At 36.8% G+C, this 57,671-nt stretch carries 50 protein-coding genes and 1 riboswitch (1 of these 51 cut by a window edge); of the genes, 14 read left to right on the top strand and 36 right to left on the bottom strand.

Annotated elements, in window-relative coordinates:
- Positions 1 to 105: 105 nt before the first annotated feature.
- The 4 genes from K350_RS0110015 to K350_RS0110030 all read right to left on the bottom strand — a co-directional run bounded on the left by K350_RS0110015 (position 106) and on the right by K350_RS0110030 (position 4,573).
- Entirely contained in the window at positions 106 to 684 is a 579-nt protein-coding gene (locus tag K350_RS0110015; protein ID WP_028979797.1) for a NifU family protein, read from the bottom strand.
- 135 nt (positions 685 to 819) lie between these two features.
- Positions 820 to 2,118, bottom strand: coding sequence for a dicarboxylate/amino acid:cation symporter (locus K350_RS28195; RefSeq protein WP_037574932.1), 1,299 nt, complete (start codon positions 2,116 to 2,118; stop codon positions 820 to 822).
- The gene (aroC, locus tag K350_RS0110025; protein ID WP_028979798.1) at positions 2,118 to 3,194 is read right to left on the bottom strand and encodes a chorismate synthase; all 1,077 of its coding nucleotides are present in this window, start codon (positions 3,192 to 3,194) and stop codon (positions 2,118 to 2,120) included. Before aroC ends, K350_RS28195 begins: the two co-directional genes overlap by 1 nt.
- The gene (locus tag K350_RS0110030; protein WP_028979799.1) at positions 3,191 to 4,573 is read right to left on the bottom strand and encodes a BatD family protein; all 1,383 of its coding nucleotides are present in this window, start codon (positions 4,571 to 4,573) and stop codon (positions 3,191 to 3,193) included. Before K350_RS0110030 ends, aroC begins: the two co-directional genes overlap by 4 nt.
- A gap of 212 nt (positions 4,574 to 4,785) precedes the next feature.
- Between K350_RS0110030 and K350_RS32605 the strand changes: the two genes are divergently transcribed.
- On the top strand, positions 4,786 to 4,962 hold the full coding sequence (locus tag K350_RS32605) for a hypothetical protein (protein WP_169716568.1): 177 nt from the start codon (positions 4,786 to 4,788) through the stop codon (positions 4,960 to 4,962).
- 41 nt (positions 4,963 to 5,003) lie between these two features.
- Here the strand turns inward: K350_RS32605 and queG are convergent, their stop codons facing one another.
- Both queG and ruvB read right to left on the bottom strand, forming a co-directional pair.
- Positions 5,004 to 5,918 (bottom strand): tRNA epoxyqueuosine(34) reductase QueG, encoded by a 915-nt coding sequence (gene queG / locus K350_RS0110040; protein WP_028979800.1) that lies wholly within the window; start codon positions 5,916 to 5,918, stop codon positions 5,004 to 5,006.
- An 8-nt stretch (positions 5,919 to 5,926) separates the two neighbouring features.
- Complete coding sequence (gene ruvB, locus K350_RS0110045; RefSeq protein ID WP_028979801.1) at positions 5,927 to 6,961, bottom strand: Holliday junction branch migration DNA helicase RuvB; 1,035 nt, start codon at positions 6,959 to 6,961, stop codon at positions 5,927 to 5,929.
- Positions 6,962 to 7,201: 240 nt separating this feature from the next.
- On the opposite strand from ruvB, the gene K350_RS0110050 reads away from it, so the two are divergent.
- Positions 7,202 to 7,942 carry an SAM-dependent methyltransferase gene (locus K350_RS0110050; RefSeq protein WP_028979802.1) on the top strand — a complete coding sequence of 247 codons (741 nt, stop codon included), beginning with the start codon at positions 7,202 to 7,204 and terminating at the stop codon, positions 7,940 to 7,942.
- A gap of 9 nt (positions 7,943 to 7,951) precedes the next feature.
- On the top strand, positions 7,952 to 8,686 hold the full coding sequence (locus tag K350_RS0110055; RefSeq protein ID WP_028979803.1) for a ZIP family metal transporter: 735 nt from the start codon (positions 7,952 to 7,954) through the stop codon (positions 8,684 to 8,686).
- A gap of 83 nt (positions 8,687 to 8,769) precedes the next feature.
- Here the strand turns inward: K350_RS0110055 and K350_RS28200 are convergent, their stop codons facing one another.
- The gene (locus K350_RS28200; protein WP_156026991.1) at positions 8,770 to 9,240 is read right to left on the bottom strand and encodes a hypothetical protein; all 471 of its coding nucleotides are present in this window, start codon (positions 9,238 to 9,240) and stop codon (positions 8,770 to 8,772) included.
- Positions 9,241 to 9,787: 547 nt separating this feature from the next.
- Here K350_RS28200 and K350_RS0110065 point away from each other — a divergent pair.
- The gene (locus K350_RS0110065; protein ID WP_028979804.1) at positions 9,788 to 10,117 is read left to right on the top strand and encodes a DMT family transporter; all 330 of its coding nucleotides are present in this window, start codon (positions 9,788 to 9,790) and stop codon (positions 10,115 to 10,117) included.
- An 832-nt stretch (positions 10,118 to 10,949) separates the two neighbouring features.
- On the opposite strand, the gene K350_RS0110070 is transcribed toward K350_RS0110065, so the two are convergent.
- A complete protein-coding gene (locus K350_RS0110070; protein WP_028979805.1) occupies positions 10,950 to 11,975 on the bottom strand; it encodes a phenylalanine--tRNA ligase subunit alpha in 1,026 nt (341 codons plus the stop codon).
- A gap of 152 nt (positions 11,976 to 12,127) precedes the next feature.
- On the opposite strand from K350_RS0110070, the gene K350_RS0110075 reads away from it, so the two are divergent.
- Positions 12,128 to 13,255: a HEPN domain-containing protein gene (locus tag K350_RS0110075; RefSeq protein ID WP_028979806.1), complete on the top strand. Its 1,128-nt coding sequence runs from the start codon at positions 12,128 to 12,130 to the stop codon at positions 13,253 to 13,255.
- 58 nt (positions 13,256 to 13,313) lie between these two features.
- Here K350_RS0110075 and K350_RS0110080 read toward each other — a convergent pair whose 3' ends face one another.
- From K350_RS0110080 to K350_RS0110090, 3 genes are all read right to left on the bottom strand, one after another.
- Entirely contained in the window at positions 13,314 to 14,954 is a 1,641-nt protein-coding gene (locus tag K350_RS0110080; protein ID WP_028979807.1) for an ABC-F family ATP-binding cassette domain-containing protein, read from the bottom strand.
- 270 nt (positions 14,955 to 15,224) lie between these two features.
- Entirely contained in the window at positions 15,225 to 16,388 is a 1,164-nt protein-coding gene (locus K350_RS28205; protein WP_051313026.1) for a TFIIB-type zinc ribbon-containing protein, read from the bottom strand.
- Positions 16,389 to 16,470: 82 nt separating this feature from the next.
- Positions 16,471 to 17,583 (bottom strand): SPFH domain-containing protein, encoded by a 1,113-nt coding sequence (locus tag K350_RS0110090; protein WP_028979808.1) that lies wholly within the window; start codon positions 17,581 to 17,583, stop codon positions 16,471 to 16,473.
- A gap of 304 nt (positions 17,584 to 17,887) precedes the next feature.
- On the opposite strand from K350_RS0110090, the gene ribD reads away from it, so the two are divergent.
- The 3 genes from ribD to K350_RS28210 are packed head-to-tail and all read left to right on the top strand — an operon-like array spanning position 17,888 to position 23,767.
- Positions 17,888 to 18,907: a bifunctional diaminohydroxyphosphoribosylaminopyrimidine deaminase/5-amino-6-(5-phosphoribosylamino)uracil reductase RibD gene (ribD, locus tag K350_RS0110095; RefSeq protein ID WP_028979809.1), complete on the top strand. Its 1,020-nt coding sequence runs from the start codon at positions 17,888 to 17,890 to the stop codon at positions 18,905 to 18,907.
- 11 nt (positions 18,908 to 18,918) lie between these two features.
- Positions 18,919 to 22,887 carry an AAA domain-containing protein gene (locus tag K350_RS0110100; protein WP_028979810.1) on the top strand — a complete coding sequence of 1,323 codons (3,969 nt, stop codon included), beginning with the start codon at positions 18,919 to 18,921 and terminating at the stop codon, positions 22,885 to 22,887.
- Positions 22,880 to 23,767 carry a hypothetical protein gene (locus K350_RS28210; protein ID WP_051313027.1) on the top strand — a complete coding sequence of 296 codons (888 nt, stop codon included), beginning with the start codon at positions 22,880 to 22,882 and terminating at the stop codon, positions 23,765 to 23,767. Before K350_RS0110100 ends, K350_RS28210 begins: the two co-directional genes overlap by 8 nt.
- A gap of 77 nt (positions 23,768 to 23,844) precedes the next feature.
- Here K350_RS28210 and K350_RS0110110 read toward each other — a convergent pair whose 3' ends face one another.
- The 18 genes from K350_RS0110110 to prmC form a co-directional block, all read right to left on the bottom strand.
- The gene (locus K350_RS0110110; RefSeq protein WP_028979811.1) at positions 23,845 to 24,810 is read right to left on the bottom strand and encodes an AAA family ATPase; all 966 of its coding nucleotides are present in this window, start codon (positions 24,808 to 24,810) and stop codon (positions 23,845 to 23,847) included.
- 10 nt (positions 24,811 to 24,820) lie between these two features.
- Positions 24,821 to 26,179 (bottom strand): peptidylprolyl isomerase, encoded by a 1,359-nt coding sequence (locus K350_RS0110115; protein WP_028979812.1) that lies wholly within the window; start codon positions 26,177 to 26,179, stop codon positions 24,821 to 24,823.
- Entirely contained in the window at positions 26,160 to 27,029 is an 870-nt protein-coding gene (locus K350_RS0110120; protein ID WP_028979813.1) for a peptidylprolyl isomerase, read from the bottom strand. The genes K350_RS0110115 and K350_RS0110120 overlap by 20 nt, the downstream gene beginning before the upstream one ends.
- Entirely contained in the window at positions 27,026 to 29,326 is a 2,301-nt protein-coding gene (locus K350_RS0110125) for a peptidylprolyl isomerase (RefSeq protein ID WP_028979814.1), read from the bottom strand. Before K350_RS0110125 ends, K350_RS0110120 begins: the two co-directional genes overlap by 4 nt.
- Before the next feature lie 221 nt (positions 29,327 to 29,547).
- Complete coding sequence (locus tag K350_RS0110130; protein WP_028979815.1) at positions 29,548 to 29,964, bottom strand: ATP-binding protein; 417 nt, start codon at positions 29,962 to 29,964, stop codon at positions 29,548 to 29,550.
- Entirely contained in the window at positions 29,954 to 30,295 is a 342-nt protein-coding gene (locus K350_RS0110135; protein WP_028979816.1) for an STAS domain-containing protein, read from the bottom strand. The genes K350_RS0110130 and K350_RS0110135 overlap by 11 nt, the downstream gene beginning before the upstream one ends.
- Positions 30,296 to 30,332: 37 nt before the next feature.
- Positions 30,333 to 32,384, bottom strand: a complete 2,052-nt coding sequence (locus tag K350_RS0110140) for a GAF domain-containing SpoIIE family protein phosphatase (RefSeq protein ID WP_028979817.1) — start codon at positions 32,382 to 32,384, stop codon at positions 30,333 to 30,335.
- A gap of 140 nt (positions 32,385 to 32,524) precedes the next feature.
- Positions 32,525 to 33,997, bottom strand: coding sequence for an IMP dehydrogenase (guaB, locus tag K350_RS0110145; protein ID WP_028979818.1), 1,473 nt, complete (start codon positions 33,995 to 33,997; stop codon positions 32,525 to 32,527).
- Positions 33,998 to 34,154: 157 nt separating this feature from the next.
- Positions 34,155 to 35,270 carry a molybdopterin-synthase adenylyltransferase MoeB gene (gene moeB / locus K350_RS0110150; RefSeq protein ID WP_028979819.1) on the bottom strand — a complete coding sequence of 372 codons (1,116 nt, stop codon included), beginning with the start codon at positions 35,268 to 35,270 and terminating at the stop codon, positions 34,155 to 34,157.
- 52 nt (positions 35,271 to 35,322) lie between these two features.
- The gene (locus K350_RS0110155; RefSeq protein ID WP_028979820.1) at positions 35,323 to 35,658 is read right to left on the bottom strand and encodes a hypothetical protein; all 336 of its coding nucleotides are present in this window, start codon (positions 35,656 to 35,658) and stop codon (positions 35,323 to 35,325) included.
- 174 nt (positions 35,659 to 35,832) lie between these two features.
- Entirely contained in the window at positions 35,833 to 36,939 is a 1,107-nt protein-coding gene (gene thiH, locus K350_RS0110160) for a 2-iminoacetate synthase ThiH (protein WP_028979821.1), read from the bottom strand.
- A 2-nt stretch (positions 36,940 to 36,941) separates the two neighbouring features.
- Positions 36,942 to 37,715 (bottom strand): thiazole synthase, encoded by a 774-nt coding sequence (locus tag K350_RS0110165; RefSeq protein ID WP_028979822.1) that lies wholly within the window; start codon positions 37,713 to 37,715, stop codon positions 36,942 to 36,944.
- Between the two features lie 8 nt (positions 37,716 to 37,723).
- Positions 37,724 to 38,365 carry a thiamine phosphate synthase gene (locus K350_RS0110170; RefSeq protein WP_028979823.1) on the bottom strand — a complete coding sequence of 214 codons (642 nt, stop codon included), beginning with the start codon at positions 38,363 to 38,365 and terminating at the stop codon, positions 37,724 to 37,726.
- Positions 38,366 to 38,371: 6 nt separating this feature from the next.
- Positions 38,372 to 39,127, bottom strand: a complete 756-nt coding sequence (locus tag K350_RS0110175; RefSeq protein WP_028979824.1) for a hydroxymethylpyrimidine/phosphomethylpyrimidine kinase — start codon at positions 39,125 to 39,127, stop codon at positions 38,372 to 38,374.
- Between the two features lies 1 nt (position 39,128).
- Positions 39,129 to 39,767 carry a thiamine phosphate synthase gene (locus tag K350_RS0110180; RefSeq protein ID WP_028979825.1) on the bottom strand — a complete coding sequence of 213 codons (639 nt, stop codon included), beginning with the start codon at positions 39,765 to 39,767 and terminating at the stop codon, positions 39,129 to 39,131.
- Positions 39,768 to 39,781: 14 nt separating this feature from the next.
- Positions 39,782 to 41,641: a phosphomethylpyrimidine synthase ThiC gene (gene thiC, locus K350_RS0110185; RefSeq protein ID WP_028979826.1), complete on the bottom strand. Its 1,860-nt coding sequence runs from the start codon at positions 41,639 to 41,641 to the stop codon at positions 39,782 to 39,784.
- A 25-nt stretch (positions 41,642 to 41,666) separates the two neighbouring features.
- Positions 41,667 to 41,867, bottom strand: a complete 201-nt coding sequence (gene thiS, locus K350_RS0110190; RefSeq protein WP_028979827.1) for a sulfur carrier protein ThiS — start codon at positions 41,865 to 41,867, stop codon at positions 41,667 to 41,669.
- A gap of 51 nt (positions 41,868 to 41,918) precedes the next feature.
- Positions 41,919 to 42,010: riboswitch (TPP riboswitch) on the bottom strand.
- 80 nt (positions 42,011 to 42,090) lie between these two features.
- Positions 42,091 to 42,945, bottom strand: coding sequence for a peptide chain release factor N(5)-glutamine methyltransferase (prmC, locus tag K350_RS0110195; protein ID WP_245598595.1), 855 nt, complete (start codon positions 42,943 to 42,945; stop codon positions 42,091 to 42,093).
- A gap of 593 nt (positions 42,946 to 43,538) precedes the next feature.
- Here prmC and K350_RS28215 point away from each other — a divergent pair.
- Entirely contained in the window at positions 43,539 to 44,750 is a 1,212-nt protein-coding gene (locus K350_RS28215) for a M57 family metalloprotease (protein ID WP_245598597.1), read from the top strand.
- Positions 44,751 to 44,946: 196 nt separating this feature from the next.
- On the opposite strand, the gene K350_RS0110205 is transcribed toward K350_RS28215, so the two are convergent.
- The 4 genes from K350_RS0110205 to K350_RS0110220 form a co-directional block, all read right to left on the bottom strand.
- The gene (locus K350_RS0110205; RefSeq protein ID WP_028979829.1) at positions 44,947 to 45,843 is read right to left on the bottom strand and encodes a slipin family protein; all 897 of its coding nucleotides are present in this window, start codon (positions 45,841 to 45,843) and stop codon (positions 44,947 to 44,949) included.
- Between the two features lie 297 nt (positions 45,844 to 46,140).
- Positions 46,141 to 46,323, bottom strand: a complete 183-nt coding sequence (locus K350_RS32720) for a hypothetical protein (RefSeq protein ID WP_028979830.1) — start codon at positions 46,321 to 46,323, stop codon at positions 46,141 to 46,143.
- Positions 46,324 to 46,459: 136 nt separating this feature from the next.
- Positions 46,460 to 47,749, bottom strand: a complete 1,290-nt coding sequence (locus K350_RS0110215) for a T9SS type A sorting domain-containing protein (protein WP_028979831.1) — start codon at positions 47,747 to 47,749, stop codon at positions 46,460 to 46,462.
- A 219-nt stretch (positions 47,750 to 47,968) separates the two neighbouring features.
- Positions 47,969 to 48,805 (bottom strand): hypothetical protein, encoded by an 837-nt coding sequence (locus tag K350_RS0110220; protein WP_028979832.1) that lies wholly within the window; start codon positions 48,803 to 48,805, stop codon positions 47,969 to 47,971.
- A gap of 145 nt (positions 48,806 to 48,950) precedes the next feature.
- Between K350_RS0110220 and K350_RS0110225 the strand changes: the two genes are divergently transcribed.
- Positions 48,951 to 49,193, top strand: a complete 243-nt coding sequence (locus K350_RS0110225) for a hypothetical protein (protein WP_028979833.1) — start codon at positions 48,951 to 48,953, stop codon at positions 49,191 to 49,193.
- A 305-nt stretch (positions 49,194 to 49,498) separates the two neighbouring features.
- On the opposite strand, the gene K350_RS0110230 is transcribed toward K350_RS0110225, so the two are convergent.
- Positions 49,499 to 50,092: a Crp/Fnr family transcriptional regulator gene (locus K350_RS0110230; RefSeq protein ID WP_028979834.1), complete on the bottom strand. Its 594-nt coding sequence runs from the start codon at positions 50,090 to 50,092 to the stop codon at positions 49,499 to 49,501.
- A gap of 373 nt (positions 50,093 to 50,465) precedes the next feature.
- On the opposite strand from K350_RS0110230, the gene K350_RS0110240 reads away from it, so the two are divergent.
- The 3 genes from K350_RS0110240 (at position 50,466) to K350_RS0110250 (ending at position 53,516) form a co-directional block, all read left to right on the top strand.
- Complete coding sequence (locus K350_RS0110240) at positions 50,466 to 51,851, top strand: hypothetical protein (protein WP_028979835.1); 1,386 nt, start codon at positions 50,466 to 50,468, stop codon at positions 51,849 to 51,851.
- Positions 51,852 to 51,930: 79 nt separating this feature from the next.
- Positions 51,931 to 52,500, top strand: coding sequence for a Crp/Fnr family transcriptional regulator (locus K350_RS28220; protein WP_051313029.1), 570 nt, complete (start codon positions 51,931 to 51,933; stop codon positions 52,498 to 52,500).
- A 68-nt stretch (positions 52,501 to 52,568) separates the two neighbouring features.
- Entirely contained in the window at positions 52,569 to 53,516 is a 948-nt protein-coding gene (locus tag K350_RS0110250; RefSeq protein WP_028979836.1) for an alpha/beta fold hydrolase, read from the top strand.
- Positions 53,517 to 53,755: 239 nt separating this feature from the next.
- On the opposite strand, the gene K350_RS0110255 is transcribed toward K350_RS0110250, so the two are convergent.
- Together K350_RS0110255 and K350_RS0110260 are read right to left on the bottom strand one after the other, a co-directional pair.
- A complete protein-coding gene (locus K350_RS0110255) occupies positions 53,756 to 55,189 on the bottom strand; it encodes a T9SS type A sorting domain-containing protein (RefSeq protein WP_028979837.1) in 1,434 nt (477 codons plus the stop codon).
- Positions 55,190 to 55,530: 341 nt separating this feature from the next.
- On the bottom strand, positions 55,531 to 56,937 hold the full coding sequence (locus tag K350_RS0110260; protein ID WP_156026993.1) for a T9SS type A sorting domain-containing protein: 1,407 nt from the start codon (positions 56,935 to 56,937) through the stop codon (positions 55,531 to 55,533).
- 212 nt (positions 56,938 to 57,149) lie between these two features.
- On the opposite strand from K350_RS0110260, the gene K350_RS0110265 reads away from it, so the two are divergent.
- Positions 57,150 to 57,671, top strand: the 5' portion of a protein-coding gene (locus tag K350_RS0110265) for a hypothetical protein (RefSeq protein ID WP_028979839.1). It continues 147 nt past the right edge of the window; only the first 522 of its 669 coding nucleotides appear in the window; the start codon lies at positions 57,150 to 57,152; its stop codon lies off the right edge, out of view.

Here is a 57,671-nt window from a genome sequence, read left to right on the forward strand (position 1 = left end):
GCTCTGGAAGTTAAACACCAGAGCTTATTTTATTTTTGACAATCAAATAAAAAAGAGCCCTGTTTGGAGCTCTCCTTTATTTAAAACACTAATAAAATAATTCTTTTAAGCATTTTCTGCAACAACTTCCTGCACTTCAGGAATCATCTTTTTGAGAAGATTTTCAATACCAGCCTTTAATGTGATTGTTGAAGAAGGACAACCACTGCAAGAACCTTGTAAAATTACTTTAACCACACCATCATTAAATGAGCTAAAAGTAATGGCACCACCGTCCTGCTCAACTGCCGGTCTGATGTATTCATCAAGAATTACCTTTATTTTCCCTACGATTTCAGAATCTCCAGCAGTTGGAGATAAATTTTCAGGAACAAATTTTTCATTGAAAAGAGGTTTTCCTTCCTCCAGATACCCCTTAATCAGAGATTTAATCATCGGAGAAACTTCTATCCAGTCGATATCATCTGATTTTGTGATGGTGATAAAATTAGAAGAGAAAAATACTCTCTTCACAAAGCTAAAACGGAAAAGATCCTGGGCCAGCGGACAATTTGCGGTGCTTACAGGGCTAGGAAAATCAATGCTTTCCGATACTAAAAGAAAATCCGTAACGAATTTCAGAGAATTCGGATTTGGATTCGATTCTGTATAAATATTTATAACTCTTTTTTCTGTAGACTCCATGATTTTGAATGGTAAAATGGAAGAACAATTTTGGACTTAACTTAATTCATTTGAGTAAAACAAACTCATTTCCAATTGTATTCAACACAAAGGGATAAAATGTTTGTTGCAACGAATCAAATTTACGAAATTATATTAAGAATTTCCCTCTGATTTTTCAGATCCGGCAACAACGACAGCAGCCATGGCATCACCTGCAACATTCACTACTGTGCGACACATATCCAGGATTCTATCCGGGGCAAGTATCAAGGCAATCCCCTCGACAGGTATATCTGTACTCTTTAGAACTGCAATCAAGGTAATCATTCCCGCTCCGGGAATTCCTGCTGCTCCCACTGCTGCTAATGTAGCTGTAAAGACTATTGTAATTTGCTGAAAAAAAGTAAGATCCAGACCAAATGCCTGAGCTATAAATACGGCTGCAATACTTTGATAAAGAGCGGTACCATCCATATTTACAGTTGTTCCAAATGGTAAAACAAAACCTGTAATTTCTGCAGGCACTTTCAGGTGATGCTCCACCCTTTCCATTGTTACAGGAAGTGTTGCATTGCTTGAACTTGATGTAAACGCAAGCAAAAATGCTGGCCGCATCCCTTTGAAAAACTGACCGTATTTAACCCTGGAAAAAAAGGTAAATATGGCAGGATAAAGTATAAACAGAATAACAGCCAAACCTAGCAATACTGAAATAGCATACCAAAGAAGAGAATATAAAAGCTGAACCATCTGACTTCCGTTTTTTGCCAGTTCAACAAGGACAGAAGCCATTAAGGCAAATACACCTAAAGGAGCTACAGCCATGATCATCATAACCATTTTTAAAAGGGCTTCATTTACAGCTTCTAGAAAGCCAACTACTGTAGCAGATTTTTCAGAGGATATTCGAGTAAGGGCTATTCCAAAAAGCAACCCGAAAAAAACCACCTGCAGCATGCGAGCATTGTCTGATGCCGCACCGAAGAAGTTGGAAGGGACCATTTCTACTAATGGAGTAAGAGGACTTTCCTCAACTTGTGCATATGCAGAAATACTTTTCGCAGTTGCATCCTGGTATTTAGCAATCATCTGATTTCTGGTTTCTTCGGAAATTACTTTTCCAGGCTTGATAAAACCGGCAAGAGTCACTCCAAGAAACGTAGCGCAAATTGCTGTACAAAAAAATAAAAGGATCGTTTTACCTCCGATCCTTCCGACTTTAGCAAAGTCTTTTAAGTTTGCAATTCCTGAAATCAAAGATGTGAGAATTAAAGGAATTGCAACCATTTGAAGCAGCCTAAGGAAAATTGTTCCGAATGGCTTAATGTAATCTATTGTAAACTTTGTTCCATCTGGAAATTTAGGTGCATAAATTCCCCAAAGGATTCCAGCGATCATTCCAAGAAGGATCTGAAGATAAAGAGGAAAGCTTTTCTTCTTCCTTACTTCCATTATAGTTTTATTACTTTATTTCTTAAAAGTAAATCTGCAAGCACTAGTGCTGCCATAGCTTCCACAATAGGCACGGCTCTTGGCACCACACATGGATCATGTCTACCTTTACCAGAGACAGTCACAGGATCACCTTCCTGATTAATACTTTCCTGGTCTTTCATCAAAGTAGCAACTGGCTTGAATGCTACCCTGAAATAAATATCTTCTCCGTTAGAAATTCCTCCTTGAATACCACCCGAATGATTAGTCTTTGTCCTCACTCTGTCTCCTTCAAGATAGAAAGCATCATTATGCTGAGAACCCAACATTTTCACGCCTTCAAAACCACTGCCATATTCAAATCCTTTTACAGCATTGATACCAAGCATAGCTTTTCCAAGCTCTGCATGTAATTTATCAAAAACCGGTTCGCCAAGACCTACAGGAGTTCCCTGCACAACGCATGACACGACACCACCAATTGTATCGCAGTCTTTTCTTACGTTATCGATAAGAGTGATCATCTCTTCTGCCATTGCAGGATCCGGGCAACGTACTATGTTATTTTCAGTTTCCTCAAGATTCAGTTCTTTATAACTCTTTTGAAGAGTAAGACCACCTACCTGAGAGACATAAGCATTGATTTTAATACCATACTTAGCAAGGAATAATTTAGCGATTGCGCCAGCAGCAACTCTTGCAAGAGTTTCTCTTGCTGAACTTCTGCCACCACCTCTGTAATCACGAACGCCATACTTTTCCTGATAAGTAAAATCAGCATGAGAAGGTCTGTATCTGTCTGCAATATGCGAGTAGTCCTTACTTCTTGCATCGGCATTCCAGACAAGCATAGCAATAGGCGTTCCGGTAGATTTTCCTTCAAATATTCCCGAAACGATTTCTATCTTATCTTCTTCTTTTCTTTGTGTTGTAATTTTTGATTGTCCAGGCTTTCTTCTGTCCAGTTCATTTTGAATGAATTCAAGATCCAGATCAAGACCTGCAGGACACCCGTCAAGCACTACCCCAACAGCACGGCCATGAGACTCACCGAATGTACTGATTTTAAATAATTTTCCGTAACTATTACTCATCGTTTGATAATTAAAATAATGGTGGTTACCAGCATAAAAAGGATGATGATATTGGTTAAAATCTTTGTAAGATCATCCCTTTCTCCTTGTCTGAGCTTGTTGCTTGACTTGTCGATGAGCTGGTAAAACCCTTCTTCGTGACTTGAAATATACTCACTTTTTCTTTCTCCTTTTACATAAATCGTAAATTTTGGAGTCAGTGTATCATATGTTTTGCTCGATGTATTGAAATATATTAGAGAGAAACAATCTGCTAATTTATAATTTCCTGAATTTTTAGGGAGAAATTCATAGTTGAAAACTTTAGTAAACTGAACGCCCCCACCCTTTTCTTCCTTTTTAACTTCTTCCTTTTCGGGATAAATTTCATAATCAGGAGATTCTTTAACATTCATTTCAGCTATTGATGGATTAAACATGCCTGTAAGCTTCAATGAAACTTTCAGTGGCTCATTCACTTCCAGGACTTTTTTCCAAATATTTGTCTGCAATTCAGCTATACCTACAGCAACGGAATCCTGCAAGGGATGATCCGGAAGTGGAGAAACGTGAACCGCAATTTCACCTGACTTGAATGTTTTAAATTCATCTTTTCTATCAATGCTATTTTTCGTCCTTAAAGTCTCATAAGTCAAAACCTTAAAAGTAGTCGATGGAATTGTAATTGTCCCAGCGCCTAGAGGAAACAAACACACCTTGTATAAGCGAAATCTGTTGTAAATTTTATTGTGTAATTTAACACTATCCTTTTTAAGTTCACCTGGAGATGTGATTTCCTCAATCCAACAGTCAGCGGGCTTAAGGTCTTGAATGATAGCTGTTACTTGTTTGTTAAGATCGACGAAATTATATTCGGAAGGATTATCTTTTGCTACCAAAAAACTGGCTGAAAGTACAAAACCTTCATTGACAAAAACTGATTTTTCACTGCTTTCTACCAGAAACATTGCATCCAATTCAGAAGGTGAGAATTCTTCCTTTTTACCAGCTTTATCCTCAGTTTTTTGTTCAGGAGATTTTTTCCCGGGTTCTACTGTAATTTTAGTACCATTAAATCGATACGTTTGACCATTTACTGAAATTGTAAAAGTAGGAAGTGTAAAAACTCCAGGTTTAGAAGGCAGATACTCCTGTTCTGCGATAAAAATATCTTCTTTTCTCTCCTTGTTAAAAGTTGTTCTCTTTTTAGAAAAATCCTCGATTTCCGGAAAAGGGCTGATCTCCTTTACTTTTTTAGTAGGAACTGTAAGGGTAATTGTAAAAATTTCCCCTTCACGTATGGAACGGTCGGAAAATTTAATTTTCAAATCCTGGGCTGAAAGATTACATGTCAGAAAAACAAGACTGCAGCAAATACATAAAAGTAATTTTTCAACCATTTTTAAAACACATTTCAGATGATTTTCCTTCCCACCACATTTCCAAATTTATAACTCTAAGGGATAAAATTAGAGAAATGTGAAAAAACTTAAAACATTTTACAACATTAAGGCGTTAATATGGTTAGTAAAGTAAGTCAAATCTAATGTAAGATTTGGTTTCAAATTAATAACCTTAAAAAAACCTAACAACCAAAAACTATTTAAATCAAATGCTTGAATACGTAAAATTAATTCTTGAGAAAGTAAGTTTTGATCAACAACTTTTTGAGAAAGAATTAAAAAAAAGTATCAGAGATTTAATTGAAGAAGAGTTAATTGATCTGAAAAAGTGGTGCTACGAAAATTTTTCCAAAGAGCACGAAATTCTTAACAGATGCTTTGTTTAACCTATTTAAAGCCTGATTTTCAATAATGTTATTATTGGGAATCAGGCTAAAAATTTTATATTCCTCTGCAGCCCCTCAAATTTTGTTCGCTTTATAGCTGTTTTTTTAAATACCTCATCAAATAACTCTGACGTCAACTCCGTCCATTCTTTAAGGTTTTTAAATTCTTCACTAGGTAAAAACTGAGGTTCGTTATGCGCTTTGGAGAATCGATTCCAGGGACACACATCCTGACAGACATCGCAGCCGAATATCCAGTTATCCATCTTCCCTTTAAAATCTGAAGGAATATTATTTTTCAGCTCTATTGTGAGATAGGAAATACATTTACTTCCATCCACTACATATGCTTGAGAAATAGCATCTGTCGGGCATGCATCGATGCATTTAGTGCAAGTACCGCAGTAATCTTTCATCGGACCGTCATACTCCAGATCCAGGTCTGTAATGAGTTCTGCAATAAAAAAGAAACTTCCCGCTTTAGGATTGATGAGGTTACTATTCTTCCCTCTCCAGCCTAAACCACCCTTCTCAGCCCAGGCTTTGTCCATTACGGGAGCTGAATCTACGAATGCCCTGCCACTAAAGTCTCCGATTTCCTGCTTCATATATAACATTAATTCTTTGAGCTTATCCTTTATAACAGTGTGATAATCTTTCCCATAGGCATACTTGGAAATCTTTAACGGATGATTAACGGGCTCTTCGGGAAAATAATTCAGAAGGAAAGAGATCACAGACTTCGAGCCTTCCACAAGCTTGCGGGGATCCAGTCGCTTATCGAAGTGGTTTTCCATCCACTTCATTTCACCATGATTATTATTCTTCAACCAGTTTTCAAGTCTTGGAGCTTCTTCTTCCAAAAAATCTGCTCTGGATATGCCGCAGTAATCAAAGCCCAGTTCTTTTGCTTTATTCTTAATCAGCTGGGTGTGTTTGGATTTTGACAAAAACATAAAGCTTACTAATCCAGATCAAACAGTGTTCCTGTGCGGTTGTTTGGTTTTATTTTCAAGTGTTTATAAGCTAACTCTGTAGCTTCACGACCTCTGGAAGTCCTTTTAATATATCCTTCCTGAATCAGGAAAGGTTCGTACACTTCCTCTATGGTTTCTGCCTCTTCCCCTACCGCTGTAGCAATAGTGGATATACCAACAGGACCGCCCTTGAATTTTTCTATGATGGTCATTAAAATTCTGTTGTCCATTTCATCCAGACCATTCTGATCTACATTCAAAGCTGTCAGAGCCATTCTTGCTATTTCAATAGTGACCCTTCCCTTTCCTTTTATCTGTGCAAAATCACGTGTTCTTCTTAGTAAATTATTAGAAATACGAGGTGTTCCACGGCTTCTTCTTGCAATTTCATAAGCTGCTACCTCATCTATGGGTGTATTAATAATTCCTGCAGAACGCTCAACAATGCTTGTAAGTAATTTTGCATCATAGTACTCAAGACGTGCATTGATACCAAATCTTGCTCTGAGCGGTGAAGTAAGAAGACCTGCTCTCGTAGTTGCTCCAATGAGCGTAAAAGGATTTAATCCAATCTGGACTGTACGAGCATTCGGCCCGGAATCAAGCATTATATCTATTCTGTAATCCTCCATGGCTGAATAGAGATATTCTTCCACTACAGGATTCAGACGATGTATTTCATCTATAAACAGAACATCATTGGCTTCCAGATTAGTTAAAAGTCCGGCGAGGTCACCTGGTTTTTCAAGGACAGGTCCGGAAGTGATTTTAATTCCGGAGCCTAATTCATTTGCTATAATATTTGAAAGCGTGGTTTTCCCCAAGCCCGGAGGGCCATGAAGCAATACGTGATCCAAGGCCTCTTCTCTTTGCTTTGCAGCTTCAACAAATATTCGAAGATTTTCAACAATTTTATCCTGCCCGGTAAAATCCTCAAAGCTTAGCGGACGCAAGGCTTTTTCGAATTCCCTTTCCCCAGAATTAAAATTCTGGTTATCACCTTTTAAATAGTCTTCGCGCATTTCAAATAGAATACTTTAACACAATTTTCTTCTAATTTACGATATTTTAACTGACCAGCACCAGACGCAAAATGAATTTTGCGAATATTTTTAGCAAAACCTGAAACATTGATTATCAATAACCTTTACATGTACTAAAATATAATACATTGATATAAAGCAGGTGTCATTATTTTCCAGCCAGATAAAAAAGCTAGGGCTCACTACTGAATTTTAATGTAGATTTGCAGATTCAATTTTATGACACTAGCAAAAAAAGAGTGGTTTAGTGAATGGTTTAACTCTCCTTACTACCATATTTTATATAAACACAGAGATTTCGAGGAAGCGGAAAACTTTATAGATAATCTTCAGGAAACACTCAAGTTTGTTGAAGGCCAAACAGCCCTGGATCTTGGTTGCGGAAGAGGAAGACATGCCTTTTATATGCATAAAAAAGGGCTGAATGTTACCGGGATTGATTTATCAGAAGAAAACATTGCTTTTGCATCAAAATCGGAAGATGAAACATTGCATTTCTTTGTACATGATATGCGCAATGTATTTGCTGAAAATCAATTTGACTATATCTTCAATTTATTTACCAGCTTTGGATATTTTGATGAGGAGAAGGATAATATTCAGGCAATAAAAGCTGCGTCAACTGCGCTTCGCAAAAAGGGGCGAATGGTGCTAGATTTTTTCAACACCGAAAAAGTAATCCGCAATCTTCAGCAAAAAAACGAAGATACCATTGATGGTATTAACTTCGAGATTAGCAGAATGGTAGAGGAGGGCTGGATTATAAAAGACATAAAAATACAAGATGGCTCTTCAGAATTACATTTTCAGGAAAGAGTAAAGGGTGTAAAGCGAGAAGAATTCGAAAACTATTTTAAATTTGCGGGCCTCAAAGTCCTGAATTTATATGGAAACTACCAACTTCAGCCTTTTGAGTCAGAAAGTGACCGGATGATCTTTTTTCTGGAGAAAGAAAATTAAAATTAAAGAATGGTAACATCACTCCTGCTCTTATTTAGTTCGGCTTTGCTGGCAGGCTTAGCTGTGTTTTTCATTCCAAATCTTAATATCCAAAGATTCAAAGTTGTACTGTCTTTTAGTGGTGCTTACTTATTCAGTATAACTGTGATGCATATACTTCCGGAACTCTTTCTGGAATCAGGTGATATACGATTTGCGGGGATAGCGGTACTTACAGGATTCTTTTTTCAAATGGTACTTGAATACTTCTCTTCCGGAGTAGAGCATGGACATATTCACATACATGAACATGAGCATTCTCAAATTCCATATTCGCTTTTAATCTCGATATGTATCCATGCCTTTCTGGAAGGTACGCTTGTTGCTCATCCTTCACACAGCCATAGTCATGGAGAATCACATACCTTGTTGTACGGACTGATATTGCATAAAATCCCGGAGGCATTTGCACTCATGTCTGTGCTTGTATTCTCTATGAGGAGCAGGGTTGTTGCAATATTATTATTAGTTCTTTTTGCGCTGGCCTCTCCAATGGGCTTATTGCTTAGTCATTGGGCCTTTGATCGTGAATTCTTCGCGCTGAACTGGTTTATCTTCTTATTTGGAGTAATTGCTGGAAACTTCCTTTATATTTCCACTACAATCTTTTTTGAGACGAGTCCTAACCACAAATTCAAGGCGAACAGGCTTATTGTATCTATGCTTGGAGCGGTATCAGCAATCATTGCAGAATACCTTTTGTAAGCCAGAGATGAGCAACAGCAAGAGGACTTAACTATATATTAAAACTATGAATTCTTGCTCTTGCTCAAACTGTTGCTCATTTTTTACTGAATATCAATTTCCAGGTTTCCGCTCATCAGATCTTCATCTTTTCCATTTACACTAGCGGGCAATTCTTTAGCCAGCTCATCATCCAATTCCTGATCAGAGGGTTTTGCACTTGTCATTTGTTGTTCTTCTGAAGTAAAAGAAGCATCCATTGGTGCTTTGGCCTTGTTTTCTGCTATTACTTCATTGGCGAGAACACGCGCTCTGGAAGAGTGATACAACGACTTCTCCAATTGACCTTCATTGTAGTATTTCTTAGCCAGTCGCTCATGAGATACTGACTTATTCAGCTTACCATTAAACAATTTGGTCTTTTTCACCACCATATGTGCAAAGCCAATGGTGCGATTAGTCTTTAACAGAAAGTTTTTAACTTTCACTTTATCAGCAGTAGGATTTGCAAGCACTGAAGCCAGTGTGAACAATGATAAAATTAGGCTAAGATATAGTTGTCTGAATCGGATCATGTGGTTTTTATTTTGTTTGGGAGATTAATACGAAAAAATAATTGAGTAGATACAAAAGTTTTCCTGAATGAAATTAAATATAACCAACTGACAATAAGACCAATACATCAGAAGTAAAAGTTTTTTTTATTTTGAAACCTATTCAGCTTCACTTCCAAGATCCTGAAGATCTGTCAAGTATCTTTAAAATATGAGTCTTCAAAAAGATTAGGCCCTAAATATCAACTATTTCCAGACCTCTCAATGAGTGGAACTCTCCACAGCAAAAACCGGTTTAAGTACTATATGCAATTCCACAAATTTTTCATAGAGCTATTAGACCACTAAAGTCCCAGATAAGACGGGACCAGGAAATTGCATTTTCCACCTTTACAAAACTCCCGAACATTAATTTCAATGATAATAAAATCAATTATGAGCTTGTCTCAAGGTGATTCTATTGCCTGATGAGTAAGTGAAACTTGATTCAATTTCTATTCTCCTTTCACTTATTCATCAGACAATAACTAACTATTGAGGCTGCTTCCACCTCTAAATATATATTGTTATGAACTGGATATATCTTTCTCTCGCAATCGTGACAGAAGTTGTAGGCACAGTGATGATCCGATTTTCGAATAGTTTTTCGAAGATCATACCTACTATTTTAATGATAGCTTTTTATATCGTAAGTTATTATTTCTTTAACCTGTCCATTAAAAAAATTGAGCTTGGTACTGCTTATGCTGTATGGTCAGGCGTTGGCACTGCATTACTTACAGCAGTTGGGATGCTTGTTTTTAATGAAAGTATTTCTCTAAGCAGAGTTATAGCCATCACTCTTATTCTTATTGGAGTACTAATACTCAACTTATCAGGATCATCTTCACAGGCATAAAAAATGATGGCATATAAATAAAGAGAGGTTGTTCAAAAGATGCAGCCTCTCTTTTTTTATTTCCGGTGGTGTCGGGTCTTTCGACCATAGCTATCAATTTAACAGATTTGATTGATGCCATAACCTAAAGCGATGGCAGAATTATTAAGTTCATGCCTTTGCTTGAGCCTGAATCAACTGGCATTTTTTAAATTTTATGTATTGAGTTCAAATAACATGGTTTAGTTATTTTTCAGTTTATTAAGAATTTTTTGAGGAAAGTGCAGACCTCGGAGAGGTCATATGTTTATAGTTACTACCTGAAAAATAGCATACGACCCCATTGGGGTCGCATCAATACTACATTCGCTTTTCTATAAATATTCAATCCCTTCAGGATTGTAAATAAATGAATAAAGCGATTGTTAAAATTATAAAACAGTTAAGCTGACACATGGTCTTTCGACCCGACATCACTGAAATACCCAATCCGCTAAATCAGAAAGGGCTGTCTTCTTAATAAAGACAGCCCTTTTATTTATGGTACAACTTCGAAGATTAGAAAGCCAAACTTCGAGCAAAAACCTTAAGCAATAGAACTTTTACCTGACATTTTGCTAGTAAAAGCTGACGTGACGGAGCTTTTTGTTAACATTTGTAAGGTAAAAGCTCACATGACGGAGGTTTTTGCTGACATTTCCTGTGGTGTCGGGGTCTTTCGACCCGAAACATTTAAGAGATAGTGTGTCAGGTCGGAAAGACCTGACACCACAAATTAGACGAAGTATAAAAAAAGAGACTGCCCGATTAGACAGCCTCTTTTATATTTTCCTTAGTGAATAGATTTGTTTAATTACCCAAGAAAGGTAAACTGCTTCAGGAATCTCACGTCATTCTCTGTGAACAAGCGAAGATCTTTGATCTGGTATTTAAGCATGGTAATTCTTTCAATACCCATACCGAAAGCATAACCTGAATATTTCTTAGAATCAATCTTTGAGTTTTCAAGTACGTTAGGATCAACCATTCCTGAACCACCGATTTCAACCCATCCTGAATGTTTACAGATATTGCAGCCCTCACCCTTACAGATCAGACAGCTGATATCAATTTCCGCACTGGGCTCAGTAAAAGGGAAAAATGAAGGTCTGAATCTAAGTTTAGTATCTTTTCCAAACATCTCTTTCACAAAGTGGTAAAGTGTCTGCTTAAGATCTGCAAAGCTTACATTTTCATCTATGTACAAACCTTCTACCTGATGAAACACGCAATGTGCTCTGGCAGATATCGCTTCATTTCTATAAACTCTTCCTGGAGATAAAGTCCTGATGGGAGGCTTCTGATTTTCCATCACCCTCACTTGCACAGAAGAAGTATGCGTTCTTAATGCAATGTCAGGATTTTTCTCAATGAAAAATGTATCCTGCATTTCTCTTGCCGGATGGTTCAGTGGGAAGTTCAGGGCAGTAAAGTTATGCCAGTCATCTTCAATCTCAGGCCCTTCGGAAAGGTTGAATCCCATGCGCTCGAATATCTGGGTAATTTCTTCACGCACCATAGAAAGAGGATGACGTGTACCATTCTGATCAGGAATTCCAGGGAGCGTCAGATCTTTTCCTGAAGAAGCATTTTGTGAAGCCGCCTGTTCAAACACTTCTGTAAAGTGGAGAAGCTTAGCCTGTGCTGCATTTTTAAGAACATTCAGCTCTGCACCCATTGCTCTCTTTTCTTCATTGGGTACTTGCTTCAGTAGGTCGAATAATTCAGTAACCTTACCTTTTTTGCTTACAAACGTTAGTCTGAATTTCTCAAGACTATCTTTAGTATCTATCTGAAATTGCTCTATTTCTTCCGAAATGCCTTTTATCTTATCTAACATGCTACAAAGATATAAATAAACTTAAGGTTCAACAATTCTGTAATTTTAAGATGAACATAAGGAAATGATAATTAAGTCCCATTTTTTGTTAAAAATAAAATTTTATATATTCCATTAAACTAAATTAACTGATATTCAAATTTATCATTAGGATGAATATAAAAATAATAGCGCCATTAAGAAATTTTCTGTTTAAAAAAGCTGACACCAGGCTCAAAATGAATGGGTTCATAGCAACAAATCGACAACGTGAAATTCAAGAATTTATTCTTTTAAGCCCGCCTTTCTCTTTAGCAGTTGGAGGAATTAATTTTAGGACTCTTTCAGATAATGTTTGTATATATTACTCTGGAAACTTGCGTTCCTTAAATGTGATATATGATGATCGAAACTTAGTAGCTGTTGGTAGGTCCTTACTTGTTCTATTCCAATCCTATTTATTTGCCATGTGGTTAATCAAGGATAACTCTGTAAATATATTTGAAGGATTTCTTAGCTCCTTAGATGAAACCAATGTACGCGAATATCGTCATGATGTCAATTCAAATTCTGCTGGCTCATATGAAGACGTTTATTTTGATGACGATGAATTTAACCGAATATGCCGTATCCAGGAGGTATTACTACCTATTTTTCTTGTGAATGACAATTCTGATCCAACTCCAAATTTTGGCACCAACCCTTCTGTTTATAATAAGATTTTGTATAATAATCACAATAGAATACGACGAGCTTTGGACTTTTTATGTAGAGCCAGATATGAATCATTCTTACCTTCAAAAATTTCCATGTACATGGCTGTACTGGAATCTTTATTTAATACTTCAAAGTCAGATGTAGATAAAACCGTCCGAAAAAGAACAGCTTTATTCTTAGGGGGAAATGAAAATATCCAAACATTAAATAGCGAAATCATTAAGAAAGCCTACAATGTGAGATCTAATTACATTCATGGGCAAATTTTAGGAAAAGCTGAAAATAGCAGGAATTTAATTGATCTATCTCAGAAAGTAGATAATTTAATTAGGCAGGTATTAACTAAAGCTATTGACGAACCATCATTCCAAATGAAAGAAAAAGATGCAATAAAGTGGATTGATAATACTTTTAAATTATCATTAAGAAACACCTTTACTTTCAAAGATTTCACCGAAGTTAATACAGCTGGTTCAAACTTTAAAATTTACACTCATGAACCACCTTGCAATAAGTCATTCATTTCTGAACATCCGCTAAAATTATGTCCCTTCTGCAAAGGTGCGGCTGAAATTATTACATAATCACCTAAAATAAAGAGTAGCTTTTTGCCATACCCAAAAACTACTCTTTAAATAGTTGTTATTTCGCCTTCCTTTCAATCTCTCTCAGATTCTCCATTTTCTTATTTCTTAAGAACCCATTGATATCTTCGAAATGCTCTTTCACTCTTTTGTTTCCGAACTCAAAAACCTTTGTAGCCAGGCCACTTAGGAAATCTCTGTCGTGAGAAACAAGAATGATGGTACCATCGAACGCTAGCAGCGCTTCTTTAAGGATATCTTTGGTTTTCATATCCAGGTGGTTAGTAGGCTCATCGAGGATCAGAAGGTTTACCGGTTCTAAAAGCAATTTAATCATTGCAAGCCTTGTTTTTTCTCCTCCTGATAATACCTTCACTTTCTTAGCAGAAGCATCACCACCAAACATGAAGGCACCTAAAATATCTCTGATTTTTGTCCTGATATCACCGACAGCAATATTGTCGATAGTCTGGAACACTGTTAGTTCTTCATCAAGTAAAGATGCCTGGTTCTGGGCAAAATAGCCTATCATAGCGTTATGCCCAACTTCCAGCTTTCCATCAAAATCAATTTCTCCCATGATAGCCTTTATCATGGTTGATTTACCCTCACCGTTTTTCCCGACAAATGCTAACTTTTGGCCTCTTTCAATAGTAAAAGAAGCATCTTTGAAAACAACATGATCTCCATAAGTCTTTCCTAATTGATTGGCAATTACTGGATAATTACCTGAACGAGGGGCTGGAGGGAATTTAAGATTCAGAGATGAAGTATCTACCTCATCCACCTCAATAGGCTCAAGCTTCTCTAGCATTTTAACACGAGACTGTACTTGAAGCGTTTTTGAATATGTACCTTTAAAGCGATCTATGAACTCAGTAGTGTCTGCAATAAAGCGCTGCTGTTCGTCAAACGCCTTCTGCTGGTGCTGACGACGCTCTTCTCTTAATTGCAGGTAATGAGAATAGTTGGTTTTGTAATCATAAATGCGACCCATTGTTACTTCAATGGTGCGGTTTGTAATATTGTCAACAAAAGCTCTGTCGTGGGAAATTACAATTACAGCTTTTGCACTGTTTACCAGAAAATCCTCCAGCCATTGGATAGATTCTATATCCAGGTGGTTAGTAGGCTCATCGAGAAGGATAAGATCAGGAGTTTGCAATAGTATCTTTGCAAGCTCAATACGCATGCGCCATCCACCGCTGAATTCGCTTGTAGGTCTTGAGAAGTTTTCTCTCACAAATCCCAATCCTAGCAAAGTCTTTTCAACTTCAGCGTCAAAATTGATTTCTTCAATAGAATAATACTGCTCACTGACTTCAGAGACACGTTCAATAATTTTATAGTACTCATCAGATTCATAGTCAGTTCTGGTTTCAAGCTCCTTGTTCAGTGCATCAATTTCCTTTTTCATATTAAGGATAGAAGCAAATGCCTTTGAAGTTTCTTCAAAAACAGTGCTATCATCATCCAGCAGCAGGTGCTGAGGCAGATAAGCAATGACAGCTCCGTTGGGCGCAGTAATTTTTCCTTTTGTGGGTTTATCAACGCCAGCAATAATTTTTAGCATGGTAGATTTACCGGCACCGTTTTTACCCATAAGGGCTATTCTGTCATTATCATTGATATTGAAAGTAACATCGCTGAAAAGTGTTCTGCCGCCAAAAGCTACAGTAAGTCCGTCAACTGAAATCATGGAGATTTAAAATAAAATTAAGGGTGTAAAGATACGTATTTTTCAACGATACCCGGGAATGAAAAATTCCGAAATTAGCCTATAAGGGAAGATTTTAAGCAGATTATTCCCAATAGACAGGATATAGAGAAAATCATTTACCCTGAAAAATAAGGATTTAAAAAAGTAAATGCGAAATTAAAGTAAAATTCACCTGTTTCTGGCAAAGTAAATTTGCCTATTAATCCCGCATAAAATTCTAATAATTTAATGATAAGCTGAAACTCCAGCCTATTTAAATACCTTAAAAAGCAATAATAAAAAGATTGCTAAAGCCACAATTCCAGTGGTAATATCAAGTCCAAAACAGCATATTGTGATAATTCCAGAGATCACAGTACCTGCAATTTTCATCCAGCTGTATGGCCTGTCTCCTTTAGTTTCACCCGTACGGGCATTGATCAAAAACCTGAAGGATTTCCCCCTGTATCTGAATGAGCTGATCCACAATGGCAATAGAGTATGCTTAAAGGTGGTATTACTGTATGTCGTATCAGATGAGTGAATCCTTTGCCTGTCTCCTCCAATATCACTGCGAATGCTTGAATCGATTGTTCCTTTGATCTTATTTTTGGCTAATTCAAAACTATCTTTTAACCCAACCTGGTAGCTTTCACTTCTAAATCCCGCAAGGTAATTTTCGTTAAATGGAACAAGACCTTCAAGATCCCATGGTTCGAGAACATCCACATAATCTCTGGGAAGAGAATGTGATGCATTTACAAGCACATCGTCAAAAGAATTTCCAACGCTCCCTGCTGCATAATACCAATCCGTCACCACCCTGGTCCTTGTCTTGGTAACTGTCTGTCCATTTTCAACGGTAGTATAGTGCTCTGTTTCATGTCTGTCTATCCCTTGCTCCCCTGTATAGTCAGTCAGAGTATTCGTATCAAATGTCCAGTAAGGCAGATATATTCCATTCAGCTTTTCAGATACTGCATACTTTTTCAGATCATTTGGAGCAAACCATAAAGATCCAAGCCATTTACCAAAAGATGAGTAAGCCTCTTTCTTATCGATTTTAAAGGGCAAAACAGATTTGGGTTTAATGACTGTTTTGATATGAGCATTTTTCAGAACGAGGGCAGTGCCACAAAAGGCGCATTCATCAGCAGTAACGTTAGGTTTAAGTGTTGATTCAGCTCCGCAGCTTGTACACTTTACGCTCGAAACCTCGTGGCTTTCACCATCATTATTCTTATCAAGATCAGTATGAGCATTAAAATCCAGTTCCGAGACTTTTTCTACATCATTAGGTGTAACAATTTCATTTACAGTTCCACAATATTCACATTGAAGTGAATTTGTACCTGGAGCGTACTTTAATATCGCTCCACAACTCTTACATCCGGTGGTATTCCCCAGATCACTTATAATTGGATTTTGCTCCATTTATCAAAAGATCAACTTTAACATGTAAAAAATAAAAGGTATGCTTCTGATCCTGAAAAATTTCAGGACCAGAAGTATTAAATTATGATTGAGGAATCGGAGGGGGAATCGGAGGAGGCGTATTATTAAATATTGCTGATAACTCCGGAATTTGTTCAGCCAAGGCCCAGGCTGGCATACCGCTCTTCCAAACCATAGACTTAGCAGTGAACTGCCCTTGAGCAGCAAACTGAGATAATTGATTTACATCAAAAGGCCCTGTCTGTTGGCCGTTTACAGCAACGAAATATGCTGCCACCGGCAAAGGAGGAGGCATACTGCCTTTATTCATCTGCTGAGGGTTATTGTTCTGATTCATCATGTTCATCCCCATCATCATTCCAAGCATATCTACACCAGGATTTCCACCACCCTGTTTTGCGGAGATTTTCATGGAATCCAACAGATCCTGCTGCACGAAAGTACTGCTATCACCCAATGCCATTTTTTCACTTATCATCTTCAGCCTGCGCTTATCTTCTTCAGTAAGTGAAATGCTTTCAACCAGGAAAGTAGGAAGCGTGAGGCCATATTTTGCCTCAATACTCGCATTGATCATCGGATGCAGAATATCAGACAACTCTTTGAGATTTCCAGCCAGTTTATTTGCAGGGATTCCTGATTCATTCAGTTTATCTGTAAACTCCATCACCAGGATACTTCTTAACTGTCCGGTAATGTAGTCTGTAGGATAAACTCCATTTGTTGCAGAAAACCTTTCAAGAAACATTTTCGGATCTTTGAACTTAAAGCTGTAAGTCCCAAACGCTCTTGCCTCTATATCAATACCAAAGCGTGGATCTGTATAATATACAGGTTCTTTCACTCCCCATTTCATATCGACAAATTCCTTCATATTGAAGAAATACACCTCAGCTTTGAAAGGGCTGTTAAAACCATACTTCCAGCTGTTTAGTGTCGTCATGATAGGCATATTACTGGTAGTCAGTTCGTGCCTGCCAGGGTTAAAGAGGTCAGCCACAAGATTTCCTTCATTTACCAAAACTGCTACCTGGCCTGGCCTCACAGTAAGTTGTGCACCATGCTTTAACTCGTTGTTGTACCGCTCAAAACGGTAAACCATAGTATCCTGAGTATTATCAAGCCATTCAACGACATCGATAAACTCACCTTTAAATTTGTCAAATAATCCCATTAAATTTTGTCGGATAGAAAAATGTGAAATTTAGACTTTAAATAAGACTCCTGAATTTGTTTGTATTTAATACGTAATATAATCTCCAAAAATCTCATAGCTTGTTTACAAATATTATTCCTAATATACTGAATTTATGAAATTTCATCCAATAAACTTTTAGTTATATACTCTTCTGTTACAGCCGAAACTAAGCAAATTCGATTATTCCTATTTATTCATTCTGGAACAATGGAACTGCACTGAAAATTGCCATTCTCAGAATCATCGTTTAACTTGTAGAACGGATAGGCTGAATTAGAATATGGAAGAGATATTTATGCGACGTGCTTTCGACCTGGCAGCAAATGGCCGAGGAAAGGTTAGTCCAAATCCGATGGTAGGATGTGTTATTATAAAAGACGGAATTGTGATCGGAGAAGGCTGGCATATGGCTTACGGAGGACCACATGCTGAGGTAAATGCCATTGCATCTGTTGCTGATAAAACCTTGCTAAACGGAGCTGACATTTATGTAACTCTTGAGCCTTGTGCACACTACGGCAAAACTCCTCCTTGTGCAGAATTGCTGATAAAATACCCTTTTAGAAAAGTCATTATTGCTAATACAGATCCAAACCCTTTAGTTGCCGGAAAAGGGATTCAATTGCTGAAGGATTATGGTTTGGAAGTGATTACGGGAATTTTAAGCGAATACGGAGATAGACTCAATGCTCGGTTCTTTACATTTATTCAGAAAAAAAGACCTTATGTAATCCTGAAGTGGGCGGAAACCTCTGATGGTTTCGTTGCGCATAGCGATTATTCATCCAAATGGATCAGCGGAAGGATTTCAAGGAAACTTGTACACAAATGGAGAACAGAAGAAGATGCTATTGCAGTTGGAAAAAATACTGCTTTATATGACAATCCTCAATTGAACACTCGTGACTGGCCTGGCAAAAATCCGATAAGAGTTATTATTGACCGCAACCTGGAACTGCCTTCTAATCTTAATCTTTTCGATGGTTCTCAAAAAACTTTCTGCTATAACCTTCTAAAGGATGAAGAAAGCAATAATGTCATTTATGTAAAGGTTCCTGAAGACAACTTCATACAAACTTTGCTTGATGATCTATACAAGCGGAAAGTACAATCTGTCATTATTGAAGGGGGATCTGTCCTTTTAAATCTTTTCATTTCGGAAGGACTTTATGATGAAGTAAGAATATTTAAGGCTCCACATACGTTTGAGAATGGTATACCTGCTCCAGGTATGAGAGGCAAACCCGAAGAAATAATTAAGGTTGAAGAGGATGAACTTTGGGTTTATTACAAAAAATAACGGCCTGAAGTATGCAGCAAGTTTTAAAATCATATCTTAAAAAATTAACAAACCTTACCGGTCAGAACAAGTCATTGCTGATGCTGAGGCTTACAGCCTCTGACCTGGATTTGCATGACCTGGACTTTGTAAATCAAAAGCCTTCTTTCGATATTTTAAGCCAGCTTATTGCAGGTAAGACAGAAATAAATCTTTGTGAAATTGCCGACAGCCGCAATGAAAAAATAAACGAGGCCAGCTCAAGACTTAAAAAGATACAAAGACAGGATGCTCTTGTTTTTGAAGAGCGCGGTGCGAAGGATCTGTATATTGGATATCCTTTTGTAAAAGGTAAATTACAGGATGGCACATTGGTCAGATGTCCATTGCTTTTTTTTCCTGTAAATATCTTTCATAATGGGTTTACCTGGAAGCTTGAATTCAGGAAGGATCTGAACATATCCTTTAACAAAAGTCTGCTGCTTGCATACATACACTTCAATAAAATAGCGCTTAGTGATGAGTTAATAGAAGAAGATTTTGATGATTTCAGCAAAGATCCATTAGCCTTTAGAACGGCTTTATATGAGTTGATTAAAGATAGTCCCATCTCTTTAAACTTCAACCAGGATTTGATGGCTGATAAACTCTCCGCATTCAAAGAGTACACAAGAGAGGATTTTGAAGAAAATCATTTTAATGGTGAATTAAAACTATATCCGGAAGCTGTATTGGGGATGTTCCCACAGGCAGGGTCTTACCTTGTCCCTGACTATGAATGCATCATAGAAAGAGATGAGTTCAAAGATGTCAGTACATTCTTTGATACAAGATCCAATGCTTCAGATGAAACTCTGATTTCAACTAGTACTAAAATAAAAGAAGAACAAACCTTCACTCCTTTCTCCCTTGACGGTTCACAAGAAAATGCTATCAAGGCTGTAAAGTCAGGTAAGTCTGTTGTAGTGCAAGGACCTCCCGGAACAGGTAAATCACAATTTATCTGTAACCTCATTTGTGACTTTGTAGCAAGGAGAAAAAGAGTATTACTTGTCTCTCAGAAGCGTGCAGCGCTTGATGTTGTGTATGAAAGGATCCGTCAAACAGGAGCAGATGCCTTTCTCTGTCTTGTTCAAGATTTCAAAAATGACAGAAAGGAAATTTATTCTAAAATAGAATCGCAGATAGACCGTCTTGATGAATATAAAACAGAGAACAGCAGTCTTGATGCAATGTCTCTTGAGCGTAGCTTTCTGCAAATAAGCAGAAGGATAGATCAGCTTACAGAAGAACTGGAAAACTACAAACAAGGTTTGTTTGATGAAAAGGAATTCGGCATTTCTGCTAAGCAACTGTACCTCACAAGTAATCCTGAAAAAGAGATAATAGACTTAAAGGATGAATACAAATACTTTTCACAGCAATCCCTTGCTCCATTTGCTACGACCTTAAAATTTTATTATCAATACAATCCTTTCAGGCAGAATGATTATGTATGGAAGGATAGAATATCGTTTGCCAACCTGACAAATGCGGATCAGAGAGAGATAAAAAAACTTACTGACACTATTCCGGTCTATGTCACAGATTTGCTTAAAGAGACTTTAACGCTCACAGGACAGTCGCTGACCCTCTCTGATGTAGATGCAGTTTCAGATAAGCAGAAGGATATAGCCAAACTTCTGGAATTATTAGAAGACGATGACATTTTTGATTCTTTTATATTCTTACAGAATAAAAAAACAGACAAAAATTGGCTGAGACAAAAAGAGCAGGAAATTGAAAATTGTTTATCCCAAGCTGAAATAGAAACCAGTATTTCAGATCAAAGACTTCATGCTATTCTTCCAATTATAGATAAAGCTATAAAAGCACAACAGAACATCTTTACAAAAATAATCTGGTCTGTTTTTTCTAAAGACAAAACAGAGGTTGTAAAAATTCTTACAAGCAACAGATTAAAGCTTGATAGTATTGGACTGGAAGAACTATCCAAAAGAATTCATAATAGAATCCTATATAATAATATCACCAGCGAACTTAAGGAATGTCCATGGATTGCAAATGTGCCGGAATCTATCAACATTACGTCTTTTAGAAATTGGTTTAGTAATCATCATCAAGCTATCGAAGCCAAGGACATATTTAATAAATCAGGATTAAAAAAATACATCTCTGTCAATTCTTCTCATGGCGACTTTATCAATAAATGGGAAAAGCTGATAGCTTTAGCCAATGCATATCAGAAAGAACGGAAGTTATGGTTGAATTACCTGACTTTATCTCAAACAGAAAAAATCATTCAAGACAAGAATTTTGCTGAGGCTCTTCAATCAGGCTTAAAGAAAGATTTTGATTTTCTTAAAGAAATGGATGAGCTTGAAAACACGCTTGCTTCTTATGAAAGATCTACTCTTCAAAAGCTTTTATTGCAGGAACCTGAGAATGCGGATAAAGCACTTGAATTATGTAAGAATAGCCTTTATCTGCAATGGATAGATCATATAGAAAATAAATATCCGGTATTAAAGACTGCTGGTACTTTTAAGCTGGAACAATTGGAAGAAGAACTTATAAGCTCCATTGAAGCCAAGTTAAAAATAAGCAAGGACATACTGCTGCTCAGAGCAAAAGAAAGAACATATAATGCAGTTCAGTACAACAGACTAAGCAACAGAATAACCTATAGAGAACTTAAACACCAGGTAAGCAAGAAGAAGAAGATTTGGCCATTGCGAAAACTGATTCAGGAATTCCATGAAGAATTGTTTGAGCTGATCCCATGCTGGATGGCCTCCCCTGAGTCTGTTTCAAGCATATTCCCACTTGATCCATTATTTGATGTGGTCATCTTCGATGAAGCGTCTCAATGCTTTGCAGAGCGAGGCATACCTGCGATGTATAGAGGTAAACAGATTGTAATTGCAGGAGATGAAAAGCAGCTTAAACCTGCGGATCTTTATCAGATCAGGTTTGATGACGATACGGAAGACCATCCTGATATAGAAGCAGAATCCCTTTTGCACCTTGGCCAGAACTATCTGATGCAGGTATATCTTCAAGGACATTATAGAAGTAAAACCAATGCATTGATTGAATTCTCCAACAATCATTTTTATAAAGGCAGGCTAAAAATGATTCCTGATAAAAATGATCTTAATAATAATGATACTGCAATTAAATTTATTAAGATCGACGGGATGTGGGAGAAACGCGCTAACCATGAAGAAGCATCTTATATTGTAATGCTTGTTCAGAAGTTGCTGAAAGAAAATAAAAGCATAGGTGTAGTTACATTCAATTATACTCAAGCCTCGTTAATTCAGGACTTATTCGATGAGCAAACAGCATCAGGCGCAATAACATTGCCAGATGATTTCTTTGTTAAGAACATAGAAAATGTGCAGGGAGATGAAAGAGATATTATTATCTTTTCCATCGGTTATGCCAAAGATCTGAAAGGAAGACTGGCAATGCAATTTGGCGCACTGAATATGGACGGAGGGGCCAACCGATTGAATGTAGCTATTACCAGGGCAAAAGAAAAGATATACATTATTTCAAGTATACTGCCTTCAGAAATGGATGTAACCAGTGCAAAACACGAAGGACCCAAGTTACTAAAAGCATATCTTCAATATGCCTATGCTATCTCGGAAGGAAAAGCGAAACAGGATATCACACAAGTTGGTAAAAATTCAGAAGCCCATCTTTCAACTATAGTAAAGAATCTGGCGGAGGAAGATCTTAAGGGGAAAACGATGACAAATGAATTTACTTTTTCCGATCTTTCAATTGCAGAAAACAATCAATATCATTCATTGGTATTAACAGACGATAATTTATATTTTCAATCTGTTTCCATAAAAGACTTTCATGCCTATCTGCCGATGACTTTGAAGAAGAAAAACTGGAATTATCTTAAGCTCAACAGCCGTCAATACTGGTCGGACAGAAATCAATTCAAAGACAAAATAGTAACATATATTAAACATGCTTAAAATAAGTATCATTGCTGCTCTGGCAACTATGACCAGCTTGCTCAGTCCTGTAGAAAAAGACTGCACAGGTTTTGGATTTCAGGAAGTTGTTTATACCTTCAAACAAACCGGCACCATGCCAAAGCAGGTGAATGAAAGCTCCAGCCTTACTCATGGCTCCGCAAAAGACTTATTTTATACCAATAATGATTCAGGAGGAAAACCTGTCGTATATGAAATAAATAAAAAGGGTGCACTGAAAGACTCTATAATAATCCCTGATGCAAACAATGTAGACTGGGAAGACCTGACACGGGACGGGGCTGGCAATATATGTATAGGAGATTTTGGTAACAACAACAATAAGCGAAAGAATCTGAGAATTTACAAATACAACCCTGTTTCCAAATCAACTGAGATAGTATTTTTCGCTTATGAAGATCAGGAAAGTTTCCCTCCTCTCAAAAGTGAAAAGGACTTTGACTGTGAAGCTTTTGTATGGTATAAAAACAACTTTTACTTATTTTCCAAAAACAGAAGTACCAATCCAGTAAAGGTTTATATGATTCCAGATCAGCCAGGAGAACAGATTGCAAAGAAAATTGCTGAAATACCGCTGGAAGGAATGATTACAAGTGCTGCGATTAACAAAGACAACAATCAGCTTGCGTTATTATCTTATGGGAGAATTTTTATCTTCAAATCGGATAATCAAAAGGATCAACTAAGTCTTACTCCCCTATACTGTACACCATTTGCGATCGGAATTCAATCGGAAGGCATAGAATACTTAGACGGCAACAAACTGATCATTTCTAACGAGCAGGGAGATATTATTGAGGCTGAGCTAAGCAAGTCTAAGAATACAGAAAAAGCAAAAACAGGAAGTCAAAAGAAATAAAAAATCAGGGTTAATAAATAAACAGGAAAGTTCGATTTATTAACCCAAATATAAAAGTCTTAGAAGACTCGAATAAATTACAATAACTTAGAGATAATATCGTCAACCGAAACTCCGTCGGCTTCTGCTTTAAAGTTTCTGACTATCCTATGTCTCAGAACAGATAGGGCGACAGCTTTAACATCTTCTATGTCCGGAGAATATTTTTTATTCATCAGAGCATTACATTTAGCCGCAATTACAAGATATTGAGATGCTCTTGGACCTGCTCCCCACTCAAGATATTTTTTGCTTATCTCAGGTGCATGCTCGCTTTTTGATCTTGTCTTGTGAACCAGTTTTACAGCATATTCTATCACGTTATCAGGTACAGGCACTTTTCTTACAAGCTCCTGATAAGCTAAAATTTGATTTCTATCCAGAATCTTATTAGCAATCGGACGATGAGCTGTTGTTGTATTCTTAACAATTGAAAGCTCTGACTGATAAGAAGGATAATCCAGAAACAGGTTAAACATAAACCTGTCCAGCTGCGCTTCAGGCAGAGGATAAGTTCCCTCCTGCTCTATCGGGTTTTGCGTGGCAAGCACGAAAAACGGTTTCTCCAGATTATAAATATTACCTGAAACTGTTACAGAGAACTCCTGCATAGACTCAAGCAATGCTGACTGAGTTTTAGGAGGAGTACGGTTTATTTCATCTGCCAGGATGATGTTGGCAAAAATAGGTCCTTTTACAAACTTAAAATTTCTATTATTGTCAAGGGTTTCAGAGCCCACAATATCAGACGGCATCAGATCGGGAGTAAACTGAATACGTTTAAAATTCAGGTCTAATACCGAAGCAATGGTATTGATAAGCAAAGTCTTTGCGAGTCCTGGCACACCTACTAGCAGACAGTGTCCCTGACAAAAAATTGCTGTGAGAACAAGATTTACAACATCCTCCTGACCTATAATTACTTTAGAGATTTCAGCTTTAAGCTTTTTACTCGTGTCAAAAAATTCATCTGCCAGAGCCACTTCAGATTTTTGCGCTTCCATGTTTATCTTTTTACTGGGTTATCATCAATTCACAGTCCTTAAACTCTTCATCAATATCAATAAATACTTCTCCTTTATTTTTATCAAACCATTTATTGACGGCATTATTTTTTTTCTCCGCAAGAGTTGCTTTCTGGATTTTCTGATAATCGTCAGTAAGATTTGCCTGATGAGGAGGTGTTTTGCTCTTATAATAAACTATTTTCACAGCTTCTGTTCCGTCTTCCATTTTAAATGGAATAGGCTGTGTAATTGTCCCAGCCTTCATGGTATCAATAAGGAAGAAAACCACAGGATCAAGTTTTTCCATTGGAATGTGGGTACTTCCGGTTTCCTGATCAATAAAGAGCCCTCCTGATGAGTTGGTACCTTTATCTTCGGAGAATTTCTTTGCGGCTTTTTCAAAGCTAATGCTATCGTTTAAGATTGCAGTCCTTAGGCTATCAAGAAAGTTTATTGACGTATTCATATCCTGAGAAGACGAAGTAGGCTTGATAAGAATATGTCTTGAATTAAATTCATTTCCCCTTCTTGCAATCATTTGAATAAGGTGAAATCCATATTCAGATTCAACAATTCCTGAAAGCTCTCCTGCCTTAAGTTTCAGAGCAGCTCCTTCGTACTCAGGAACCAGCTCTCCTCTTTTAAAGAAACCTAACTCTCCGCAGTTTTTAGCAGATCCTGGATCTTCAGAGAAAATTTCAGCCATCTTACAGAAGTCTCCACCTTCCTGAAGTTTGGCTTTGATCCGCTCTAATTGCTCTTTGGTCTCATTCTTTTTCTCTTTACTTATTTTGGGGATCACTACAATCTGACCAACTTCCGCTTCAGTTGAAAAATAAGGCAAACTATCTTTTGGTATTTCATTAAAGAACTTTTTCACTTCACCCGGAGTAACTTTTAAATCTTTGGTGATGTTATCCTGCATCTTCTGAATAATCAGCTGTTCTTTTACCTGAGCACGCAGTTCCTTTTTCAAATCTTCAATGCTTTTGTTATACATTGCAACAAGCTTTTCCTCAGATCCGATCTGACTGATAAAGTATGCCATTCTTCTGTCAAGTTGTTCATCAACCTGAGCCTTTTCAACTGTAACAGAATCTATCTCAGCTTTCGCAACCAGCAGTTTATTAATGATCAGAGTTTCTAATACCTGACACTTAAGCTTTGTAGCATCGTTTACATTTTCCTGATTAGCCAAAACCTGAAGATAATTCATCTCAAGCTCGGATTTCATGATAATTTCATTATCAACTTTTACTATTATTTTATCCAGTACCTGAGCGGCACTGTATTCAGATGTCAGAGTTAAAAGTATAAAAGTAAAAAATACTAAAAGTTTTATAGTGTTACTTGATTTTGATTTCATTGTTTTCCTTTGCCTGCTTATATAAATTTTCTTCAAGCGATTTAATAAGATTTATTTTTCTTTGATTCAGCAATGTTTCTCTGATTTGATTTCTGGCAAATTCATATGGAGAAATCTGCTCGCTGCTTTTATAATCCTTAATTTTAATGAGATATAAATTGCTATTGTCCGCCCGCTCTCCTAAAACTGTTTTTTCCAGAAATTGTCTTTTTCCGGAGATTTCATCAAAGGGCGTATTTTTTATCGTCTCGTCAAAATTATGCCATAGAGAATCTTCCACAATATAAAAAGAAGCCAGACGAAGGCAAAGCAATCTTAGCTCTGTTTTATCTTTTTCGTTATTGGATGCCAGTAAAGATTTGATTTTATCAATTTTGGGAGCATCCTTAGGTATTTTAATAAAAGTGCCTTTAAAAATATTTTCCCTCAGTTCGAACGACTTGATATTCTTTTCATAGAAATCCTGGATTTCTTTTTCGGAAATCATAGTATCCAACTTCTCACGAACATAGTGTTCCTTAAAAGTATGAATGAATAAGGCCTCTTTGTAATCCTGTAATTTTTGGTTAATTTCTTCATTGCTTTCGTCTATAATTGACTCAGCATGACTTAAAAGTATTTTTTGAGTTGTCCATTTCTGTATATAGGCATCCGCAATTGCAGCACTATCGGCTCCGTGCAAGCCAGATATAACGGATTCCAGTTCTGAAGGGTAAAGTGCGTAATTATAAACGCGTGCAAGAGGCTTGTCTTCAAAGCTGTCAGCATCCTGGTTTTTCGTAACGAAGAGCTGACAACTTTGAGTGACAAATAATATTACTATTAAAAAGATTTTGAAGGGTATTCTCAATTCTTTGTTTTTACTAGTTTCTGAATCTCAGGTTCGTTAATGGATACCGGATATTTTTTCTTCATATCTTTAATCCACTCTTGCTCAAGGTAAGTTTGATAGTCAGAGATAGCCAGACCTCTTGATTCTTCGAAAGTTTTCGCTCTTGGCTCTTCTACTTTATTAATTTTGATAAAGTAGATTCTTCCGTCTTTTTCAATTTGCGAAGTTCCTTCTTTCCACTCTATAGAATTAAGAACTTCGTTATCGCCTTTCTGGAATTTACCTTCAGTTACCTGAAGAGTTAACGGAGCATTTTGATTGAAAGTATTTTCAAGAGATTTCTTTGATGTAGAGTAAACAACAAGCCCTACTTTTCTGTCAGCATTTTTCTCTGCTTCTGTTTTCTTAGGAGTACCTTTTCCTAAATCTTTGATGATGATACGTGTTGAGTCTACACCTTTAGATTTGATATAGTTATAAACAGATGCACCTCTCATGAGAGATAGTGTAGCTGGTTCTTTCGCTTCAGCTGAAGCAGAAAGCTCTAGCACCAAATGCTTATCTTTCTGTAACTGACTTACTACTTTATCAAGATCTTTTTTATATGATTCTTCAATATCCGAGGTATTCGCTTTATAGTTAATTGCTGATAACTTCTGATCTTTTACTTCAAATTTACCTTTAGCAAGTTCAGCCTTCAATTTATCAAGAGTAGCCTTATCTTTCACATTAAAGATAACAGCATCAGCTCTTCGGTCCCATTTGAATTTATCTCTGTTCTGATTGAAATAACCTTTTAGTCCAGTAGTATCTTCAATTGCTTTTGACCATACCTTTTCATCCATTAACTGGAATAATAGAATACCGTCTCTGTATTCTTTAACAAGCATTTTGTAATCTACATATTTGTCAGCAAGGTGAGACTCTTCATAACCTAGCAATTGCTGATCTGCATACTCTTTGTAAAGCACTTTCACATACTGAGCAGTAGATGTATTTTTTCTTGGTCTTTGTTTTTCTTTTACGAAAGTAAGGAAGTCGTTTACAGTGTAGTTTTGTTTACCGACATTGAAAAGCACAGGATTATTTTTAGTATCCGGAGTAAAATTCCATTTACCGTCAAGTAGAGTAGAATCAGTTTTGCTGATAGCAACTTCAAGAGATTTAGCATTTTCTGTGAAATTGTTTTCTCTCTTCAGTCTTTCAATAAGTCTGGTTTTATTCAACTCTGATCTTGAATCTTTAGATACTTTAGCTTTTAATGTAGGTTCTAGTTCTTCGAAAGGCTCAAGTCCTTTTTTCTCAAGAAGTTTGATTACATGCCATCCGTAAGGAGTCTGAACAGGTTTGCTTACCTGGTTAACTTCAGCAAGTTTGAATGCCGCATCTTCAAAAGAAGGGATCATGCGACCTGTAGAAAACCATGGAAGTTCACCACCTTTTGATTTAGAGTTAACATCGTCAGAAAACTGATTTGTCAATTGATTCCAGTCTTCACCCTTTTGAACCTTAGCGTAGATTTCGTCAATTTTTTGTTTTGCAGCCAAAGAGTCTGCTTCAGCAGTGCCGGTAGTAGCTCTCACCATGATGTGAGCCACCCTAACCTGTCCTTGAGATTTTCTCTTGTCTTTAACCTGAATAATATGATATCCAAATCTTGTTTTTACTGGCTGAGAAATTTGCCCTACTGGAGTTTTGTAGGCAGCATCTTCAAAAGGATAAACCATTTGAAGCGCCGTAAAATATCCAAGGTCACCACCATTCGTTTTGGCAGAAGGATCTTGAGAATATTGTTTTGCAAGTTTTTCAAAGCTTTCTCCACCAAGAGCCTTTTGTCTGATTTCATTTATCTTATTAAATGCAGCCAGTGTATCTTTAGGATCAGCATCAGGATTAACATTAATCAGAATGTGAGAAGCCCTTACCTCCTCTTTCATTCTTTCATAAGCCTCTTTAATTAGTTGCTCTGTTACACCTTTTTCAGTAAGATACGGTTGAGCAAGTTGTTTTCTGTAACCTTCCAGTTCCTTTTTGAAAGAAGTAGTTGTGTCTATCCCAAGAGATTCAGCCTCTTTGACCTTCAATTTAAAATTGATATAAAGGTCCAAATACTCTTTGATGCTTTTTTCAGTATAGGCATCAGGAGAGCTTGAATTGTTTTTGTTATAGACATAAACAAATTCATTTTCATTTACCGGCTGGCCACCGATAACAGCTACAGATGGATCTGTGGCAGTTTTTGAAGTTTTTTCGGAAGTTTTACAACCTGATACGATCAGGGCAGCTGAAAGAAATGCTACAAAACTTTTTTTCATAAATTTTTGCGTCTTTAATAAGAATACTGGTTCCAGTAAGTAAAAAATAACATAAGAAACTGAAATTTTTCTGCTGAATTTTAGCATAAACAACGCTTGAATCAGGTAAAAAATTTCAATTAATTCTTTTTACAGGCGCAATTTTAGTGATTTTTTTTAAAAAAAATTAGTTTGGAGCAGGATAAAGTAAATTAGATAGCCTTAAACTATCTGAAAAGCAATTAACAAATTGTTAATTTTTTAAATAGGCGATATACAGTGAGGTCTTTTTCTTTAAAAACTTCAATAGAATCCATAATACGATTCACCAGCATTAGCCCCAATCCACCTTTTTTCTTTTCTTTTACAAGCTGATTAATATCAGGCTCGCTATATTGAGTATGGTCAAACGGAGCTCCCTGATCTGAAATTTCAAAAGTGAGACCATCACAGGTTTCTGAAATAAGGAGATTAAGGTGAAGGTTTTCGTCGCAGTTATTAGAATGGATAATTCGGTTTGCACAAATTTCGTCAACAGCAAGCACAAGCATATTCACCTCAATTTCAGGCAAATGAAGATCAGTGAGGGTTTGAGTGACAAACCTCCTGATTTCCTTAAGACTTTCTTTTGTACAAGCTATGCGCAATTTATGATTCATTTATTAGTGTCTTCGCTGCTTCTTTCGAATCTACAATCTGTATCAGTTCATCGAGGCCCAGAATCTGAAATACATTTTTTACCTTCTTACTTAGATTAAACAGAACCATCGAGATTTTGTTATTTTCAAAGTCCTGTATGTAAGACATAAAGACTCCCAGCCCAGCTGAAGATATGTAATTTAGATTGGTACAATCGATAAGAATTTTCTTTTCTCCTGCAGAAACCGCCTCAGAAATTGCTTTATCTAAATTGATGCATGAACTGGCATCTAGATCTCCTTCAATTCCTATAAGGTAAATTTCCTCTTCTTTCCCAATTGAAATATTCATTGCTTTTTACGGTTATTCAATAAAGTTGGTTTTCAGCTTATACAAATTTGATTATTAAGAATGTATAATCGTCGTGAAGTGCCTGAGTTCCTGTGAATTCGTAGAACTTTTCGAGTATTAAGTTGCTGATTTCCTTGGTATTTAAGCCGTGGTGAATATATAAAAGATTTTTTAATTTATCAAAACCGAACTCCTCGCCCGAGTCATTGGTAGCTTCGATAATTCCATCTGTATATAGAATCAATATATCCCCTTTATTATAGCTGATCTTCTTCTTTTCTATATGTTTGGAATAGTCCTTATTTCTTATGATTCCAAGTCCTAAACCTTTGCTTTTCAGATAACTTATCTCACTAGTTTGACTATTGAAGAATAAGGCAGGACAGTGGCCTGCTCTCGCGATTTCAATAGTTTGGTTTTCTGTGTCGATACTTAAAAAAGTCAGCGTAATAAATGAGGACTTTTCCAATCCTCTTCCCAAAGCCTTATTTGCCTGAACCATGAATTCGTCAGGTGGAATTTCGCTCTGGACCAAACTTTGGAATACGCCTTTCATCTGTGCCATGGTAAAAGCTGCTGAGGTTCCGTTACCGGAAACGTCTCCGATTACCATTGCTATTTTCTTGTCGGAATATTCGTAAAAATCGTAATAATCACCTCCTACTTCATCCGCAGCTTTAGTGAAAGCTGTGATTTGCAAGTTGATATTAAAAATCATACTTTGAGGTAGAAGGCTTTTTTGTACTTCTTTGGCGATTTTAAGTTCTTCCTGATACCTTTCCGTAGCTACTGCCTCATCAATCAGCCTGAAGTTTTTGATAGCTATACTCGCCTGACTCACAAAACTGCAGATAATATCCACCATCTCTTTATCAAAAGCATCGGTTTCGTTTTTAAGCAAAACGAGTGTCCCCAACTTCTGTTTGTGGCTGTATAAGGGAATGATCAGCAGAGACTTAAAAGGAAGCTTCTGAATTCTTTCCGAATGCTCCAGACTTTTCGCATCCTTTATATATTGAGGCTGATTATCAATATTAAAGTGATTTTTCCTTAGTACTTTTTTAATTTCGAAAACATCGATTTCACTTATCCCCTTGTTGATGAACGCTTTGAAATTGCCTTTTTCATCCACAATCTCGAGCCAGCCGGCATTGGCAAAAATGGTACTTAAGCTGCTGTCAATCAATATTTCATGCACTTCATCTTCCTTATTTCCAAGCTGAATGGACTGACTCAACTTTTGAAAGATCATTACCTCTCCAAACTTCTGTTCAAAAACTGACGATGTTGGGAGGTTGAATAATAGTACAAGAAGTGCTGAAAAACAGTTCAATAGGATAAAGGAAGAAACCCCGCCTATAAATAAATTCTGAGCAAGATCTATAATCAGGATTGTACCAAAGTGTTGCTCATAAATCTGCTGCAAAAAGGTAAAGCCGATTACAATGATCAATACTATCAGCAAAATACTCTGCCATTTTTGCTTATAATTCAGAAATGCCACCCATTTAAGATTAAAAGAGAGTATCATTCCGAAAAGGAAAAGCGGAATGGCATATAGGTAAATCTTAAAATTAAAGATATCGAAATAGGCAAAATTGGATAACATGCTTAATAAAGCAAGTAATTCGAACACGAGCCATATCAAATTGAGCTGTTTACTCTTCTGATACAGGATCATCTTTTTCCATACATAAAATCCATTGGCAAGGAAAACAGTTACCAAGGCTATGTTAAAATGGTATATGAGATTATTGAACAGCAGATTCTTCTTAAAGACAGGCGTGCCGAACAAAAACAGCATAAACTTGACCAGCAGACTTATAAGAATGGTTGTTGCTCCGAATATGAATACCTGCCAGAGCATCTCTATAAAGTTAGAGCTCTTTTTCTGACCAATATTAATTTTAAACAGAAGGAACGTAAATAGAAAAAAACAAGTAAGAAGTGCATTTCTCCAGAAGTCAGTCAGATAAAAATCAAAAACATGACTCAGAGAATATAATGTCAGCAGGTCTCCTATAACCAAGGCTAACCAACTGACAATTGAAATTATCAGATAAAGTTTAAAATATCCTTTAACAGACATTCGAAATCAGCGATCCTTTGAGTTTAAAAAAATTTCTATTAATTCAATATATTTTTATCCCTATAGCAGGTAAATCACCTTTTGAGTAGGTGACTCAAAAGGTGAAATTAACTAAAAGGTTTATATAACTTTTATTTTTTTTATCTGGAACTATAGTTTGGAGCCTCTCTTGTAATATGAACATCATGCGGATGGCTTTCTTTAACGCCGGCAGCTGTAATTTTTACGAATTTAGCTTTCTTAAGAGCGTCAATATCTTTTGCTCCACAATATCCCATCCCGGCTTTTAGCCCGCCTATCATCTGATAGATAACTTCCGATACCAGGCCTTTATATGGTACCCTTCCAACGATCCCTTCAGGGACAAGTTTCTTCACTGACTCCTCAGCATCCTGGAAATATCTGTCTTTTGACCCATCTTCCATAGCTTCAAGAGACCCCATACCTCTGTACGACTTGAATTTTCTTCCTTCATAAATGATTACTTCACCGGGAGCTTCTTCTGTTCCAGCCAGTAAAGAACCAACCATTACACTGCTTGCACCACCGGCAATCGCTTTAGCAATATCTCCGGAGAATCTCACACCACCATCGGCAATGATTGGCACATTCAATTTTTCAACTGCTTTTGCAGATTCATACACTGCAGAAAGCTGAGGCATACCGACACCCGCAATGATACGAGTTGTACAAATACTACCCGGACCTATACCAACTTTAACAGCGTCTGCTCCTGCCTGCGCAAGGCGAAGAGCCGCCTCGCCTGTAGCTACGTTACCCGCAACAACTTCAAGGCCTGGGAACTCTGTTTTTATTTTTTCTACAGCCTGGATCACATATATTGAGTGACCATGTGCTGTATCAAGACTTATAAGATCTACTCCTGCTTTTACAAGAGCTTTTATTCTGTCTATAAGATCAGGAGTTACACCAACCGCGGCGCCACATCTTAATCTTCCAAACTGATCCTTGCACGCCTCTGGTCTTCCTTTTTTCTTAAGTATATCTTTATAAGTGATAAGTCCGATCAGCTTATAGTTTTTGTCAACAACAGGAAGTTTTTCGATCTTGAATTCCTGAAGTATTTCTTCAGCCTTTAAAAGATCAGTACCTTCATTTGCAGTGATCAGGTTTTCTTTGGTCATGATCTCACTGACCTTCTTAGTCCTTGTCTTTTCGAATCTTAAATCTCTGTTAGTTAAAATCCCTGCAAGAACTCCGTCTCCCTTGATAACAGGAATACCTCCGATTTTAAACTCTTCCATAATCTGAAGTGCCTCCCCAAGAGTAGCATCTTCACTCAAAGTGATAGGATCCAGGATCATACCGCTTTCTGAACGCTTTACTCTTTTTACCTGATCTGCCTGTTTTTCAATAGACATATTCTTATGAATAAATCCAATACCTCCCAGGTGAGCCATAGCAATTGCCATTTCATATTCAGTCACTGTATCCATTGCTGAAGACACCAACGGAATATTGATTTGTATATTCTTGGTAAGTTGAGATACGGTTGTAGTTTCGCGTGGAAGGATTTCCGAGAACGCAGGTAATAACAATACGTCGTCGTATGTTAAGGCCTCAAAAAGAAATTTAGAAGAATCTAGAGACATTGCAAATAAATTTAAAGTATCTATTTGCCGGCCAAAATTAATTTAATTTTTTTAATATAAAAAGCTATTTAAGAATAAATAAATTGGATTTTTTCTCTTTTGAAGTTCATTTAAGCCGGAAATATATCAGTATCAATTCTATCTTTTTAAGAATAGTTCAATACACTGGTACATTTGAATCAATTTGTTTGGACCAGGCGTGAATCCCTCCTTCCAGGTTATATAAATTTTTAAATCCAAACTCCTCTGTTAAAAACTTAACTACCATAGCACTTCTCATTCCCAAGTGACAATATACTACTACAGGTATATTCTCTGGAATCTGATCCACCTGCTGCTGAATTCTGCTAACAGGAATAAGCTTACCACCAAGATTGCAGATCTCATATTCATATTCTTCCCTCACGTCAAGCAAAAAGATCTGGTCCTTTTTATCCAACTTTGCTTTCAACTCCTGAACGGTCAGCTCTTTATAACCTGGCTCAAATTCAAGCTCAGGTAATTCACAGCTGAAATCATAATTACCAAGACTAGTAATAGCAAAGTTTTCTTCGTTTCTCTGAAATGAAATAGTTGACGACCTTAAGCTAAGCAGATCAAATATTAATAATTTTCCGGAAAGAGGTTCTCCGATTCCTGTAATGATTTTAATTACTTCATTGGCCTGTAAAGAACCTATTACTCCTGGCAATACTCCTATTACTCCTACTTCTGAGCACGAAGGCATCTCCCCAGGCGCAGGCGGCTCGGAAAAAAGACAACGATAAGATGGGCCACCTTTATAATTGTATACCGAGAGTTGCCCTTCAAATTTAAAGATAGAAGCAGACACCAGCGGTTTGTTCAGGATAATTGACGCATCATTTGAAAGATACCTTGTAGAAAAGTTATCTGTTCCATCAACAATGATGTCGTAATTCTTAAGAATTTCCAATGCATTATCGGAAGTAAGTCTTTCCTCAATTGCAATGACGTTAATATATGGATTTGATTTCTTTAATTTTGCAGCTGCAGTTTCAGCTTTTGATTTTCGAACATCTTCCTGGCTGTATAAGACCTGACGCTGGAGATTACTTTCTTCAATGATATCTCCATCAATAATACCCAATGTACCAATACCTGCAGCAGCTAAGTACATCAAAACAGGACAACCCAATCCACCAGCGCCGATGACTGCAACTTTTGCAGTCTTCAGTTTCTGTTGCCCTTCCATTCCAAACTCAGGCAGGATGATGTGCCTGTTATATCTTCTTAGTTCTTCGCTGCTGAACATAGATGTTAAATTTATTTATTGTTGTTTATCCCGTAAGACGGACATAACATAATTAATGATCTGATTTCTTTAATTTATCAAATCCAATGGATGCACAAAAATTGACGCCATCAATTGATTTCACTCTATTCTTTTTTCGGTCAATCACAATCCTTCTGGCTAAGACATTATTACTTTCTTCCGAATTATAAATTACAAAAATTGTATCATTCCTTAATTTAAAAGTTCCCTCAGCCCAGTTAACCCCGTTATAGAGCATTTCAAATTCACTTCTGGATTTATATAAATCCAAAATATGTAATTCATCAGATGCAGAAAATACCAAATCTTGTCTTTTCTGACATGAGATTAATACCATGAAAATTATAATTGGTACTATCTTTTTCATTTAGATGGTTACAGAAAAATCAGGAAAGATATTTGTTTAATTTTAAGCCCCAGATTTCAACTCTTCTTATATCTTAAAGACCTCATCCTAAATCCTTCTCCTGAAGGAGAAGGACTTGAGCTTAGTGGAAACTTTAAAGTTTTTACTTCAAGCTTTGTGCCTTACGCTTAAAGCTTAAAGACCCTGATCCCAATCTTTCCAGACCACCTCGTACCCTTGCCCTTTAATCATCGAAGCTACTTCCTGAGGTGTTCGTTCATCCGAAATTTCGAATTGCTCTAACGCATCTGTATTTGAAGCATATCCTCCCGGATCCGTCTTGGAACCAGCGCTCACTGTGGTGATACCAAGCTTAATAATGTTATTTCTGAATTTCTCGCTTTCTCGGGTTGATATAGTCAGCTCCAATTCTTCATTAAAAATTCTATACGCACAGATCAGTTGCACAAGCTCTCTGTCTGACATATCTACCTTAGGCTCTTTGTCTGCATACGGACGAAGGCGAGGAAAAGAAACACTGTACTTTGTTTTCCAGTAAGTCTTTTCAAGGTAGTCGAGATGAAGTGCGTTGAAGAAAGAGTCTGTTCTCCAGTCTTCAAGACCGATCAATACACCTAGTCCGATTTTATGTACCCCCGCTCTTCCTAATCTATCAGGAGTATCAAGCCTGTATTCGAAGTTGGATTTTTTTCCTTTAGGGTGATGGAATTTATAGTTATCCTCGTGATAAGTTTCCTGATACACAAGAACACCATGAATACCAAGAGGAAGCAGCTTCTCATACTCATCCTGATCCAGAGGCTGCACCTCCATAGAGATATTGGCAAAATGAGGTCTGATTTGCTTAATAGCTTTTTCAAAATAGTCAACACCTACCGTTTTGTTTGCCTCTCCTGTTACCAGCAGAATATGGTCATATCCATACGATTTGACTACCTCAATCTCTTTCTCTATCTGTTTCTCCGTAAGGGTTGTCCTCCTCATCGGATTGTCGAGGCTGAAGCCGCAATAAGTGCAGATGTTCTGACATTCGTTTGAAAGGTACATCGGCACGAACATCTGAATCGTATTTCCGAATCTTTTCAGCGTCAGTTCTCTGCTAAGCTTAGCCATCTCTTCTAGAAAAGGGGCAGCAGAAGGAGATATTAAAGCTTTAAAATCTTCAAGATCACGTTTCTTTTTATTCAAAGCAATGCGCACATCTGCTTCTGTTTTGGAATAGATGCTTGCCTTCACTTCTTCCCATGAATTTTGTTCGAAAACGTTGAGGAAGCTGTTCATCATTATAGTTCGTCAAGAAATGCCGTAAGCGGGCTGCTTGCCACTGCTTCTTTAACTGATTTGCCCATCTTTGCTTCGAATGCCATTCTTCCTGCTTCAACAGCCATTTTGAAAGCAATTGAAATTTTCACAGGATCAGCAGAGACTGCCATAGCTGTATTGATAAGAACAGCATCGGCTCCCATCTCAAGAGCTTCCGCCGCGTGGCTCGGAGCACCTATACCGGCATCAATTACTACCGGAACTTTGCTTTGTTCAATGATGATCTCAAGCATAGCTTTTGTCTGCAAACCACTGTTAGAACCGATAGGAGAACCTAAAGGCATTACAGCAGCTGTACCAACTTCTTCCAATCTCTTGCAAAGAACAGGATCGGCATTGACATAAGGTAATACAATAAATCCTTGTTTTACCAGCTCTTCAGCAGCCTTTAAGGTTTCTATAGGATCTGGGAGAAGGTATTTAGGATCAGGATGTATCTCAAGCTTGAGCCAGTTTGTTTCCAGAGCTTCTCTTGCAAGCTGTGCCGCAAAGATGGCTTCTTTAGCATTTCTTACTCCAGAAGTATTAGGCAACAAATTAAACTGACTATGATTCAGGTATGGAAGAATTTCATCTTCCTGATTTTTAAGATCAATACGCTTTAATGCAACTGTTACAAGTTCAGAGCCCGATGCCAGTAATGCATCCTGCATCAGTTTCCCAGAAGAAAACTTTCCTGTTCCTGTAAAAAGCCTTGAATTGAATTTTTTGCCTGCAATTACCAGTGGTTTCATATGATTAGTTATTGAAGCGACACTTTTTCTAAATGCTGAATAAAATTTTTCATTGCTGCAGCTTTGTTTTCAGCAGCATTGACAATTGAAGCGATGGCAACACCATAAATACCTGTTTGAAATATCCCATCAAGATCATCTTCCTTAATTCCTCCTATAGCAATGATGGGAATCTCTATCCCTGCATTTTTGCAGGAACTCAGAATTTGCTTATATCCCTCTGCACCAAGCACAGGACTAAGCTTTTCCTTTGTGTTGGTAAAACGGAAAGGCCCAAGACCAATGTAATTAACAAATTTACACTTGGATTCCAGATGAAAGAAAGTATTTGCTGTGCCACCAATAATAAACTGATCACCCAGTTTTTCCCTTGCTTCTTCAGGATGCATATCATCATTACCTAAATGAACGCCATCAGCTCCTATTTCCTTAGCAATTCTTACATTATCGTTGATAATGAGTTTTGCATTGTATTTTTTACAAACAGCTAGTGTCTCCTCTGCGATCTTTCTCCACTCTGCTGTCCCTTTACCTTTTACTCTTAACTGTATCCAGTCAGCACCGCCTTTACATGCTTCTTCAGCAAGCTGTGCATGTGTGAAGCCAGGAATATTATCTTGTGTTATATAATGTAATCTTGATATCCGCATTTTTCTTTAACCTTTATGATTTCCCAGCAAAGTCTGATTACTTGCCAGAAACTTCGTGACATAGTCTTTAGCCCTGAGACTTGCTTTCTGCAAAGGATACCCTTTGGAGAGATTTGCTGTAATAGCAGATGAAAGCACGCAGCCAGAACCATGTTTGGGATTTGGAACAATCGTTTTCGGTTTAAATGGATAAACTTTTCCATCCGTCGAAAACAGATAATCCCTCGCTTCATCTTTACTATTATGGCCACCTTTCAGATAAACATTGCAAAAACCGCTAAGGTATTTACCTGCATCCATCGGATCCTTACCAGGAACAAGAAATTGTATTTCCTGCCAATTAGGTGTGATCATATATAGAGCTGAACACACTTCACTTATCTTCTCCTGGCTCTGATCTTCATGAAACGTAAAGCCTGCGCTTGCTTTTATCACAGGATCCCAAACTATTTTTATCTTAGGATTGTGACCTTTTAATACTTCAGTAAGATTTAAAAGAACATCATAGCTTTCTATCAATCCGATCTTCACAAACTCTACTTTGTATTCTTTCAACAATACATTTATCTGCTGAATTATATGGTCAATCGGAATCCATTGGTTGGAAAGAAATTCTTTTTCATTCTGAACAGTCAATGAAGATACGACGCCCAGGCCATAAACTTTATGTGTTTCAAAAGTTTTGATATCAGCAAGAACTCCAGCTCCTGCGCTTGGATCAAATCCTGCAATGGAAAGAACTTTTGTTCTTATTCTGTTCATTCTACTGAGCCCCTTCGGCTATGGTTTCTCTAAGCAATGTAAATCTTTGAACTGCTTTTTTTATATCTGCATCTTCAGCAAACTGCTTCCAGATCATACCTAATACAACTACTCCTTTCAATCCTGTATTTTTCAGGCTGGAAATTGTTTTTTCATCAATCCCGCCCAATCCAAGTGTAGTCGCATTATGTTCTCTAAGAAATTTACTTAACTCATTAAGGTCGATACCTGCTTTGTATCCTGACTTTGAAATACTGTCAAACAGTGGACTGATAAACTGATAATCGGTTATCTCTTTAGCTGTTTTAAGATCTTCTACAGAATGACAGGAGCAACTTACCAAACGATTGCTTTGCCTGAATTTATTAATCAGTTGTAGATCTCTATTGTCTTTTTTGAATGCGTCGTAACTGAAATGATAACCTCGCAAAGGAAATCTTTCTATAATATCGGGCATACGATGAACAGAGATTCTATTGTAAAAAGAAGGATTGATATCTTCTAAATAAGACTCCAGTTCATAAAGAGTATAATAAGGCTTTCTGATGTGCAAAACTTCCAGCCCTTCTTCAAAGAGTGCATGAAGTAAATCATGCTCTCTTTTTAAAGGTTGTTCATTCGTTATGACAATGAGTTGCATGCATTCAGGGAAATCTATATATAGATTTCGCCCCCAGTCTTCGTAAACTCAGAAGATTTCTCTTTCATTCCAGCCTCAAGAGCTTCCTGTTCTGACAATCCTTGTTTCTCTGCAAAATCACGAACATCCTGAGTAATTTTCATAGAGCAGAAGTTCGGTCCGCACATAGAGCAGAAGTGTGCAACTTTAGCTCCTTCAGCAGGCAATGTCTCGTCATGATATTCTCTCGCTGTATCCGGATCAAGGGAAAGGTTGAACTGATCTTCCCATCTGAATTCAAATCTCGCTTTGCTCAATGCATTGTCACGATATTGAGCTCCCGGATGTCCTTTGGCAAGATCGGCAGCGTGGGCTGCAATTTTATAAGTAATTACACCATCTTTTACGTCTTTCTTGTTTGGAAGACCGAGGTGTTCTTTAGGAGTTACATAACAAAGCATTGCACAACCAAACCATCCTATCATTGCAGCACCTATTGCTGAAGTGATATGGTCATAACCTGGAGCAATGTCTGTAGTCAATGGCCCTAGCGTGTAGAAAGGTGCTTCATGACACTCTCTCAACTGCTTATCCATGTTTTCTTTGATAAGGTGCATTGGCACGTGACCAGGACCTTCGATCATTACCTGTACATCATGCTTCCATGCGATCTTGGTCAATTCGCCAAGAGTTTCAAGCTCTCCGAACTGAGCAGCATCGTTGGCATCAGCAATAGAGCCAGGACGTAAGCCATCACCAAGAGAGAATGCAACATCATAAGCTTTCATGATTTCGCAAATCTCTTCGAAGTGCGTATATAAAAAGTTTTCTTTGTGATGTGCAAGGCACCATTTAGCCATGATAGAACCACCTCTTGACACGATACCTGTTACCCTTTTCGCAGTAAGCGGTACATATCTTAAAAGTACACCGGCATGAATAGTGAAGTAATCCACTCCCTGTTCAGCTTGCTCGATCAATGTGTCCCTGAAGATTTCCCATGTAAGGTCTTCGGCTTTACCGTTTACTTTTTCAAGCGCCTGGTAGATTGGTACAGTTCCGATAGGTACCGGAGAGTTTCTGATGATCCACTCTCTTGTTTCATGGATGTTCTTTCCTGTAGAAAGGTCCATGATAGTATCTGCTCCCCATCTGCAAGCCCATACAGCCTTCTCTACTTCTTCTTCTATACTTGAAGTAACGGCAGAGTTACCGATGTTTGCATTGATTTTTACCAGGAAGTTTCTTCCGATGATCATCGGTTCACTTTCAGGGTGGTTTATATTGTTTGGTATAATAGCTCTTCCCGCAGTAATCTCATCTCTTACGAACTCCGGTGTGATAAAACCTTTAGGAGTATTTGCACCGAAACTATGACCTGCATGCTGACAGCCAGGATTCTGAATCTCCTGTATTCTTTGATTCTCACGGATTGCAATGTATTCCATTTCTGGTGTAACTATACCTTTTTTAGCATAGTGCAGTTGGCTTACATTCTGTCCTTTCTTAGCCTTTAGTGGTTTCTTAATATGTTCAAAACGGAGATGATCAAGCTCAGTGTTATAAAACCTTTGTTTTCCATATTCCGAAGAGATTTCCGAAAGCTCTTCCACGTCACCTCTTTGCAATATCCACTCTTCACGAAGTCTTGGAAGTCCCTTTTTTACATTGATCTCAACTTCTGGATCTGTATATGGACCACTGGTGTCATAGACTGTAACCGCAGGGTTTTTCTCTGTTTTATTGTTATTGAATTTAAAAACAGTATCAGTCAGAGAGATCTCTCTCATTGCCACCTTTATATCATGGAAAGTACCTTTCACATAGATTTTACGCGATCCTGTATATGGATCTCTTGTGATGCTTTCTGCTGATGGAATTTTGTCTTTTCTCATATTAAAATGGTTAAAATATAAAGAATCAGCCTCCTTGCGTGGCTCTGATGATTGTTACTTTGTCTTGATCTTTGAGGGTTTGAGTTGCCCAGTGTTTTTTAGGCAAAACCCTGTCATTGATGGCTACAGCCACACCTTTGGACTCCTTAATATTGAGCTGGTCCAGTAAGGAGCTAAGCTTGTCTGATGTTATTGGTGTTCTTTCGTTGTTGACAATCACTTCCATTTATTTGGAATTTAGTTGTATGCAACGATTTCAGGAGATTGGAGATAAAGAGAGAGGTCTTTAACTTTTCCCTTCGTCAGTACTAACTGAATCAGGTTCCAAGGGTATAATCTCAGCCTTTTCCGGCACCCCTAAAGTCGCTTGAAAGTAAAAATAAGTTAATTTTAATTCCGATCCAAATTAAACTTATTCTAATCCATAAGTCCTTGTCACTGTATTTTGTTCAATTATTTTTTTCTCCGGCAACGATCCGGTCTTTCCCATTCAGATCTTTAATGACCCGAATATTCTGAAAATCAAAACTTCTTAACACTTCGGCTGTTTCTTTTCCGAGTTGTTCATTGATCTCAAAATAGATTTTCCCGCCTGGTTTTAAGAGGTTAGTGGCAAGCTTAGTCAGGGCTTTGTAAAATATCAGAGGATTTTCATCTTCGACAAAAAGGGCAAGGTGAGGCTCATAATCAAGCACATTGGAGTGCATGAGTTTTTTTTCGCTTTCTTTTACATAAGGTGGATTACTGACAAAAATATCCAGATTATCCGGAAGCTTACCTAAATCTGGTTCAAGAAGATTGTTCTGGATAAAAGTAACTGGGGCATTATTTAATTCGGCATTTGACCAAGCTGTTTGCAACGCTTCATTGCTGATATCAACTGCAAATGCTTGTGAGTTATTTAGCTCAGCACCGAGACTGATAGCTATGCACCCACTGCCTGTGCAGGCGTCTAATAGACGAAGGTTCTGTTTCTCCTTATATTCGTTAATGATGAGATGAACGAGTTCTTCTGTTTCAAACCTTGGAATCAATACATGTTTATTGACTTTAAATTTTCTATCGTAAAACCAGGTCTCGCCTGTGATATACTGGACAGGTTCTGCAGTGTTTATTCTTTTGATTAATGAAGACAATTCTTCTTCATTGACTTCAGCTGCCCTTTGATTCAGCAATGCATCACTCCTACTGATATTCCAGAAATGCTCCATAAGAATGTAAGCTATACTTTCTGCTTCGCTTTTATCATAGACAGTAATGGCTGTAGCTATTTTTTTAAGGAGATCGGACGGGAGTAGTTGCACGGGTGATTTGGTTTGAGGAGGCAAGTTAGGGGAAAAATCTGATTATGTAAATTACAAGTAGAGACGACATGCATGGCGTTTCTCTTGGCAATAACAATTATATTATTCAATGATTCCCCTATAATTTGTGAACTATTATAATTACAAAATTAAATGATTTTTGAAAGTTGAAAAGTTTGCTGTGACTGAACGTTTTAAGAAGCTTTCATGGATTCTCAACAACAATAAAGAATCTAACAATTAAAGATAAGTTATCACTCCTAACCTCTAATGCACACCCATTTACCCAAAAATGACTAAATTTGGCTATTTTTTTCTACAAAGGACCTACTCACTTTTGCATTCAATTATCAATCTAAAGAAGGATTAAAATTTTATTTGTCATATCGCAAATGGACTGCGATGTGAGATTTTAAGTTTGAGTTATCTATCGCCAATAACCTCTGTTAAGACACAAGTAAAATTGAAAAAACCGGATTTCAAATCACCATGAAAAATATGATAGAATAGAAACCATGCTAGCTATCATTACCTATCGGAGGACTTAAAGCACTCAACCTATTTTAATATAAACATTTTCAAACTAAATTTTTATGATAAAAAAACGAATCACCTATATAGCGTTAATGCTATGCTTAACAACAGGTTTGTTCTCTTGCAAAAAAAATGAAGGAGACCTTTCTAAATCTGATCAGAAAAAATCTCAAGTGCCGGATGATATCATTGCATCTTTAAAATCTGCTGGCTATAATACCCGCTCTGTTATAAAACAAGACAATGGCTACATCGTGGAAGGAGATATTTTTCTTACAGAAGCTGACATAGCTAATTCTTCTGCCCTTAGAACAAGCAAAACAGATCAATACCGCACAACAAATATCATTACAGGATTACCAAGAGTAATTACAGTAGCTGTTTCTTCGTCTCTGGGCTCCAACTTCGTTCAGGCAACAGACAAGGCAATTGCTAGATACAATGGAATAACATTGGGGCTTACATTTCAACGCGTAACAAGCGGGGCTAACATCACAATAAATGGTTTTTATAACGTATCTGGTATATTGGGATATGCGGGTTTTCCAACAGCATCAGGTAATCCATACAATCTGATAAATCTGAATACTTATCAGTTTGGAACCGGGGCCAACATAGACTATCTAGCTACCGTTATCCAGCATGAACTTGGTCACACTATCGGAATGAGACACACAGACTATATGGACAGAAGCTATAGCTGTGGTGGTGCATATGACAACGAAGGGGCGTCGACTGAAGGTGCGATTCAAGTTCCAAACACTCCTTCTGCTGTGGATCCCAATTCTTTCATGTTAGCCTGCACAAATGGAGGAAACAGGTCATTTAATTCTTATGATGTTTTTGGACTTAATGCACTTTATCCGAAAAACTCAGACAGACGTCCTGTATTATCGTTTTATAGTCCTCAGGGCGCTGACCATTATTTCGGCATGGGAGGTATGACCACAAACAGCTATTGGAATTATGAAAATATTCAATTTTACGCACACAACTCCCAACTACCTGGTTCCATTCCGATTTACGTTTATTACAGTCCTCAAGGAGCTGACCATTATTACACCACTAATGGAAATATGAGTCTCAATAACTACTGGCAAAATCAAGGTGTGGCTTTTTATGCATATAATTACCAGGCTCCGGGCACTATACCAATTCATGTTTATTATAGCGCACAGGGAGCTGATCATTATTATATGACCTCAAAAGGGCTTGATGGACAAAGCTATTGGGCATACCAAGGAATAGCATTTTATGCATTCCCAAAGTAATCTGAACCATCGTTTATAATTAAAAAGGCTGTCCTGAATTTTTAGACAGCCTTTTTGGGGAAATTTGATATTTTTCCTATTATCTGTTATAAGATACTAATGATGCCATCTATTTAAGCGATGGCATCATTTTTTTTCCTCTTTTTCTATCCCAGAGAACAGTAAGACTTTTATGCGAAGCTGCTTTAGTTCAACCTCACTGGGCCTGTACTTTGGGATTCTTGTTATTTATTCCATTTGAAAATCCTGTTACTCCTTCCTTTGCTCCTAACTGCATAGAATCTATCGCAGAACTTGGCACAATAACAAAAGTGGAATTTTTCTTTAATCCTTCATAAAGCATATTCATCGCTCTTAAATGAAGCGCAACAGGATCGTTTGCATAAGTTTTTGCTGCTTCTCCAAATTTTTCTGCCACTTGTCTTTCCGAATCTCCAAGGATAACTCTGGCCTGTCTTTCTCTTTCAGCCTGGGCCTGCATAGACATGGCATCTTCCAATCCCGGAGGGATCAATACATCTTTCACCTCTACGGAATTCACTCTGATGCCCCAAGGTTCTGTGCGTTCATCTATAATTGTCTGTAAAACATTACTGATTTTGTCTCTTCCTTCAAGCATTTCAGAAAGTAAGGTTTTACCAATAACATCACGCAGAGCAGTTTGAGCTGCCCAATTGATCGCACTATGATAGTCTGCAACTTCTAAGGAAGCTTTGACTGGATCTAAGACTTTCCAGAATAAAACTGCGTCAACACTAACAGGCACTGAATCTTTTGTTAGTGTTTTCTCTGCATTAAAAGAAGTTGCGATTACTCTGGTATCAATCCAGTAAGGGATAGTTTCAATGATTGGTACAATAAAGAACATTCCGGGACCTTTTAATCTGCGAAAATTACCTAAATGAAGTACAAGAGCCTTATCCCAGGGATTTGCAATTTTTATGGAGGATGAAACAACTAAAGCAAGTATAAACGAAAATAAGCTGACCGAAATAAATGAAGGCGACATTCCGAAAGAAATATATCCCAATAAAATGCCTATAATAAGCATAACAAAGAAAATTAGCGTAGGAACAGCGTTTGATGACTTCATTGAATTATCAATTTAATCAATACCAAACATCGTTATTCGCGTTAATGTTTAGAGGAAATAGCTAAGGGATAGAATAATAGATACTCTTTATTAGACTCCAATTTAACTCATATACGTATCCCTATTTGACATTCCCTGCTTAACTATTGTGTTTTTTGCCCATAATTAAATAAGTCCGTTTATTACTGATAATAACATCCATTGTCCAAGTTTGAGAAGATTGTAAGAATAGTCTTTTTACAATTGAAGAAGTTTGTAAAATTAACGAGAGCAAGTGCAACTGTGCCACATAGCAAGTCAAAAGAAATCCAATACTCTGCATCTGGCCATTGTCCATATCTCTTGTTTTTCATTCCAGTTTGTGATTGTAACCGCAGGCTGAATGCTGCTTATTTCCATATCTCCGACAAATGTTTGAGCTATAAAGGCTACACCTGTGAGGACATTTGCTATCAAGATTGGAATATTAATTTTTCTCATTGTGTATCTTTTTTTACAATGGTGATTTAAAAAGATCACAATTCATTTGATAATCAAATTCGTCTTTTTGAGGGAATTACAAATTTGATATGTCACTCATTTAGACATCCATACATGGCATAACGAAGAAGGAAGGTCATTCATCTCTGATTATTATTCTGTCTTGCATTATTACGTTTCCACCTTCCACTACTCGGATTAAATAGATACCACTTGTGAGGTGGTCTCGTTGTAAAACAAATGACTGACCGCAAATATTTTTTTCTTCTCTTACAAGTCTTCCAAAATTATCATACAAATGAAAGGAGGCCAGATTAAAATTCACTGACGCTTCTATAATAGCCAAATTCATAGTTGGATTCGGGTAAATCGTATGACTGGCATTCTTCGAACCATGAAGCACTTCGATACCGGTGACAGGAACATTTGAGGAAGCATAACCAATACCGAATTTTCCACTATTAAAAATATCATCTCCTGCAAACCACATTTTAATTACAGAACCATCCAACAGAACCGAAGGAGATCTAATCTCTCTTGATGTCCATGAAAAATCAGACTTCTCAAAAATATCAGATGGATCTTCAATGAAAGAATCTATGCCATTAGGAGAATAAGCATGATGCAGAGCTGTTTGATGCCATTGAGGGTTTTCAAGTACAACGTCATAATATAGATGTAGGACATTACTAATTACTACTGCTGCTGGTGTTGAATATCCGTAATAAGACTTTGAGGCTGGATATAAACTGCTTTGACTAAGAACTTTTTGTGGTGTGTTAAACGTAAATCCATCCTCAGAAACACAAAGACCGATGACCGATTGTCCTGCAGGATAACTAGTATCCTGCCTTGCTCCTACTCCTGTAAAATAAAGGTATACTTTATTATTATAAACAACTGCTCCCGGTTCAGCTACAGAATAACTTTTCCAGTCCGTTGCAATTCCTGAAGGAGTCAGAATTATTTTATCTTTTACCCAGAATATACCATCAATTGAGGTGGCGTGACCGATAGCTGCCTGACCCGGTTGTCCACCTTCAGGAACAGCTGTGTAATACATATGATACAATGAATTAAAATGTATTACGGAAGGAGTCTCAACTCCCTTACTATCCCACGCTTCAGGATCTTCATCATTTACAAGAAGAGCACTTGAATCTGTAAGTGCCCATGTCAATCCATCAGCAGACTTCATCAGATAGGGTAAGACATTACCTTCAAAAGGGCCTTTTTTCCCGTTTGGAGAGGTAAGATACATCCAGTATTCCTTATCTACTTTTAATACACATGGATCATTCCAAACTCCTGGATTTGGCTGGGAGAACGATATAACCGGATTGCTAGAGGAAGGCGAAAAGTTTTGTCCAAATAACAAACATGGAAAAGCTAAACTTAAGATTCCAGCTATAAAAAATAGTTTCATATTCAAAGTTTTATTATTTCAATTTATAAGGACCGGCAAAATACTTATTTCTACAAATCTTAAGAAAGATAAACCATAAATATTTGGATTTAAAGCCAATGCCCAAAATTTTCGAGATATTAAAAAGTATTATATGTTGATATTATTAAAGTATCCTAAGAAGGCACAAATGAGAGATATAACCGCTTATGAAATAAGCATCTTTAGCAAGTACATTCGCTACTTTTTATCCTTTAACCAGAAAAAATATAGTCCCATAAGAACCTGATACGCTGGCAAGTTTTTACCCTCACTATACACTGTAAATGCAGGTTCAATAAAAATATTAACGATTGTATTACCCGCTTTAAAGACCTGTCCGATACCTATTCCTATAGGAATTAATATTTTTTTGTTATTAAAGTCGAAGATACAAGTCGCCCCCATACTTCTTCCATACAAGCCATTCCCCATACTCAATACCAATGCAGGTTGGAATGTCAGATATCCACCTCCATTTTGTAACGAATCATTGCCAAAGACGGAAGTCCGATAAGTAGCTAATCCACCTGTAATAATACCCGACGGGTTAACATGAGTAATGAGAGTGCTACCGCCAAACTGCCACTGATCAACTCCCAGTGCAGAACTACTGGCGCTAGGAATACTCACTAAGGGCCCTATTCCAAAATGTATTCTTGAACTATCATTTGTCAAACGTATAATATCGAAAATATTAATATTACCAATGCCCGATTTATAACCATCAGGTGTAGCAATGGAGACAAACGGTAAAGTAGCTCGAACCATATGCCTCTTAGTTCCAAAAAGTCCACGAAGCAACAATACATTTCCCACTTCTGCGGTACCCTGAATTTTAGGAGAATAATAATTATCAATATTCAGTGCGCTTGAGTGTTTCCATGGGCTACCAAATCCTTTAAAGGGATTTGGTGATTCCACATTTATCTTTGAAGGCACGGCATTTTGAGGATCCGGAGTCGAATAGGTATTGGTTTGCGCAATAGCTATTTTCGAAATGACAACCACTCCAATAAACAGTAAGCCCCATTTCATTTGTTCAACCTATTTGCACGCAATGCGTGTATTGTTACACCACTAAAACAATGATTGCAAATATATGTTTATCAATTACCTCATACCGTTTATATTCTTATAGGCTCCTGCTCTAATTTTTAAATAAAAGAATCTGATTAAAAATATGACTATAACGAGCAAGCAAACCATCATTAGCATCATCTTCATCAAGGATGATGAGGATGAAATCAATACTATTATGCTATTGACAACAGGAAAACCCTTTAATAAAATTATCTGGCATATATTTTCCGTGAGATCAAAAAATGCAGCTATGATTGGCAATAAACACAACCTGTTCCATTTGCTCTTTACCGTTAAATTATACATTATACCAATAAGAGCTAGAGTAGTGAACAAAACATAGACAAAATCCAATGTCAACATTTTTAAATATAGTGCACGACCTGATATTCCAAGGACGGAATACAAGTCGTATAAATATTCATAGGAGTACCAGAACAATTGGTCAGGATTCTTAATGCCTGATGAATAGGTTAAAAATTCCGGAAGATATTTAGCAACCAAAATATATTGGAGTGCTAAAGACATTAAAAAAAAACACAAAGTATAATACCACTTTGAAATTCTGAAAATAACTTGAAAGAGCATTGTCTATCTTATTTAGGTTTATGAAGACAAAGCTATTCATGTAGAATCCAGAAAGTATTATCAATTGATAACACTTTTATCTGCGATTCTGATACTTCTCCTCAGCCTGCTTAAGGATACCGGTGTCATACCTAGATAGGATGCAATATACTTATGGGAAATTTTATGTTCGAGACCAGAATAATACTCCTGAAACTTTATATATTTTTCCATATTGGCTTGTGGTAAGAGGGTTTCGTCCTTGTTGGCCAAACGTCTCTTCTCTTGTTCCTTTAAGGTATATCCCAATTGTTGAAGCAGAGGTGACTGAGCAAAAAAAGATTTAAGATCTGTTGATTTGAACAATACCAATTCACAATCTTCAAGCGTCTCGTAATTGGCAATGGAATTTCCGTTTAAAGTTCTAAAAGTATGTGTACTCATGAATGTCCCCTCCTGATAAAAAGCAGTAGTCTTATCATTTCCAGTCTCATCAATCAAATAAGCTCTGACAGTTCCTTTTAACAGAAAAACTTCATGAGGAGTATATTGCATTGAAAATAAAAATGTCTGAGCTTTTTTCACTTGAAGCCTTTCTCCCATGCTTGCCAGCATTTCCCATTCTTCAAAGGACAAACTCCCTAATTCCATCAGAAAATCTTTTAGCTTATTCATAATTAAAGTTAAGCAAATCTTATCAAAAGAAATTGAATGCTAATTTACAACTAAAAATATATGACTTAAAAAATATTTCCATATCAAAAAAGTTAAGATACATTAATCCAGAAAGAAAGCTTTATTACCCATCTCATCCTCAACCTTACCGGACATATTTAAATAAAAAATCATTAAATGCTCCTTTCCAATTAATGAAAAATGGTTTCTGATTGACAAACGTATATCTTATCTTTTCATCATTAAAAGTAAAAAATACATCCGGTCAAGTTATAGTTTCCCTCCGTGTTTAAATGGCCGGCACCTATGGCTATAAAAATAATTTGTCGATATTGCATTCTCATCAAACATCCACAGATTTACATATTACAAAATGGACGGTTATCAATTAGAAAGACTTTACATCAATACATTTGCTGTCATTGGGATAATAATTATTGCAACAATTCAGTTTGGTATTATCTACAAATTCGGATTGAAGGGAGGTATCATCTTTGCTATAGCATTTTCATTTTTATTCACTTTAGGAAGACAGGTTTTGCTTTCATATGCAAGAGGAATGGGAGACAGTAAAGGGACCGGCCCTTCCTATGAATTTGAAGTGTTTTCTTCTCAATTATTAATTTGTCTTGCTTTGTTCGCTGTTTATAGTTTTGGCATGTATTTCTACATTGTTTACCTTAAAACAGGAGTTCTTAACAAACCTGTATTTTTCTCCTGGCTGGCAATCTGTATTGGAATACCAGTTCTATTTTTTTGCATCCGATTAATAAGATCCCAATTGACAGAAGAAGATCATAACAAAAATTATATAAGAGCACAATTTCAGCTTTTTCACTATAATGAACTTCCCTTATTTATTGAAACATTAAAAATAAAAAATACAACCAACGGTAAGGAGGCTGAAATTCAGATTCTAAATCAAAGCCGGTATCGTTCTGAAGAATTTCTTAATCAACTTAATATATGGGACAAAACCCGATATAGCAATCCTGCCGAAGAACCTAATACAACCTTTATCCCTCTAAACTCAAATGAATTATACTTATCGTGGTATTCCCCTGTTGAAGGCACCTATTTCAGCGATGTCCTGAAATTTCCAATTAATGATTTTGAGCCTAGCACGGAAGCAGATGGTCAAATGATATTAAATATCCAATTGGAAATATTTCCAAAAGGCAAGGTACACCTATACACCACAAAGGACGGGAACCGTCATACTTATCAAGTAAAATCAAAGGCGGTAAACGAAAAAGAAAAGACAAGATTTATTGAATTGTTTGATCTTTACACAGACAGCAAAAACCAAAATACTTTCACAGATACTCACAACGTTGAAGAGAACCTCAAAAGACTGCAGTCAAGGATTGATATAGAGGAAAGCCTTTTTCAATTGTCTTATAATATTTCAGCACCAGGAGATTTAAACAGCGTGTATTTTGATGACCGCCGATATTGGGGGTATAACAGCACTTACACTACATTAAATACTTTAAGCCTCAAACCTCTTCCTTATAATATTACTTTAAATTTCACCAACACAGGAAAAGAAAACCTTAAAAGCACCACAATATTCTTTGATAAAGAAAAACTATATAAAACTATTGAAAGTCTGACTAAGGAGAATAAAGATATGCCTGTTGAAATTATCATTTCTATTAAAGGCGTAGAAAAAGAAAATTTTGAAGTTATAGTAAAAGGAGTTAATCAATCAGTTGTTTTTACTGATTGGGAGAGGCATATTGAAACGGGAGAATGATTCTATAAAAAAACATTAATCCCCATTTCAATCTGAACAGCATTATAGGAGTAATAACTTTGATTTATACTTTCATACAATGAATACCGATAGGGTCCTGAAAGCCTTAAATATAATTAAACCAATCTCCAAAACAGAGGAAGAAGCCTTCTTAGGAATTACTCATGAAATATACTTGGATAAAGGAGTTTGCTGGATACAAGAAAATACTCTTTGTAATAAAATTGCCTTTATCATCAATGGCTATCTAAGAAAATTCTATAACAAAGATGGCAATGAAGTAACCGATTCATTTTACTTTGAAAACAGTTTCTGCGCTGACCTGCCTTCAATTATCGGAAGATATCCTCTTACTTCAAGCACTGTAGCAATGACTCCTACAACGCTGATCGTTTTTGACTATTCTGATTTTATGAAACTTTGCGATATGTCACACTCCTTCGAAAAAATTTACAGGATATTACTAGAGCAGACTTTTTTACAGTTCTACAAAAGGACAACCTCATTTATTTTGCAAACTCCCAAAGAGCGATATGATGAGCTTATAAAAAATCAACCACTCGTTTTACAAAGAGCAACACAATACCACATAGCATCTTATCTGGGCATTAGCTATCAGCATTTAAGCAGATTAAAATCTGAGAAATAATTTCTTCGCAAATGCGAACGAGATTTAAAGTTTCATGTTTTTTCTTTGAGCACAAAAGAAGGAAAAATATGAAGACTGAATTTCTCGAAAAAATTAAAATCAATAACTCCCAACAATGGATACTCATAAGAGGAAAGAACGCTGAAGCTCCACTTATTATCCAGGTTCAGGCTGGACCAGGCTTCCCTATGATATCGGAAGCTGATTCAATGAATAAACTTCTGAAATGGGAAGATGACTATTTAGTTGTCTACTGGGACCAAAGGGGTTGCGGAAAATCATTCAACAAGCAAACAAATCCTGAAAGCATCACCCTGGAACAATTAACGGAAGACTTAATCGATTGTACTCAATACCTTTTAAAAAAATATCACAAGAAAAAGGCTATCCTGATTGGCTATTCAATTGGCGCAACAATTTCTCTTATGGCTGCGTCAAAAGCTGGAGAGCTATATAGCAATATTTTTTTGGTTGGAATAGATATTGATATACCTTATGCGAATAGATATGCAATTGATTTTGCAAAAAAGAAAGCGAGGGAAAAAGGCAAGACAAATCTTGTGAAGCATTTAAATCACACAGACTACACTTCAGTTAAAACGTCGGATGTATTTCAAGAGCGGGCTAAGATTATTTCTAATATGGGTGGTATCATGATAAAGAAAAGATATGTTCACATACTATTGAAAACACTGACAAATATACTCTTCTGCAAGCATTATAAATTAACAGATATATTCAGAACACTGCAGGGAATGGAGTTTTGCCAAAAAGCATTGCTACCGGAAATGGATTCACTCAACCTTTTCAAAAAACAACTTAATATCATTGTTCCAGTTCATTTCATCCAAGGATTGCATGATGGAGTTGCTTCGTTTGAGACTTCAGTAAAATACTTTGAACTTCTTCAGGCTAAGCCTAAGACCTTTGAGACTTTTGAAAATTCAGCTCACATGCCACATTTAGAGGAACCTGAGAAATTTTATCGTTTGATCAAAGAGAAAAGTTTATTGTAACAATTAATCGATATTGTGCATTATATCAGCAGTATTCACTTTCAAAACATATTTATTCATGACACAAAAAATTTTGAAAAAAATTCATAAAAAAGGTTAAAAAACTGAAAGGGTTTCTGTGATTGAACGTTTTGAGACGCCATGCATGGCGTCTCTACAAGAGCTTTCAATAATTTCTCCTAAAACAAAAAAAGAAATGCCCCCATTAAGAACATTTCTTTTGTGTTTGAAAATATATATTAAAGTACTGACAACTTTCTGCTTTCAACGCCATTAGCAGTTCTGATCTGTAAAGTATACAAGCCAGGAGCCAAAGATCTCACATCGATCTTATTTCCAGAGAACGATAATTTTGATGAGCTACCGTTTTGGCTATAAGCATCAACCTCTACAATTTCTTCAGTGCTGTTAAATGTAATTTCTGAAAGAGTAGTTGGATTAGGATATAAATTATTTACTTCAACTGCTTCTTCAAAATCACCAGCTTCCCTTGAGCTGCTGTAAATAGTGCTCCAGTAATCGTAAGATACCCCTGCGCCAACATTTACTATTCCGTTTTTATCAGCATACTTTCTTGAAACCAATACTTTGCTACCTTCGATATCTACATCAAATGCGAAGTTATCACCAGCTTCAGTGCTTGTTCTGGTTTTCTTCAGAACCCATCCATTCCAGTCTTTAAGATAGAATTGAGCAGCAATTCCGTTTACAGAATATTGACCATTGTCTACTCCAACCACTGCTTTCACATTTTCAATAGCAACAGAAGTTGCCTTTAGATTTGAGATCTGAGAAGAAACCACCCATTGATTATTCTGAAGATCCAAAAAGAAAACACTTCCTGTACCATTATGATTTGGAGCACTTACAACCGCAGTATTATCTGATACATCAACTCTCTCACCAAGTCTGGCACCTGCATAAGTAGTTCCTGAAGGGAATACATTTAACTGTGACCATGTTCCATTTTTACTGAAAGTATATACTCTACCTCCTTCACTTTGCGGAGCACCAACTATTAAATAATTGTTATGAAATGCGATAGATTTACCAAATCTGGAATTAGCAATAGCATTGGAAGGTACAAGCACTTGCTTTTTAACCCACTGATTACTGACGAATTCATAAATAAATACTGCTCCAGTCTGAACACCATTAACAGTTGAAAGAGGAGAACCGATAGCAAGCGTCCCATACCCATCCAAAGCTACCTGCAATTCAGTGTTGATTACTACATCAGGGTCTGTTATACTATAGCTATAGTTATTATTCCATACGCCATTGGTTTTACCGGCAATATATACACACGGTCTTGGACCTTGAGTAATAATAGTACCAGTAACAGTTGCTGCAATGAAGTTACTGTTCAATGTCACCGAACGTCCTACGTTTGCATAGCGAAGTGAGTCTGCAGTAAGCATATAACTTCTTTCAAGGACACCATTGCTATTAAAAAGATAAACAGCGCCGGGAAGAGTTTTATTCCCATATTGATCCAGTAATATTCCATCTTCATAAGCACCGAACAAAGAGTAACCTCCAAATTGTGCCACACTTTCTCCCATATGCGCATAAGGAGTGTTAGAAGGATTCAGCATGTGAGTCTGTGAAATGGCTGAAAGCGACATAGCTCCCACCATTAAATTCATAAGAGTAAATTTTAATAATTTCATAAGTATTAAATTTTTATTGTCAATTTATAGGCTGTATTCTTGTCTTTTTTGCCTGATTCATATAAGCCTCTTTTGGATTTATAATAGCTTATTCCTGATATACTAATGCATAATTGTTTATTATAGAAACACGGTATACTCTTATTGAGGCTTGTATCTTAGACAAGACTGATAAAATGGTAATCATAAAATTGAGCTATCTAAAAAGTGGAATTACGAAAATAAATAAAAGTATTTGTTCGGATTTGAGCAGAGATAAAACATGTTCAAAACTTTTCACAGCACAAATAAAAAAGGAGTGCCTGTAGAGAGCACTCCTTTCATTTAAAAAATAAACCAAACTAAAGAACTGACAGCTTTCTGCTTTCTATGCCATTAGCAGTTCTGATCTGTAAAGTATATAAACCAGGAGTCAAAGAACTTACATCAATCTTATTTCCAGAGAAAGTTAATTTTGATGAACTTCCATTCTGACCATAAGCTTCTACGTTAAGAATTTCTTCACTACTGTTAAATGTAACTTCTGAAAGAGTTGTTGGATTTGGATATAGATTATTTACTTCAACAGCTTCTTCGAAATCAACAGCTTCTCTTGAGCTGCTATAGATAGTACTCCAATAGTCATAAGAAACACCTGCACCAACATTTGGAATTCCGTTTTTATCAGCATATTTTCTTGAAACTAATACTTTGCTGCCTTCAATATCAACATCATATCCAAAACTATCACCAGCTTCAGTGCTTGTTCTCGTTTTCTTCAGAACCCAGCCATTCCAATCTTTAAGATAGAACTGAGCAGATACTCCGTCTACCCCAACCACAGCCTTTACGTTTTCAATAGCAACAGAAGAAGCTCTAACATTAGAGATCTGAGAAGCAACTGTCCACTGATTATTCTGAAGATCTAAAAAGAAAACACTTCCTGTTCCATTGTGGGTGGGAGCACTTACAACTGCTGTATTATCAGAAACATCAACATTCTGTCCTAATGCACCTGCATAAGTAGTTCCAGAAGAAGGAAATACATTTAGTTGAGACCATGTTCCGTTTTTAGAATAGGTATATACTCTACCTCCTTGACTTCCAGGAGCACCAACCATTAAGTAATTATTATGAAAGGCTATAGATCTTCCGAAAAGCCCATCAGCAACCACATTTGATGGAGTAAGTACTTGTTTTTTAACCCACGTAGAACCGTTAAACTCATAAATAAAAACAGCTCCGGTCTTAACACCATTTACCGTCGCATCAGGAGAACCGATAGCAAGCGTTCCATAACCATCCAATGCAACCTGTAGAGTTGTAGATATAGTAACATCAGAATCAATTATGCTATAGCTAAAGTTATTATTCCATACACCATTGGTTTTACCAGCTATAACTGCACAAGGTCTCGGAGATGAAGACATAACAAAACCAGTAAAAGATGCAGCAACGAAATTACTATTCAAGGATACAGAACGACCTACATTCGCAACCTGCATAGAATCTGCAGTAAGTTTGAAACTTCTTTCAAGGACGCCATTATTGTAAAGATAAACAGCTCCATGATAAGTTTTGGATCCCGATGGAGTTATAATGCCATCTTCGTATGCACCAAATGCAGAGTAACCGCCATACTGTGCTACACTTTCTCCCATATGCGCATAAGGCACATTAGAAGAGTTAATCATGTGGGTTTGGGAAATTGCTGAAAGCGACATCGCTCCCACCATCAAATTCATTAGAGTAAATTTTAATAATCTCATAAGATTTTTTTTGTTTACGGCAATTTAGGCCATGAATCCAAGAGCTTACTGACAGATTTATATAAGTATCTTTTGAGTTAACAAAGAAACAATTTCAATGTATCATTGTACATACTATTCAAATTTGAAAAATACACCTAAGAATAATACAACCTAAAGGAAATTCACAATAAAAAGTGGAATTAAACTGTTAACTGAATAAATACATTTTTATGAAGTATCTATATACTGTTTTTTGTTTATCATTATTGTCATATCTGGCAGAATCTGTGTATGCGCAGAATAGCATAAGTTTAGGACCCAAGGTCGGATTGGGGTTCAGCATCCCTATGCAGGCAGTCCGGCAAAGTATAAATGGGATGAGCTATAATTTAAGAGGTAATGCGTCCTATTCTTTTGGTTTTATGGGGCAGTACATTCTTGGAGACCGTTTGGGAATAGAAACAGGAACAGTTATTAGTTATCAGCAATACTCACGGATGGATTTAAAGAACTCCATAAAGAGTTTACTCAGCATCGATTCTTCTATTGGAATTATCAATTATCAAATTCCAATTCAGCTATTTTATAAATTCAATCATCCAACTAATCCATATAAACATTTCAAGATTACATCAGGTATGTCTCTTGACATGCTTGAAGCGGAGTTCCTATATCAGCAATACAATCATCTGATTCTTTCAAAATACCTTATAGAGTTTCGGATGGGAAATGAAGGCAAGAGGTTCGGAAGG

Origin of the sequence: Sporocytophaga myxococcoides DSM 11118, from assembly GCF_000426725.1 — a bacterium.
GTDB classification, from domain to species: domain Bacteria; phylum Bacteroidota; class Bacteroidia; order Cytophagales; family Cytophagaceae; genus Sporocytophaga; species Sporocytophaga myxococcoides.

Bases quoted from the DNA above. Each gene is read 5' to 3' on its own strand.
- K350_RS0110015 (WP_028979797.1), bottom strand. From the start codon at position 684: ATGGAGTCTACAGAAAAAAGAGTTATAAATATTTATACAGAATCGAAT.
- K350_RS28195 (WP_037574932.1), bottom strand. From the start codon at position 2,118: ATGGAAGTAAGGAAGAAGAAAAGCTTTCCTCTTTATCTTCAGATCCTT.
- aroC (WP_028979798.1), bottom strand. From the start codon at position 3,194: ATGAGTAATAGTTACGGAAAATTATTTAAAATCAGTACATTCGGTGAG.
- K350_RS0110030 (WP_028979799.1), bottom strand. From the start codon at position 4,573: ATGGTTGAAAAATTACTTTTATGTATTTGCTGCAGTCTTGTTTTTCTG.
- K350_RS32605 (WP_169716568.1), top strand. From the start codon at position 4,786: ATGCTTGAATACGTAAAATTAATTCTTGAGAAAGTAAGTTTTGATCAA.
- queG (WP_028979800.1), bottom strand. From the start codon at position 5,918: ATGTTTTTGTCAAAATCCAAACACACCCAGCTGATTAAGAATAAAGCA.
- ruvB (WP_028979801.1), bottom strand. From the start codon at position 6,961: ATGCGCGAAGACTATTTAAAAGGTGATAACCAGAATTTTAATTCTGGG.
- K350_RS0110050 (WP_028979802.1), top strand. From the start codon at position 7,202: ATGACACTAGCAAAAAAAGAGTGGTTTAGTGAATGGTTTAACTCTCCT.
- K350_RS0110055 (WP_028979803.1), top strand. From the start codon at position 7,952: ATGGTAACATCACTCCTGCTCTTATTTAGTTCGGCTTTGCTGGCAGGC.
- K350_RS28200 (WP_156026991.1), bottom strand. From the start codon at position 9,240: ATGATCCGATTCAGACAACTATATCTTAGCCTAATTTTATCATTGTTC.
- K350_RS0110065 (WP_028979804.1), top strand. From the start codon at position 9,788: ATGAACTGGATATATCTTTCTCTCGCAATCGTGACAGAAGTTGTAGGC.
- K350_RS0110070 (WP_028979805.1), bottom strand. From the start codon at position 11,975: ATGTTAGATAAGATAAAAGGCATTTCGGAAGAAATAGAGCAATTTCAG.
- K350_RS0110075 (WP_028979806.1), top strand. From the start codon at position 12,128: ATGAATATAAAAATAATAGCGCCATTAAGAAATTTTCTGTTTAAAAAA.
- K350_RS0110080 (WP_028979807.1), bottom strand. From the start codon at position 14,954: ATGATTTCAGTTGACGGACTTACTGTAGCTTTTGGCGGCAGAACACTT.
- K350_RS28205 (WP_051313026.1), bottom strand. From the start codon at position 16,388: ATGGAGCAAAATCCAATTATAAGTGATCTGGGGAATACCACCGGATGT.
- K350_RS0110090 (WP_028979808.1), bottom strand. From the start codon at position 17,583: ATGGGATTATTTGACAAATTTAAAGGTGAGTTTATCGATGTCGTTGAA.
- ribD (WP_028979809.1), top strand. From the start codon at position 17,888: ATGGAAGAGATATTTATGCGACGTGCTTTCGACCTGGCAGCAAATGGC.
- K350_RS0110100 (WP_028979810.1), top strand. From the start codon at position 18,919: ATGCAGCAAGTTTTAAAATCATATCTTAAAAAATTAACAAACCTTACC.
- K350_RS28210 (WP_051313027.1), top strand. From the start codon at position 22,880: ATGCTTAAAATAAGTATCATTGCTGCTCTGGCAACTATGACCAGCTTG.
- K350_RS0110110 (WP_028979811.1), bottom strand. From the start codon at position 24,810: ATGGAAGCGCAAAAATCTGAAGTGGCTCTGGCAGATGAATTTTTTGAC.
- K350_RS0110115 (WP_028979812.1), bottom strand. From the start codon at position 26,179: ATGAAATCAAAATCAAGTAACACTATAAAACTTTTAGTATTTTTTACT.
- K350_RS0110125 (WP_028979814.1), bottom strand. From the start codon at position 29,326: ATGAAAAAAAGTTTTGTAGCATTTCTTTCAGCTGCCCTGATCGTATCA.
- K350_RS0110130 (WP_028979815.1), bottom strand. From the start codon at position 29,964: ATGAATCATAAATTGCGCATAGCTTGTACAAAAGAAAGTCTTAAGGAA.
- K350_RS0110135 (WP_028979816.1), bottom strand. From the start codon at position 30,295: ATGAATATTTCAATTGGGAAAGAAGAGGAAATTTACCTTATAGGAATT.
- K350_RS0110140 (WP_028979817.1), bottom strand. From the start codon at position 32,384: ATGTCTGTTAAAGGATATTTTAAACTTTATCTGATAATTTCAATTGTC.
- guaB (WP_028979818.1), bottom strand. From the start codon at position 33,997: ATGTCTCTAGATTCTTCTAAATTTCTTTTTGAGGCCTTAACATACGAC.
- moeB (WP_028979819.1), bottom strand. From the start codon at position 35,270: ATGTTCAGCAGCGAAGAACTAAGAAGATATAACAGGCACATCATCCTG.
- K350_RS0110155 (WP_028979820.1), bottom strand. From the start codon at position 35,658: ATGAAAAAGATAGTACCAATTATAATTTTCATGGTATTAATCTCATGT.
- thiH (WP_028979821.1), bottom strand. From the start codon at position 36,939: ATGAACAGCTTCCTCAACGTTTTCGAACAAAATTCATGGGAAGAAGTG.
- K350_RS0110165 (WP_028979822.1), bottom strand. From the start codon at position 37,715: ATGAAACCACTGGTAATTGCAGGCAAAAAATTCAATTCAAGGCTTTTT.
- K350_RS0110170 (WP_028979823.1), bottom strand. From the start codon at position 38,365: ATGCGGATATCAAGATTACATTATATAACACAAGATAATATTCCTGGC.
- K350_RS0110175 (WP_028979824.1), bottom strand. From the start codon at position 39,127: ATGAACAGAATAAGAACAAAAGTTCTTTCCATTGCAGGATTTGATCCA.
- K350_RS0110180 (WP_028979825.1), bottom strand. From the start codon at position 39,767: ATGCAACTCATTGTCATAACGAATGAACAACCTTTAAAAAGAGAGCAT.
- thiC (WP_028979826.1), bottom strand. From the start codon at position 41,641: ATGAGAAAAGACAAAATTCCATCAGCAGAAAGCATCACAAGAGATCCA.
- thiS (WP_028979827.1), bottom strand. From the start codon at position 41,867: ATGGAAGTGATTGTCAACAACGAAAGAACACCAATAACATCAGACAAG.
- K350_RS28215 (WP_245598597.1), top strand. From the start codon at position 43,539: ATGATAAAAAAACGAATCACCTATATAGCGTTAATGCTATGCTTAACA.
- K350_RS0110205 (WP_028979829.1), bottom strand. From the start codon at position 45,843: ATGAAGTCATCAAACGCTGTTCCTACGCTAATTTTCTTTGTTATGCTT.
- K350_RS32720 (WP_028979830.1), bottom strand. From the start codon at position 46,323: ATGAGAAAAATTAATATTCCAATCTTGATAGCAAATGTCCTCACAGGT.
- K350_RS0110215 (WP_028979831.1), bottom strand. From the start codon at position 47,749: ATGAAACTATTTTTTATAGCTGGAATCTTAAGTTTAGCTTTTCCATGT.
- K350_RS0110220 (WP_028979832.1), bottom strand. From the start codon at position 48,805: ATGAAATGGGGCTTACTGTTTATTGGAGTGGTTGTCATTTCGAAAATA.
- K350_RS0110225 (WP_028979833.1), top strand. From the start codon at position 48,951: ATGACTATAACGAGCAAGCAAACCATCATTAGCATCATCTTCATCAAG.
- K350_RS0110230 (WP_028979834.1), bottom strand. From the start codon at position 50,092: ATGAATAAGCTAAAAGATTTTCTGATGGAATTAGGGAGTTTGTCCTTT.
- K350_RS0110240 (WP_028979835.1), top strand. From the start codon at position 50,466: ATGGACGGTTATCAATTAGAAAGACTTTACATCAATACATTTGCTGTC.
- K350_RS28220 (WP_051313029.1), top strand. From the start codon at position 51,931: ATGAATACCGATAGGGTCCTGAAAGCCTTAAATATAATTAAACCAATC.
- K350_RS0110250 (WP_028979836.1), top strand. From the start codon at position 52,569: ATGAAGACTGAATTTCTCGAAAAAATTAAAATCAATAACTCCCAACAA.
- K350_RS0110255 (WP_028979837.1), bottom strand. From the start codon at position 55,189: ATGAAATTATTAAAATTTACTCTTATGAATTTAATGGTGGGAGCTATG.
- K350_RS0110260 (WP_156026993.1), bottom strand. From the start codon at position 56,937: ATGAGATTATTAAAATTTACTCTAATGAATTTGATGGTGGGAGCGATG.